The organism is Rhodococcus sp. T7, from assembly GCF_009872365.1.
Classification (GTDB): Bacteria; Actinomycetota; Actinomycetes; order Mycobacteriales; family Mycobacteriaceae; genus Rhodococcus_F.
Genome location: NZ_WXYH01000066.1, coordinates 1 through 56,398 on the forward strand (window position 1 = coordinate 1; position 56,398 = coordinate 56,398).

Annotated in this window: 50 protein-coding genes, 3 tRNA genes and 3 pseudogenes (1 of these 56 cut by a window edge); 23 read left to right on the plus strand and 33 right to left on the minus strand. The window is 67.7% G+C overall.

The window, feature by feature from the left end; translation table 11 throughout:
- The 5 genes and pseudogenes from MLGJGCBP_RS54230 to MLGJGCBP_RS08940 form a co-directional block, all read left to right on the plus strand.
- A pseudogene (locus tag MLGJGCBP_RS54230) lies at positions 1–76 on the plus strand (methylmalonate-semialdehyde dehydrogenase); the annotation flags it as partial.
- Positions 77–142: 66 nt separating this feature from the next.
- Positions 143–1,531, plus strand: coding sequence for an NAD(P)/FAD-dependent oxidoreductase (locus tag MLGJGCBP_RS08925; RefSeq protein ID WP_160094907.1), 1,389 nt, complete (start codon positions 143–145; stop codon positions 1,529–1,531).
- Positions 1,528–2,511: an ROK family protein gene (locus tag MLGJGCBP_RS08930; RefSeq protein ID WP_087561002.1), complete on the plus strand. Its 984-nt coding sequence runs from the start codon at positions 1,528–1,530 to the stop codon at positions 2,509–2,511. The genes MLGJGCBP_RS08925 and MLGJGCBP_RS08930 overlap by 4 nt, the downstream gene beginning before the upstream one ends.
- A gap of 87 nt (positions 2,512–2,598) precedes the next feature.
- Positions 2,599–2,907 (plus strand): annotated as a pseudogene (locus MLGJGCBP_RS08935) (DUF222 domain-containing protein); the annotation flags it as partial.
- Between the two features lie 120 nt (positions 2,908–3,027).
- The gene (locus tag MLGJGCBP_RS08940) at positions 3,028–3,174 is read left to right on the plus strand and encodes a hypothetical protein (protein WP_160094909.1); all 147 of its coding nucleotides are present in this window, start codon (positions 3,028–3,030) and stop codon (positions 3,172–3,174) included.
- 10 nt (positions 3,175–3,184) lie between these two features.
- Here the strand turns inward: MLGJGCBP_RS08940 and MLGJGCBP_RS08945 are convergent, their stop codons facing one another.
- The gene (locus MLGJGCBP_RS08945; RefSeq protein WP_160094911.1) at positions 3,185–4,654 is read right to left on the minus strand and encodes a sugar porter family MFS transporter; all 1,470 of its coding nucleotides are present in this window, start codon (positions 4,652–4,654) and stop codon (positions 3,185–3,187) included.
- Between the two features lie 239 nt (positions 4,655–4,893).
- On the opposite strand from MLGJGCBP_RS08945, the gene MLGJGCBP_RS08950 reads away from it, so the two are divergent.
- Positions 4,894–5,946, plus strand: coding sequence for a LacI family DNA-binding transcriptional regulator (locus tag MLGJGCBP_RS08950; RefSeq protein ID WP_160094913.1), 1,053 nt, complete (start codon positions 4,894–4,896; stop codon positions 5,944–5,946).
- 23 nt (positions 5,947–5,969) lie between these two features.
- Here MLGJGCBP_RS08950 and MLGJGCBP_RS08955 read toward each other — a convergent pair whose 3' ends face one another.
- From MLGJGCBP_RS08955 to MLGJGCBP_RS09000, 10 genes are all read right to left on the minus strand, one after another.
- Complete coding sequence (locus tag MLGJGCBP_RS08955; RefSeq protein WP_160094915.1) at positions 5,970–6,836, minus strand: sugar phosphate isomerase/epimerase family protein; 867 nt, start codon at positions 6,834–6,836, stop codon at positions 5,970–5,972.
- A gap of 79 nt (positions 6,837–6,915) precedes the next feature.
- Positions 6,916–8,103, minus strand: a complete 1,188-nt coding sequence (locus MLGJGCBP_RS08960; protein ID WP_160094917.1) for a phytanoyl-CoA dioxygenase family protein — start codon at positions 8,101–8,103, stop codon at positions 6,916–6,918.
- An 86-nt stretch (positions 8,104–8,189) separates the two neighbouring features.
- A complete protein-coding gene (locus MLGJGCBP_RS08965) occupies positions 8,190–8,963 on the minus strand; it encodes a M23 family metallopeptidase (RefSeq protein WP_160094919.1) in 774 nt (257 codons plus the stop codon).
- A 277-nt stretch (positions 8,964–9,240) separates the two neighbouring features.
- Positions 9,241–11,175 (minus strand): sugar phosphate isomerase/epimerase and 4-hydroxyphenylpyruvate domain-containing protein, encoded by a 1,935-nt coding sequence (locus MLGJGCBP_RS08970; protein ID WP_160094921.1) that lies wholly within the window; start codon positions 11,173–11,175, stop codon positions 9,241–9,243.
- A 7-nt stretch (positions 11,176–11,182) separates the two neighbouring features.
- Positions 11,183–11,623: a type II 3-dehydroquinate dehydratase gene (gene aroQ / locus MLGJGCBP_RS08975; protein ID WP_160094923.1), complete on the minus strand. Its 441-nt coding sequence runs from the start codon at positions 11,621–11,623 to the stop codon at positions 11,183–11,185.
- 68 nt (positions 11,624–11,691) lie between these two features.
- Positions 11,692–12,972, minus strand: a complete 1,281-nt coding sequence (gene clpX / locus MLGJGCBP_RS08980) for an ATP-dependent Clp protease ATP-binding subunit ClpX (RefSeq protein ID WP_005248181.1) — start codon at positions 12,970–12,972, stop codon at positions 11,692–11,694.
- Between the two features lie 240 nt (positions 12,973–13,212).
- Positions 13,213–13,875: an ATP-dependent Clp protease proteolytic subunit gene (locus MLGJGCBP_RS08985; protein WP_087561009.1), complete on the minus strand. Its 663-nt coding sequence runs from the start codon at positions 13,873–13,875 to the stop codon at positions 13,213–13,215.
- Positions 13,876–13,923: 48 nt separating this feature from the next.
- On the minus strand, positions 13,924–14,511 hold the full coding sequence (locus MLGJGCBP_RS08990; RefSeq protein ID WP_011594411.1) for an ATP-dependent Clp protease proteolytic subunit: 588 nt from the start codon (positions 14,509–14,511) through the stop codon (positions 13,924–13,926).
- Positions 14,512–14,695: 184 nt separating this feature from the next.
- Positions 14,696–16,090 (minus strand): trigger factor, encoded by a 1,395-nt coding sequence (gene tig / locus MLGJGCBP_RS08995; protein WP_087561010.1) that lies wholly within the window; start codon positions 16,088–16,090, stop codon positions 14,696–14,698.
- Between the two features lie 62 nt (positions 16,091–16,152).
- A tRNA-Pro gene (locus MLGJGCBP_RS09000) sits at positions 16,153–16,229 on the minus strand.
- A 139-nt stretch (positions 16,230–16,368) separates the two neighbouring features.
- On the opposite strand from MLGJGCBP_RS09000, the gene MLGJGCBP_RS09005 reads away from it, so the two are divergent.
- Positions 16,369–16,442: transfer RNA gene (locus tag MLGJGCBP_RS09005), tRNA-Gly, on the plus strand.
- 243 nt (positions 16,443–16,685) lie between these two features.
- On the plus strand, positions 16,686–17,504 hold the full coding sequence (locus MLGJGCBP_RS09010; RefSeq protein ID WP_160094925.1) for a DUF1542 domain-containing protein: 819 nt from the start codon (positions 16,686–16,688) through the stop codon (positions 17,502–17,504).
- 8 nt (positions 17,505–17,512) lie between these two features.
- Here MLGJGCBP_RS09010 and MLGJGCBP_RS09015 read toward each other — a convergent pair whose 3' ends face one another.
- Complete coding sequence (locus tag MLGJGCBP_RS09015; protein ID WP_160094927.1) at positions 17,513–18,310, minus strand: Fpg/Nei family DNA glycosylase; 798 nt, start codon at positions 18,308–18,310, stop codon at positions 17,513–17,515.
- 6 nt (positions 18,311–18,316) lie between these two features.
- Positions 18,317–18,790: a ribose-5-phosphate isomerase gene (locus tag MLGJGCBP_RS09020; RefSeq protein ID WP_005248193.1), complete on the minus strand. Its 474-nt coding sequence runs from the start codon at positions 18,788–18,790 to the stop codon at positions 18,317–18,319.
- Positions 18,791–18,857: 67 nt separating this feature from the next.
- Between MLGJGCBP_RS09020 and MLGJGCBP_RS09025 the strand changes: the two genes are divergently transcribed.
- The gene (locus MLGJGCBP_RS09025; RefSeq protein ID WP_087561013.1) at positions 18,858–19,832 is read left to right on the plus strand and encodes a M48 family metallopeptidase; all 975 of its coding nucleotides are present in this window, start codon (positions 18,858–18,860) and stop codon (positions 19,830–19,832) included.
- A gap of 12 nt (positions 19,833–19,844) precedes the next feature.
- Here MLGJGCBP_RS09025 and MLGJGCBP_RS09030 read toward each other — a convergent pair whose 3' ends face one another.
- Positions 19,845–20,474, minus strand: a complete 630-nt coding sequence (locus MLGJGCBP_RS09030) for a DsbA family oxidoreductase (protein ID WP_012688322.1) — start codon at positions 20,472–20,474, stop codon at positions 19,845–19,847.
- A 127-nt stretch (positions 20,475–20,601) separates the two neighbouring features.
- Between MLGJGCBP_RS09030 and MLGJGCBP_RS09035 the strand changes: the two genes are divergently transcribed.
- Positions 20,602–21,837: an NAD(P)/FAD-dependent oxidoreductase gene (locus MLGJGCBP_RS09035; RefSeq protein ID WP_160094929.1), complete on the plus strand. Its 1,236-nt coding sequence runs from the start codon at positions 20,602–20,604 to the stop codon at positions 21,835–21,837.
- Positions 21,838–21,909: 72 nt separating this feature from the next.
- Positions 21,910–24,489 (plus strand): aminopeptidase N, encoded by a 2,580-nt coding sequence (gene pepN / locus MLGJGCBP_RS09040; protein WP_160094931.1) that lies wholly within the window; start codon positions 21,910–21,912, stop codon positions 24,487–24,489.
- A gap of 21 nt (positions 24,490–24,510) precedes the next feature.
- Here the strand turns inward: pepN and dinB are convergent, their stop codons facing one another.
- From dinB to MLGJGCBP_RS09060, 4 genes are all read right to left on the minus strand, one after another.
- The gene (gene dinB, locus MLGJGCBP_RS09045; protein ID WP_160094933.1) at positions 24,511–25,737 is read right to left on the minus strand and encodes a DNA polymerase IV; all 1,227 of its coding nucleotides are present in this window, start codon (positions 25,735–25,737) and stop codon (positions 24,511–24,513) included.
- 128 nt (positions 25,738–25,865) lie between these two features.
- Complete coding sequence (locus MLGJGCBP_RS09050) at positions 25,866–26,342, minus strand: DUF5130 domain-containing protein (protein ID WP_160094935.1); 477 nt, start codon at positions 26,340–26,342, stop codon at positions 25,866–25,868.
- A complete protein-coding gene (ctaJ, locus tag MLGJGCBP_RS09055; RefSeq protein WP_012688329.1) occupies positions 26,329–26,589 on the minus strand; it encodes an aa3-type cytochrome oxidase subunit CtaJ in 261 nt (86 codons plus the stop codon). Before ctaJ ends, MLGJGCBP_RS09050 begins: the two co-directional genes overlap by 14 nt.
- Before the next feature lie 75 nt (positions 26,590–26,664).
- Positions 26,665–27,336 carry an HNH endonuclease gene (locus MLGJGCBP_RS09060; RefSeq protein ID WP_179220415.1) on the minus strand — a complete coding sequence of 224 codons (672 nt, stop codon included), beginning with the start codon at positions 27,334–27,336 and terminating at the stop codon, positions 26,665–26,667.
- A gap of 140 nt (positions 27,337–27,476) precedes the next feature.
- On the opposite strand from MLGJGCBP_RS09060, the gene MLGJGCBP_RS09065 reads away from it, so the two are divergent.
- Complete coding sequence (locus tag MLGJGCBP_RS09065; RefSeq protein WP_043824253.1) at positions 27,477–27,872, plus strand: globin; 396 nt, start codon at positions 27,477–27,479, stop codon at positions 27,870–27,872.
- A 67-nt stretch (positions 27,873–27,939) separates the two neighbouring features.
- A complete protein-coding gene (locus tag MLGJGCBP_RS09070) occupies positions 27,940–29,535 on the plus strand; it encodes a glycoside hydrolase family 13 protein (RefSeq protein ID WP_160094937.1) in 1,596 nt (531 codons plus the stop codon).
- Between the two features lie 28 nt (positions 29,536–29,563).
- On the opposite strand, the gene MLGJGCBP_RS09075 is transcribed toward MLGJGCBP_RS09070, so the two are convergent.
- The 7 genes and pseudogenes from MLGJGCBP_RS09075 to MLGJGCBP_RS09105 all read right to left on the minus strand — a co-directional run bounded on the left by MLGJGCBP_RS09075 (position 29,564) and on the right by MLGJGCBP_RS09105 (position 40,542).
- Positions 29,564–30,250 carry a hypothetical protein gene (locus MLGJGCBP_RS09075; protein ID WP_160094939.1) on the minus strand — a complete coding sequence of 229 codons (687 nt, stop codon included), beginning with the start codon at positions 30,248–30,250 and terminating at the stop codon, positions 29,564–29,566.
- A pseudogene (locus MLGJGCBP_RS09080) lies at positions 30,243–30,667 on the minus strand (acyl-CoA thioesterase). The gene MLGJGCBP_RS09075 and the pseudogene MLGJGCBP_RS09080 overlap by 8 nt, the downstream one beginning before the upstream one ends.
- Entirely contained in the window at positions 30,664–35,565 is a 4,902-nt protein-coding gene (locus tag MLGJGCBP_RS09085; RefSeq protein ID WP_160094941.1) for an NAD-glutamate dehydrogenase, read from the minus strand. The pseudogene MLGJGCBP_RS09080 and the gene MLGJGCBP_RS09085 overlap by 4 nt, the downstream one beginning before the upstream one ends.
- Positions 35,566–35,673: 108 nt before the next feature.
- On the minus strand, positions 35,674–36,096 hold the full coding sequence (locus tag MLGJGCBP_RS09090; protein ID WP_087561022.1) for an acyl-CoA thioesterase: 423 nt from the start codon (positions 36,094–36,096) through the stop codon (positions 35,674–35,676).
- A 4-nt stretch (positions 36,097–36,100) separates the two neighbouring features.
- Positions 36,101–37,780: an energy-dependent translational throttle protein EttA gene (ettA, locus tag MLGJGCBP_RS09095; RefSeq protein WP_160094943.1), complete on the minus strand. Its 1,680-nt coding sequence runs from the start codon at positions 37,778–37,780 to the stop codon at positions 36,101–36,103.
- Positions 37,781–37,914: 134 nt separating this feature from the next.
- Positions 37,915–38,343, minus strand: coding sequence for a single-stranded DNA-binding protein (locus tag MLGJGCBP_RS09100; protein WP_160094945.1), 429 nt, complete (start codon positions 38,341–38,343; stop codon positions 37,915–37,917).
- Positions 38,344–38,511: 168 nt separating this feature from the next.
- Positions 38,512–40,542, minus strand: coding sequence for a cytochrome c oxidase assembly protein (locus MLGJGCBP_RS09105; RefSeq protein WP_160094947.1), 2,031 nt, complete (start codon positions 40,540–40,542; stop codon positions 38,512–38,514).
- Positions 40,543–40,646: 104 nt separating this feature from the next.
- Between MLGJGCBP_RS09105 and MLGJGCBP_RS09110 the strand changes: the two genes are divergently transcribed.
- Both MLGJGCBP_RS09110 and MLGJGCBP_RS09115 read left to right on the plus strand, forming a co-directional pair.
- Positions 40,647–41,024 carry a DUF4345 family protein gene (locus MLGJGCBP_RS09110; RefSeq protein ID WP_160094949.1) on the plus strand — a complete coding sequence of 126 codons (378 nt, stop codon included), beginning with the start codon at positions 40,647–40,649 and terminating at the stop codon, positions 41,022–41,024.
- A gap of 57 nt (positions 41,025–41,081) precedes the next feature.
- Positions 41,082–41,154: transfer RNA gene (locus MLGJGCBP_RS09115), tRNA-Arg, on the plus strand.
- Positions 41,155–41,239: 85 nt separating this feature from the next.
- Here MLGJGCBP_RS09115 and MLGJGCBP_RS09120 read toward each other — a convergent pair.
- The 4 genes from MLGJGCBP_RS09120 to MLGJGCBP_RS09135 all read right to left on the minus strand — a co-directional run bounded on the left by MLGJGCBP_RS09120 (position 41,240) and on the right by MLGJGCBP_RS09135 (position 44,570).
- A complete protein-coding gene (locus MLGJGCBP_RS09120; RefSeq protein ID WP_160094951.1) occupies positions 41,240–42,217 on the minus strand; it encodes an alpha/beta fold hydrolase in 978 nt (325 codons plus the stop codon).
- Positions 42,218–42,236: 19 nt separating this feature from the next.
- Entirely contained in the window at positions 42,237–43,061 is an 825-nt protein-coding gene (locus MLGJGCBP_RS09125; RefSeq protein WP_160094953.1) for an alpha/beta fold hydrolase, read from the minus strand.
- Between the two features lie 229 nt (positions 43,062–43,290).
- Entirely contained in the window at positions 43,291–43,854 is a 564-nt protein-coding gene (locus MLGJGCBP_RS09130; protein WP_160094955.1) for a PaaI family thioesterase, read from the minus strand.
- Positions 43,854–44,570, minus strand: a complete 717-nt coding sequence (locus tag MLGJGCBP_RS09135; protein WP_087561028.1) for an SDR family oxidoreductase — start codon at positions 44,568–44,570, stop codon at positions 43,854–43,856. Before MLGJGCBP_RS09135 ends, MLGJGCBP_RS09130 begins: the two co-directional genes overlap by 1 nt.
- Positions 44,571–44,658: 88 nt before the next feature.
- Between MLGJGCBP_RS09135 and MLGJGCBP_RS09140 the strand changes: the two genes are divergently transcribed.
- Positions 44,659–45,162 carry a winged helix-turn-helix transcriptional regulator gene (locus MLGJGCBP_RS09140; RefSeq protein WP_087561029.1) on the plus strand — a complete coding sequence of 168 codons (504 nt, stop codon included), beginning with the start codon at positions 44,659–44,661 and terminating at the stop codon, positions 45,160–45,162.
- Positions 45,163–45,263: 101 nt separating this feature from the next.
- Positions 45,264–46,607 (plus strand): NADP-specific glutamate dehydrogenase, encoded by a 1,344-nt coding sequence (gene gdhA / locus MLGJGCBP_RS09145; protein WP_160094957.1) that lies wholly within the window; start codon positions 45,264–45,266, stop codon positions 46,605–46,607.
- A gap of 61 nt (positions 46,608–46,668) precedes the next feature.
- Here the strand turns inward: gdhA and MLGJGCBP_RS09150 are convergent, their stop codons facing one another.
- From MLGJGCBP_RS09150 to MLGJGCBP_RS09160, 3 genes are read right to left on the minus strand one after another with little or no spacing between them, the layout of a single operon-like run.
- Positions 46,669–46,878: a hypothetical protein gene (locus MLGJGCBP_RS09150; protein WP_087561031.1), complete on the minus strand. Its 210-nt coding sequence runs from the start codon at positions 46,876–46,878 to the stop codon at positions 46,669–46,671.
- An 11-nt stretch (positions 46,879–46,889) separates the two neighbouring features.
- Positions 46,890–48,062, minus strand: coding sequence for a fatty acid desaturase family protein (locus MLGJGCBP_RS09155; protein ID WP_160094959.1), 1,173 nt, complete (start codon positions 48,060–48,062; stop codon positions 46,890–46,892).
- 32 nt (positions 48,063–48,094) lie between these two features.
- The gene (locus MLGJGCBP_RS09160) at positions 48,095–49,204 is read right to left on the minus strand and encodes a ferredoxin reductase (protein ID WP_160094961.1); all 1,110 of its coding nucleotides are present in this window, start codon (positions 49,202–49,204) and stop codon (positions 48,095–48,097) included.
- A gap of 118 nt (positions 49,205–49,322) precedes the next feature.
- Between MLGJGCBP_RS09160 and MLGJGCBP_RS09165 the strand changes: the two genes are divergently transcribed.
- The 3 genes from MLGJGCBP_RS09165 to MLGJGCBP_RS09175 all read left to right on the plus strand — a co-directional run bounded on the left by MLGJGCBP_RS09165 (position 49,323) and on the right by MLGJGCBP_RS09175 (position 51,564).
- Positions 49,323–50,030 (plus strand): TetR family transcriptional regulator, encoded by a 708-nt coding sequence (locus MLGJGCBP_RS09165; protein ID WP_160094963.1) that lies wholly within the window; start codon positions 49,323–49,325, stop codon positions 50,028–50,030.
- 26 nt (positions 50,031–50,056) lie between these two features.
- Positions 50,057–50,908: an alpha/beta fold hydrolase gene (locus MLGJGCBP_RS09170; RefSeq protein WP_160094965.1), complete on the plus strand. Its 852-nt coding sequence runs from the start codon at positions 50,057–50,059 to the stop codon at positions 50,906–50,908.
- Between the two features lie 77 nt (positions 50,909–50,985).
- A complete protein-coding gene (locus tag MLGJGCBP_RS09175; RefSeq protein WP_160094967.1) occupies positions 50,986–51,564 on the plus strand; it encodes a DUF4203 domain-containing protein in 579 nt (192 codons plus the stop codon).
- On the opposite strand, the gene MLGJGCBP_RS09180 is transcribed toward MLGJGCBP_RS09175, so the two are convergent.
- Positions 51,561–52,886 carry an MFS transporter gene (locus MLGJGCBP_RS09180; protein WP_160094969.1) on the minus strand — a complete coding sequence of 442 codons (1,326 nt, stop codon included), beginning with the start codon at positions 52,884–52,886 and terminating at the stop codon, positions 51,561–51,563. The two genes, MLGJGCBP_RS09175 and MLGJGCBP_RS09180, sit on opposite strands and share 4 nt — an antisense overlap.
- Before the next feature lie 126 nt (positions 52,887–53,012).
- Here MLGJGCBP_RS09180 and MLGJGCBP_RS09185 point away from each other — a divergent pair, with 126 nt between their 5' ends.
- The 3 genes in view from MLGJGCBP_RS09185 to cmrA are tightly spaced (at most 18 nt apart) and all read left to right on the plus strand, a layout consistent with a single transcriptional unit that may run on beyond the window.
- The gene (locus MLGJGCBP_RS09185) at positions 53,013–53,546 is read left to right on the plus strand and encodes a PadR family transcriptional regulator (protein WP_160094971.1); all 534 of its coding nucleotides are present in this window, start codon (positions 53,013–53,015) and stop codon (positions 53,544–53,546) included.
- Positions 53,547–53,559: 13 nt separating this feature from the next.
- Positions 53,560–55,584, plus strand: a complete 2,025-nt coding sequence (locus MLGJGCBP_RS09190; protein ID WP_160094973.1) for an NADPH-dependent 2,4-dienoyl-CoA reductase — start codon at positions 53,560–53,562, stop codon at positions 55,582–55,584.
- An 18-nt stretch (positions 55,585–55,602) separates the two neighbouring features.
- A protein-coding gene (cmrA, locus tag MLGJGCBP_RS09195; RefSeq protein ID WP_160094975.1) for a mycolate reductase crosses the window boundary here: on the plus strand, positions 55,603–56,398 show its 5' portion. The gene runs 8 nt beyond the window's last position; only the first 796 of its 804 coding nucleotides appear in the window; its start codon is at positions 55,603–55,605; the stop codon falls past the right edge of the window.

Below are 56,398 nucleotides of genomic sequence, written 5' to 3' on the forward strand. Positions count from 1 at the left end.
CGGCAAGGTCGTCACCACCCGCTGGCTCGACCCCAGCCACGGCGGCCTCAACCTCGGATTCCCCCAGAACGCATAAGTACTGGTTCTCCGCGCCGGACCGTCCGCGGTCCGGCGCGGAGTCCGTTCGATCGAAAGGAACTTCATGAGCGACACCTCTCTGGCCCGCCGTCATCGGGTCGTGGTCATCGGATCGGGATTCGGCGGCCTCTTCGCCACCAAGGCCCTGAAACGGACGGACGTCGATGTCACTCTGATCGATCGCACGACGCATCACCTGTTCCAGCCGTTGCTGTACCAGGTGGCGACGGGAATCCTGTCGGAGGGCGAGATCGCGCCGGCGACGCGGCTCGTCCTCGAAGACCAGCAGAACGCGTCCGTGCTCATCGGCGGAGTCGAGAAGATCGACGTCGCCGACCGGACCGTCACGTCCACCCATCGCGGCCGCACGACCGTCACCGAGTACGACAGTCTCGTCGTCTCGGCGGGCGCCCGCCAATCCTATTTCGGCAACGACCATTTCGCGGAGCACGCACCCGGAATGAAGACGATCGACGACGCCCTCGAGCTGCGGGGTCGCATTCTGGGCGCCTTCGAGAGCGCCGAGGTCAGCACCGATCCCGCTGAGCGGGCGCGACTGCTGACGTTCGTCGTGGTCGGCGCCGGGCCCACCGGTGTCGAGATGGCTGGCGAGATCGCCCAGCTCGCGCACCGCACTCTCGCCGGCGCGTACCGCACCATCGATCCCCGTGACGCGCGCATCATCCTGCTCGACGCGGCGCCGACGGTGCTCCCGCCGTTCGACGACAAGCTGCGCCGGGCGGCCGCGGACACGTTGGAGAATCTCGGGGTCGAGATCCAGCTGGGTGCGATGGTGACCGACGTCGACGACGACGGACTCACCGTCCGCGACCAGGACGGAGCCGAGCGGCGGATCGAGGCCGCCTGCAAGATCTGGTCGGCGGGCGTCGCGGCCAGCCCGCTGGGCAGGCAACTCGCCGAGCAGACCGGCACCGGCACCGACCGTGCGGGCCGGGTTCTCGTCGAACCCGACCTCACCCTGCCGGGCCACAGCAACGTCTTCGTCGTCGGGGACATGATGAACCGGGACGGCCTTCCCGGCGTCGCGCAGGTCGCGATCCAGGGCGGCCGCTACGCCGCGCAACTGATCGCCGCGGAGGTGCGCGCCCACCGGAAAGGTCGCGACAAGCCCGAACGCGCCCCGTTCCGCTACACGGACAAGGGCAGCATGGCGATGATCTCCCGCTTCCACGCGGTCGCGAAGGTCGGCCGCCTCCAACTGACCGGGCTGCTCGCCTGGCTGCTGTGGCTCCTGATCCACCTGGTCTACATCGTCGGATTCAAGAGCCGGCTCGCGACCGCCCTGTCTTGGACGTGGTCGTTCCTGGGCAGCTCCCGGGGACACCTCGCCGTCACGGAACAACAGGTGGTCGCCCGGACCGCGATCAACCGGCTCGATGCCTGGGAGGATTCCCGGGCGGTACCCGAGGCGGCGACGGCCTCGGCACGGTGAGTACCGTCGCCTCCGTGCCTGTCTCCGCTCTCACCGTCGGCATCGACGTCGGTGGTACCAGTATCCGGGCCTGCGTGGTCGACGACACCGGCGAGGTGCTCGACTCCGTGCAGGCGCCCACACCACAATCGGCGAAGGCCCTCGAGGACGCGCTCGACCGTGCCGTCCGCGAACTCGCGGGGCGCCATCCCGTGTCGGCCGTCGGGCTGGCCGTGGCGGGTTTCATCACCCCCGACCTCACCACCGTGCGGTTCGCGCCGCATCTGCCGTGGAAGAACGTGCCGGTCGCCAACGACCTCAGCGAACGGCTCGGACTGCCAGTGGTCCTCGAACACGACGCGAACGCGGCGGCGTGGGCGGAGCACCGGTTCGGGGCCGCCGCCGGTGGTCGCAATGTGGTGATGGTCGCGATCGGCACCGGCATCGGTGCGGCCCTGCTCATCGACGGGACGCTGTACCGCGGGAGCCACGGTGTCGCCCCCGAACTCGGCCACCTGCAGGTGGTCCCGGGCGGCAGACCCTGCGCCTGCGGCAAGCGCGGGTGCTGGGAACGGTATTGCAGCGGAACAGCGCTCGTGGACACGGCCATCGAACTTCTCGCCTCCGACCCCACGAGTTCGACGATCCTCGCACGCGAAGTGGCGAGCGATCCGGGATCGCTCACCGGCCGCCGGATCGCGAGCGCCGCGCGGGACGGCGACCCGCTGGCCATCCGCACGATGGAAGAGTTCGCACGGTGGCTGGGCGTCGGACTCGCCATGGTCGGCGACGTCTACGACCCCGACCTCGTGGTCATCGCCGGCGGTGTCAGCGGTTCGGCTCCGTTGTTCCTCGACCACGCGCGGGACGTCTACGCCTCTCTCGCAACCGGTTCCGGGCACCGCCCCCTCGCCCGCATCCGCGAAACACAACTCGGCGAATCGGCACAGCGCATCGGGGCCGCCACCCTCGCGAGGCGCTCCGCGCCCGTGCGTGGTTGAGGAGTCCCCGGACTCGTCGGGCACTCACGAGCGCGGAGGCATGACGACACCGCCGGGAATCGTGGCGATCGATGGGCTGCGGCCGGGCGGATCGACCTGGATCAGGCACGGGTCATCGCCGCGATGCTCAACGGCGTCAGCGACGACAAGTTGGAGCAACTCGAAGCCGCGATCCTCGACGGACGCTCCCTACCGCCGTCCAAACTGCGGGCCCGAGCCCGACGGCTCATCGCCCGCCACGACCCCGACAGCATCGTCCACCGCAACAAGCTCGCCATCGCCGATCGCGACGTGTGGATCCGCCCGGCGGAGAACGGCATGGCCTACCTCGACCGGCACCTCCCCGCCGCCGACACCCACACCCTCGCAATGCGGTTGCGGGAAATGTCGGTCTGACGGTCGTGTCGAATCACGCCTGCCTCTGCCGGCGTCATCACCGGCTGAAAACCTACGGCTGCTGGACCGTCCGGCAGATTTGCGCGGGACAACTCGAATGACCACAACCACATCCGAGGCGTGCAGAACTCCCGTGCCCTCCGGCTGCTCACCGAGCGCTCCCACGACCAGCAGGACGCCGAGTACCTGAACGAACTACACGGGCGGCGCCCCACACACCGCAACGCCCCGGTACCACCACCCGCAGGCGGTGGTACCGGTGCGTGAGAACCGGCGATCAGTGGGTGGCGACGGCTGCGGCGCTTCCCGCAGCGGACGTGGCGGGATTGCCCGCGCCGAGGCGGTCCTCCAACTCTTCGAGGCTGCGGCCCTTGGTTTCCGGGACGAAGCGGTACACGAAGTACACCGACATCAGGTTGACGAGAACGAACAGCCCGAACGTTCCGGTGGATCCGAGAACCGAGTTGAGGATCGGGAAGACGAACGAGATGAAGGCGTTGGTCGTCCAGAGCACGAATACCGCGATACCCATTGCGAATCCGCGGATGGCCATCGGGAAGATCTCCGACAGCAGCAACCACACGCAGGTGCCGATGAAGCACTGCACGAACGCGACGAACACCATCATCGCGGCGAGGATGATGTAGCTGCGTCCGGTGGACGAGGGCAGCAGAAACACCAGCGACAGCGCGGCCTGCGAGCTTGCCACCCCAATGAAACCGGTGAGCAGCATCTTGCGGCGATTCACGAAGCCCAGCAGGACGATTCCGAGGATCGTCATGACCACGGAGGTGACACCGACCGCGATGGTGGCCACCAGGGACGCGCTGACCCCCAACCCACTCTGTTCGAGGATCGTCGGGGCGTAATAGTTGACCGTGTTGATGCCAGTCGCCTGCTGCACGATGGCGAGCCCGCAGCCGATCCACAGGATCCGGCGCATCCAGGGGTAGTCACGCAGGTAGTGGACGGCGCCACTGGTCTTCGACCTCCGGTCGCGGGCGGCGTGGAAGGCGATGCCGGCGTACTCGTCGGCGGCCTCGGACTCGCTGCGGCTCAGTTCGAGGGTCCTGCGGGTCTCGGCGAGCCGGCCCTTCGACGCGTACCAGCGCGGTGAATCGGGCAGCGCGAGCATGCCGAGCAGCAGGAGAACCGCGGGCACCGACGCGATGGCCAGCATGTACCGCCACACCGTCGGATCCTCGATGACGTGATCGAGCAGCGCGTTGATCGAGAAGGCCAGCATCTGACCGGTGACGATCATCAGTTCGTTGATGGTGACCATCCGGCCACGCCGCTCCACCGGGGCCATCTCGGCCAGGTACAGCGGGCAGGTGACGGCGGCGGCGCCCACACCGAGACCGAGGACGATCCTGGCCAGCACCATGATCTCCACGTTGGGAGCCATCGCACACCCGAGGGCACCGACGAGGAACAGGCCCGCGCAGACGAGCAGCGTGCGCTTGCGGCCGAGGGCATCGGACAACCGGCCGCCCAGCAACGCGCCGACGGCGGCACCCGGGAAGAGCAGCGAACTCACGACGGTGGCTTCGCCGACCGCACTGAGGTTCAACTCGTCCTTCATGTACAGCAGCGCACCGGAGATCACCCCGGTGTCGTAGCCGAACAGCAGGCCTCCGAGTGTGGAGATGACAGTGAGCTTGGTCAGGAAGCGTTTGTGACTGCGCTCGTTACGCGCAGCGCCGCCGCTTCCGCGTGCACTGGCAGCCGAGTTGGTTGTCAACATCAGGTGTGGCCTTTCTGGGAATGCTCACGCATCACGACACGGAAGATCGGTTCACGTGCGTCGATATATCGCCCGGGGCGCGCTCGGCTCGATGCAGCCGAAGAGGCATACTTTCCTGGACTGAAGCGCTTCACTAACGCGCTTCAGTTGTCTACTATGAGGTGAATCACAGAAGGTGTCAAGGGCTGAAGTCGCGATCCGTGAGAATGTCCGTGACGACGCAACCGAGGGAGATCGAGATGCTCGACGACCGAGCCACGGCACACGCGGATGCGGAGCGGGCACCGGCCGGCCTGCACCGACGCCCCACGATGGCCGACGTCGCGACGCGGGCCGGGGTGTCACGCACCCTCGTGTCACTGATCTTCAGCAACAAACCGGGTGCATCCGACGAGACCCGGGACCGCGTCCTGCAGGCCGCGGACGAACTCGGCTACCGGCTCGACCGGGCCGCCCGCATGCTCGCCCGCGGCCGCAGCCGCACCCTCGGGGTGCTCATGGATGTCCACCAGACCTTCCAGGCCGACCTGATCGGAACCATTTACGCGGAGGCCGAGGCCGCCGGATACGAGGTCCTGCTCTCCGCGAGCGCACCCACCCGGGACGAACACAAGGCGATCGAAGCGCTACTCAGCCACCGGTGCGAGGGCCTGATCCTGCTCGGCCCCCTCTCCGAGGCGGACTATCTGCGCACGCTCGCGGACCGAGCCGTGGTCACTGTCGTCGGCCGCGCGCTCCCCCACACGGCCGTCGACACCGTGCGGACCGCCGACGCCAAGGGCATCCGCCACTCCGTGGACCACTTGGTCGGACTCGGACATCGCGAGATCGCGCACGTCGACGGCGGCGCGGACCCGGGCTCACCCGAGCGGCGTCGCGCATATCTCGCCGCGATGCGCAGGCACGACCTCTCCGACCACATTCGCGTCATTCCCGGTCAGCACACCGAGGAGGCAGGCGTCGCGGCCGCGAACACCCTGCTGGCCGAGGACCACCTGCCCACCGCCGTGCTCGCCGGCAACGACCGCTGCGCCATCGGTCTCATGGACGTGTTCACCCGCGCCCACGTCGACGTGCCGGGCGACATCTCGATCGTCGGGTACGACGACAGCCACCTGGCACAGTTCTCGCGGATCGACCTCACCACCGTGCGGCAGGACACCGAGGGCTTGGCCCGGCACGCCGTGCAGTTCGCCGTCGGCCGACTCGAGAACGAGGACCTCGACCCGCAGGATTTCGTGATCGATCCCCACCTGATGGTGCGCGGCACGACCGGACCTGCCCGGTCGTAGCCGCGCCCCGGCGGCACGAGGCTTTACTTCGTGATGCTTTCCAGGTATTCGACGCTTCGGACGACGTCGCGCACGGGACCTTCGCCCTCGGGTTCCGCCGCGAGAATGGCGTCCTGCTCGAGGACGTACCAGCCGTCGTAGCCCTGATTCTGCAGCCGCTCGACCACCCCGGCGATGTCCACGTCACCAGTGCCGAGCGGCGTGTACATGCCCCGGGCGACGGCCTCGGTGTAGGTGAGTTCACCCGCCCGGACCCGGCCGAGGAGTGTCGCATCGACATCCTTCAGGTGCGCGTGGGCGATCCGCTCGGGCGCTGTGGTGACCAGGTCGAGCGGGTCGGTGCCGCCGATCAGGAGATGTCCGGTGTCCAGGCACAGCGGGATCGACGAGCCGTCCAGGACGCGGTCCACCTCGGCCCGGTTCTCGATCATCGTCCCCACGTGCGGGTGGATCACCGCCCGCAGGCCCCGGTCGGCAGCAGCGGACGACAGGCGGTCGAGGTTGCGCAGCAACGTCTTCCATCCGGAGTCGTCGAGTTCGGGTCGCGAATCGTAACCGACCGCCCCCGTCACCGCCGCCAGGACCATCACCTCCGATGCCGACGCGACGAGCGAATCGAGCGCCCCGCCGATCGCCGCGACCGTGTCGTGATCCGGGTCGTGCAGCAGCACCGGGACGAATCCCCCGACCGCCGTGAGGTCGTACCGGGCGAGGGTGTCCGTCAGCTCGTGTGGATCCGAGGGGAGGAATCCGTCCGGACCGAGTTCGGTAGCCGCGAGGCCGGCGTCGCGCATCTCGGTGAGCACCCGGTCGGGGTCGAGCTGGTGACCCCAGCCCTCCACCTCACACACTCCCCAAGAAATGGGCGCGCCTGCCAGTCGAATCGTCATCGTCGTGTCTCGTCCAATCGCACCGGACGGTGCTGTCGTAGTGTATCCGCGTGTCCGTCGATCACGCTTCGGAGCCCGTTCACGGTTGCCGCCGCGCGGTCTGCACGGCCAGACGCTCCGCGAGCACCGCCGGATCGACGCTGTCCCGCAACGCTTCCCACACCGTGTCCACCTGGGTGGCAGGCGCGAGACTGTGCACAGGCTGATCGTGATCGAGGTTGGTGGGGAACGGGTAGCCCTCGGCGGTCGCGACGACGGCGTTGCGGAGAGTGCGCTCGCTCGCCCCCGCCCTCTGCCGGGCCAGCAGCGTCGGATACACGGCGTTCGCCATGGCCTCACGGTCCAGCACTTCCATCGCCCGGCCGAACGGCGACGAGATCTGCAGCAGATTGGCCATCCGCCGGATCGACTCCGAACGGTTGTGGCCGGCCCCGTGGTAGAGCGCCGGGTTGAAGAACACCGCGTCGCCCTTGCGGAGCGGCAACTGGACGTGACTGTGGCGAAAGAACTCGACGAACTCCGGCCGCGAGAACGCCAGGTAGCCCGCCTCGAACTGCTGCGAGTACGGCAGATACAGGGTGGGTCCGCTCTCGACGGGCATGTCGCAGTGCGCCACCGCGCCCTGCAGCGTCAGCGCCGCCGACATCCGGTGCAGATGCGCCGGATACTCGGGCAGCTCGTGCGAAGGCACGATGCCGAGATGGTAGTCCCGATGCGGAACCTGAGCGGCCCCACCGGGATTGACGACGTTGACTTGCGACGTGACCTGGTACAGCGGGCCCAGCCAACTCTGGCAGATCAGCGCGAGGATGTCGTTGGCGTAGTAGTCGGCGAACACGTCCGGGGCGCCGAGAGCCAGTTTCTGCGCGGCGTTCCAGATGCGGTCGTTGGCGCCGGCCTTGCCGAAGTGGTCCCCCACCACACCACCCGACGCATGCTGCTGCGCGATGAGGCGGTCGAATTGTTCGGTGGCACGATCCACCACGGCGGGATCATCGAAGGCGTTCTGGAACACCACGATTCCGGGACCGTCGGTGAGCGCGCGCACGAGCTCGGTCTGCACTGTGCGGCGGGACTGCGCCTCGTCGAGATGGGGAGTCAGCGAATCGCTGCGGTACACCAGGACGTTCTGCTCCACGGAGTGGGCGAACGGATAGTCGGCCAGGTTCGTCGAGCGGTCCACGGAGGCGCGAAACGCGTCGAGGTCGCAGTCCGAGTCGTGAATCCACTCACGCCGACCGGTCGACGGAGAAGAGGAGAGGGTCATGGAGACAGTCTTGCGGTGATGCGACCTGCAGACAACACCAGAAACCCATCATTTTCACCTCAGGCGGCGGAGCCGCGAGGACGCCCCTAGCCGCCCTGCCCTCCGGGAATGGATACGCCGCGCGAGTTGAGCCAGCCCGCCGGATCGATCTTGGTTCCGTTCGCCGTCCACACCTCGTAGTGCAGGTGCGGTCCGGTCGACTGTCCCCGGTTGCCCATGGTCGCGATCTGGTCGCCGGCCCGTATCGGCTGCCCGACCGAGACCAACGAGGTGTCGATGTGGCCGTATACGCCAATGGTGCCGTCGTCCTGCTGCAGGCGGATCCACATCCCGAAGCCCGACGCCGGACCGCTCTCGATCACGGTGCCGTTGGTGACGGCCTTGATCGGGGTGCCGATGGAGTTCGCGATGTCGATGCCGTTGTGGTTGGTGCCCCAACGCTGACCGAAGCCCGACGTGAAGGTGCCGTCGGCCGGAAACAGGACCGCGGGCCGGCGAGCGGCTTCCTCGGCGGCGGCCTGGCGTGCGGCCTGTTCGGCGGCCTCGCGGGCCAGGCGCTCGGTCTCGGCCTTCTGCACCGCGAGACGCTCGACCTCACGCTGGGCGGCGCGCTGGAGTTGGTCGGTGTGGTCGGTCAACTCCGGGCGGTCGACCTGCAGGAACTGCGGCAGCGGCGTGAGCGACACACCCGTCTCGGTGGATGCGTGCGCGACCTCCCCGGTGGCAGCGGAGGCGATGGCACCGGACACGAGCAGAGCAGCGGCCGCCAGCGAGGTCGCGACCACATGCCGGCGGGCGGACTTCGCACGGGAGCGCCGGGCGTGCCGGGACTGCGGGACGGTGTTCGCGTGTAGAGACAAGACCACTTTCCTCCGTCGAGTTCGTGACTAATAACGAAATGGTCACGGTTTCGACACAGGTTAGTACGTATCAGCCAGAAACCCACGTGTCGCGTTGACTCCTGCGAAGTCGGCCGCAGTCTCCGGCCGGATTTTTCGACCACATCAGTCACACGCACCCCGGGAGGGCGCATCGATGTCAGTGGTCACGCTTTAGACGTGGCGGACGTCACTCGACTGAACGACGACGGCGCCCGTGGTCGTGACCACGGGCGCCGTTATCTGTCGGGTGGAGCGCTCAGCCGGCCGCCCGCAACTGGGCAGCCAGACGCATCGCGGAGTTCGCGTCCCCGTACCCCTCGTAACCACCGACGCGTTGCACCACCTCGAAGAACAGGTCGGCGCCCACCGTCTGGGTGAACAGGTGGAAGAACTCGCCGTGGACGTCGGCGTCGTACATGATGCCGGAACCGCTCATGCGGTCGAGGAGTTCGCGGGAGAGTCCGAAACGGGCCTCGAGGTCGTCGTAGTAGTTCGGCGAGATGACGAGCGGCTCGAAGCCGTTCGATTGCATGGTCGCCGCGGCGGTGAAGATATCCGTGCACGCGAACGCGACGTGGCTGATCCCACCGCGCCGGGCCGCGACGATGTGGGAGTTCCCCGACACCGCGCCCGGAACCATGTTCAGCGAGATGCGCAGCGGACGGTCGACGCCGTCGGCACCGGTCTGATCCATCGTCAGCGCCTGACTGCGCATCATCCCGACCGCGTCCGTGACATCGAGTCCCTCGTGCGGCGCCATCGCGAACACCGAGCGGAGCAGCAGCATGATGCCGTCCCAGTTGTCCGACGGAACGGCGAGCGCCACGTGATCGACCCCGGTGAACACCGGCACCTCGTCCTGCCAGCGCGACTCCGTCGGATACAGATCGAACGCCGACTGCCACGACGCGGCGCTACCCGGACCGCGCAGGTCCAGCGACGTCGCGTCGGTGATCTTGAGACGCACCACATCGGATTCGGGCGCGGTGTCGACCCCGGGCAGCAGGACCTCGTGCACCGGGACCTCGAGCGCCGCGGCGCGCTCCCCCCACGCGTCGGGATCGCTCGACCGGATGCCGATCTGGGTGAGCACCGGCAGGTGCGCAGGCAGACCCGGCGCCGTCCACACCGTGCCCGCGGTGGCGTCGACCACGATGGTCATCCGCCCGTGCCGCCACAACTGGAGGTCGTGGCTGCGGTGGCGGCCCACCAGACGGAATCCGATGTGCTGCAACGCTTGCCGAAGGTCGGAATCCTTGCCGGGACCGGCGGCGAGCCGGAGCGACACGATGCCTTCGAGGGGTGCGCGCGGCGGCGGCTCGAACAGCGCCAGACCGCGACCGGTGTCCTCGCCGTGCTCGGTCTGCACCCGGGCGACCTCCTCCTGGAGGTACAGCAGCGAGCGGTGCGCGTCGGCGGCCGTGCGGCCCGTCGACGACTGCCGGAACGTGTCGTTGAAGATCTCCAGCGACCACGGTCCGGTGTATCCGGCCGCCTGGACGTGGGCACCGAACGTGGCGAGATCGAAGTTGCCCTGCCCCGGGAAGTTCCGGTGGTGCCGGCTCCACTGCAGGATGTCCATCGACATCCGAGGAGCATCGGCGAGCTGCAGGAAGAAGATCTTCTCCCCCGGGATGTCGCGGATGCCGGACGGGTCGTCGCCGCGGGAGAGGATGTGGAAGCTGTCGAGGCAGGTGCCGAGGGCGGGATGGTCGGCGTCCTGCACGATCTTCCACGCGTGCCGGTATGTGTTGACGTGCGTGCCCCAGGCCAGCGCCTCGTAGGCGATGCGGAGCCCCCGGCTGTGTGCACGCTCGGCGAGGGTGTGGAGCTGCTCGGTGAGGCGGGCGTCGTCGCGCACCGCCTCGGGCAGCGGCGACGAGCAGACCAGCAGGGTGTCGCAACCGAGCTGCTCCATGATGTCGAACTTGCGCTCGGCCCGGACCAGGTTGCGCGCGAACGTCACGTCGTCGGCGGAATCCAGATCGCGGAACGGCTGATACAGATCGAGGGTGAGCCCGAGATCCGCTGCGCGGGAGGCCAGCTCACGCGGCGACCACGGCGAGCTCACGAAATCGGGTTCGAACACCTCGAATCCGTCGAACCCGGCCGCCGCGATCGCAGTGACCTTCTCCTCCAGCGATCCGCTCAAGGACACCGTGGCAACGCTCGTACGAACCTGTCCTCCCATGGCGCCGTCAGCCCTTGTTGCAGATGAAGTCGACGGCCAGCGAATAGCCGAGGGTGCCGAGTCCGGCGATCGTTCCGGTGGCAACCCCGGACACGTAGGAGTGGTGCCGGAACTCCTCACGGGCGTGCACGTTGCTGATGTGCACCTCGACGAGGGGCACCTCGAGCGTGACCAGGGCGTCGCGCAGCGCCACCGACGTGTGTGTGAAACCGCCGGGGTTGATCACGACGCCCGACGCCGTAGTGCGGGCCTCGTGCACCCAGTCGATCAGGTGACCCTCGTGGTTGGACTGCCGCGCGACGATCTCACGTCCCGCCTTCGCGGCGGCTGCGCGGCACAACTCCACGACGTCGTCGAGCGTCTCCCGCCCGTACACCTCGGGCTGCCGTTGCCCCAGCAGATTCAGGTTGGGGCCGTTGAGAACAAAGATCGGTCCGGGAGCGGTCATCGCGCGCTATACCTCCATTTGTACGAACTAGTGAGTTAGTTCGCACCCAGGATACAGCGCGCTTCCGCCTAGGCGGACTTGTCCCGGCGTTCTCCCCGCTCCGGCTTGCGCGGGACGATGGTCGGAAGCACGTTGTCGTTGACCGTCTCCGCGCTGACCACGACCTTCTCGACGTCGTCCCGGCTCGGGATGTCGTACATGACCGGAAGCAGAACTTCCTCCATGATCGCGCGCAGACCACGAGCACCGGTGCCGCGGAGGATCGCCTGATCGGCGATGGCCTCGAGCGCGTCCGTGGTGAACTCCAACTCCACGCCGTCCATGTCGAACAACCGGTTGTACTGTTTGACCAGTGCGTTCTTCGGCTCCGACAGGATCTGGACGAGCGATTCCTTGTCGAGGTTGGTCACCGACGCCACGACGGGGAGACGGCCGATGAACTCGGGGATGAGCCCGAACTTGATCAGGTCTTCCGGCATGACCTCCGCGAAGTGGTCCTGCGTGTCGATCTCCGCCTTCGACCGCACCTCGGCACCGAAACCGATGCCGCGCTTGCCGACGCGGTCGGACACGATCCGCTCGAGGCCTGCGAATGCGCCCGCCACGATGAACAGGACGTTCGTCGTGTCGATCTGGATGAACTCCTGATGCGGGTGCTTGCGACCACCCTGCGGCGGCACGCTGGCCTGCGTGCCCTCGAGAATCTTCAGCAGAGCCTGCTGCACACCCTCACCGGACACGTCCCGCGTGATCGACGGGTTCTCGGACTTGCGGGCGATCTTGTCGACCTCGTCGATGTAGATGATGCCGGTCTCGGCGCGCTTGACGTCGTAGTCCGCGGCCTGGATCAGCTTGAGGAGGATGTTCTCGACGTCCTCACCCACGTAGCCGGCCTCGGTGAGAGCCGTCGCATCGGCGATCGCGAAAGGAACGTTGAGCATCTTCGCCAGCGTCTGAGCCAGATACGTCTTGCCGCAGCCCGTGGGGCCGAGCATGAGAATGTTCGACTTCGCCAGCTCGACCGTCTCGCCACGAGCATCACGGCCCTTGTCGCCGGCCTGGATGCGCTTGTAGTGGTTGTAGACCGCGACGGCGAGAGTCCGCTTGGCGGCATCCTGGCCGATCACGTAGTTCTCGAGGAAGTCCCGGATCTCGGCCGGCTTCGGCAGCTCGTCGAGCTTCACCTCGCTGGACTCGGCCAGCTCCTCTTCGATGATCTCGTTGCACAGGTCGATGCACTCGTCGCAGATGTACACCCCAGGCCCAGCAATGAGCTTCTTGACCTGCTTCTGGCTCTTACCGCAGAAAGAGCACTTGAGCAGATCCCCGCCGTCACCGATGCGTGCCATCTCGTCAGGTCCCTACTTCCTTCGTCTACGTGCAACCATCGAACCGATCCCACGCCCTGCGCGCATCGACCGAAAACGAAAGCCCGTTATGTGACCGTACCCGCAGATCGCGAGCGAGGTCGACTGGTTGTCGGTGATTCGCGCACCGATCTTCCGGGAAAGCCAGCCTTGCCGATCCCGCACCCGGCTCGCGGCAACCACACCGTCACGGCGTGTCGCCCGAGCCGGGGCGGCAGGAAATCACTTCTGGGCGCTGAGTTTGCGGTACTCGAGCACGTCGTCGATGATTCCGTAGTCCTTGGCCTCGGCGGCCGTGAGGATCTTGTCGCGATCGGTGTCCTTGCGGATCACGTCGGCGTCCTTGCCGGTGTGCTTCGCGAGGGTGGTCTCCATCAGGCGACGCATCCGCTCGATCTCGGCGGCCTGGATCTCGAGGTCGGAGACCTGGCCCTGGATGCCACCGGTGGCCGGCTGGTGGATGAGGACACGAGCGTTCGGCAGGGCGAGACGCTTGCCGGGGGTACCCGCCGCGAGCAGCACCGCAGCAGCGGAGGCCGCCTGCCCGAGGCACACGGTGGTGATGTCGGCGCGCACGTACTGCATGGTGTCGTAGATCGCCATCAGCGAGGTGAACGAGCCACCCGGCGAGTTGATGTACATGGTGATGTCGCGGTCGGGGTCCAGCGACTCGAGAACGAGCAGCTGAGCCATCACGTCGTTGGCCGACGCGTCGTCCACCTGCACGCCGAGGAAGATGATGCGCTCCTCGAACAGTTTGTTGTACGGGTTGGACTCCTTCACGCCGTAGCTCGAGTGCTCGATGAACGACGGCAGGATGTAACGCGACTGGGGGCCTGTAGGCGCCTGGCCTCCCAGGCTGCGGGGATCGAACAGGTTGGTCATCAGTTCTCCAAGGGATGTGTGGGAGCGGTCAGTGAGGAAGCCGGGCTGCTACTGCCCGGTCCCGCCCGCCTGCGCCGCGCGGGAGACGACGTGGTCGACGAAACCGTATTCGAGAGCCTGCTGTGCGGTGAACCAGCGGTCGCGATCCGAATCGGCGGTGATCTGCTCGACCGTCTGACCGGTGTGCTCGGCGATCAGCTCGGCCATTTCGCGCTTGGTGTGCGCGAACTGCTCGGCCATGATCGCGATGTCACTGGCGGTACCACCGATTCCGGCGGACGGCTGGTGCATCATGATCCGCGCGTGCGGGAGGGCGTACCGCTTGCCCTTGGCCCCGGCGGAGAGCAGGAACTGGCCCATCGACGCGGCCAGACCCATTCCGAACGTCGCGACGTCGCACTCGGCGAACTGCATCGTGTCGAAGATCGCCATACCGGCGCTGACCGAGCCGCCGGGCGAGTTGATGTAGAGGGAGATGTCCCGGCTGGGATCTTCTGCCGACAGCAGCAGGATCTGGGCGCACAGCTTGTTCGCGATGTCGTCGTCGACCTGGGTACCGAGGAAGATGATGCGCTCGCGCAGCAGGCGCTCGTACACCGAGTCGCTGAGGTTCAACCCAGCGGTGGCTGAAGTCATGGCGGGACTCTGCAAAGTCTCCAGGTGATTGGAAGTCACGGTACCTGCCTTCTCCGTAAATCGTTGATTGCTGACACAGACACTAACGAAGGAGGGCGGCACCGGAGTCCCGGTGCCGCCCTACTTCGCTCAAAGCGGAAAACATCTCACAGCCGAACGCGAGGGAAACACCCCGCGACCAGCATTACTTCTGGTCTTCGCCCTCGGCGGAATCCGACGCGACCTCGTCCGTGGACGCGGCCTCTTCGGCTTCGGCCTCACCGTTGCCGAACAGTTCGGCGGTGTCGACGGAAGCACCCGAGGTGTCCGTGACGGTGGCCTGCTCGACGACACCGGCGAGAGCCTTGCCACGACGCACGTCCGCGAAGACGGCGCCGAGCTGACCGGCCTGCTGGATCTGCTGGATGAACTGCTCCGGCGCCATGCCGTAGCGCTGCGCCTGGAACAGGATGCGCTCGGTGAGCTCGTCCTGGCCGACGGTGACGTCGGAGGCGTCGGCGATGGCGTCCAGCAGCAGCTGGGTCTTCACCGAGCGCTCGGCGCTCTCCTTGGCATCCTTGTCGAACTCTTCGCGGCTCGTGCCCTGCTCCTCGAGGAGCTTGTTCAACGCTTCCTCGTCGTGGTCGAGTCCGTGCACGGCGTCGTGCAGCGCAGCGTCGACCTCGGCCTTGACGACGGCCTCGGGCAGCGGGACCTCGACGGTCTCGAGCAGGGTCTCCAGGACCTTGTCGCGGATCTGACCGGCCTGCTCGACCTTGCGGACGCGTCCGACGCGCTCACGGAGGTCGGCCTTCAGCTCGTCGAGGGTGTCGAACTCGCTTGCCAGCTGAGCAAACTCGTCGTCCTCGGCAGGCAGCTCGCGCTCCTTGACGGTGCCGACGGTGACGGTGACGACAGCTTCCTTGCCCGCGTGGTCACCGGCGACGAGCGTCGAGGTGAACTCCTTGGACTCGCCGGCCTTGACGCCGACGACGGCCTCGTCGAGGCCCTCGATGAGCTGACCCGAACCGACCTCGTGCGACAGACCGCTCGCGGTGGCCTCGGGAACGGCCTCACCGTCGACGGTGGCCGCCAGGTCGATGGAGATGAAGTCTCCGTCCTCGACCGCGCGCTCGACACCGGTGAGGGTGCCGAAACGCTGACGCAGCGACAGCAGCTGCTCTTCGACGGCCTCGTCGGTGATCTCGATCGGATCGACGGTGACGCTCAATTCGCTGTAGTCGGGCAGCGTGATCTCGGGACGGACGTCGACCTCGGCGGTGAACTCCAGGAGCTCGCCGTCCTCGATCTTCGTGATCTCGATCTCGGGCTGACCGATCGCCTTCACCGAGGCGCTGGTGACGGCCTCGGAGTAGCGGGACGGGAGTGCGTCGTTGACGACCTGCTCCAGGACGGCGCCACGACCGACACGGGCTTCGAGCAACTTGGCCGGTGCCTTGCCCGGACGGAAACCGGGGAGACGGATCTGTTGCGCGAGGGCCTTGTAGGCCTTGTCGAAATCAGGCTTGAGCTCCTCGAAGGGCACCTCAACGTTGATACGGACTCGCGTCGGGCTGAGCTGCTCGACGGTGCTCTTCACGGACTGGCTCCTTCGTGTGGTCGTGCTCTTTTACTGTGCGGCAGTTACCTGCCCTGTGGTTCTGGTCGGGGTGACAGGATTTGAACCTGCGACCCTCCGCTCCCAAAGCGGATGCGCTACCAAGCTGCGCTACACCCCGGTCGAAGCCGGCCCTCACCAACCTCGCGAGGACCCGAGGAAGAATCCTACGGCCCCCCGATTATGAAATCCAAAGCGAGGTTGGGTACAGTCACTCATCGCAGACGACATGCATGGCGATCCCAGGTTGTCGTATGCACGGGGATGTAGCTCAATGGTAGAGCCTCAGTCTTCCAAACTGATTACGCGGGTTCGATTCCCGTCATCCCCTCCACACAGGAGCGTTCCCACCCCAGGGAACGCTCCTTTTTGTTGCGCACGGGCGGTCGCGCACATCCGCCTCGGTATGACATGCGTCACAGGCAATCGAGCGAACGTCGGCCTCGCTCCCGCGCCCGTTCGCCCAGCGCGTAACCCGGATTTCGATCAGTACTCTGGGAGATGTCCGATTTGTCCCCTACTCGCGGATGCCGCAGCCCCCGCAGCCGGCGGTCCGCGAGAACTCCGGAGGCCCACCGTGGAACTGCTACTCATTCTCGTGATCGTGGCGGCGGTCGCCTTCCTGGTGGTGAGGAGCCGCAACAACCGCGCCGGGCAGACCGCGAACCAGCTCGAGGACGCCAAGGCGGACGCTCGCCAGGCCATCGAACGACTCGGCGGGCAGGTGTACAGCCTCACCGGGTCCGACACCGCCTCACAGCAGGCGCTGGCCGACGCGTCCGAGCGCTACACGGCGGCGGGCTCCCAGATCGACCAGGCATCCACCCCCGTCCAGGCGCGTCTCGCCAAGCAGACGGCGCTCGAGGGCCTCTATTACATCCGCGCCGCGCGGACTGCCATGGGCATGGACCCCGGCCCCGACGTCCCGTCGATCGACGGGCAGAAGTCCGCGGGCGCGGTCACCGAGGACCGTGAGGTCGAGTTCGAGGGCAGGCAGGTCGCCGCGTCGCCGAACCCGTCGTCGAGGACACCGAACTACTACCCGGGCGGTCGCGTCGCGGGACGCCCGGTTCCCGCGGGCTGGTACTCGGAGCCGTGGTGGAAGCCCGCCCTCGTCGCGGGCGCGTGGGGCCTCGGTTCGATGTTCCTGTTCTCGGCGATGTTCTCCGGGATGGACGGGGTGGGATACGACGCGCAGGCCTTCGAGAGCGGCGCGGGCGACGCGTCGCAGGACGGCGGCGGTGACGCGGGCGCAGATGCCGGCGGCGACGGCGGCGACTCCGGCGGCGACGGTGGCGACATGGGCGGGGACGCCGGCGGCGACGGCGGCGGATTCGACTTCGGCGGCGGGGACGGCGGCGGCGGCTTCGACTTCGGTGGCGGTTTCGACTTCTGACGCGGCCGTCAGGACGGCTGGCAGGTCGGGCACCAGAAGAGGTTGCGGCCCTTCATGACCGAGTGGGCCACCGGGGTGCCGCAGACGCGGCACGGCGATCCCGCCCGCCGGTAGACGTACGTCCGGGGGCGGTCCTTCGCGTACGCCGGATCGCCGTGATCGTCCTCGGGGCGGACGACGTGCATCTTGCCGCGTCGCACACCGACCTTCATGAGGGCGACGAGGTCGGCCCACAGCGCGTCCCACTCGTCGCGCGACAGTCCGCGGCCGGGCCGCTCCGGGTCGATCCCGTGCCGGAACAGGACCTCCGCCCGGTACACGTTGCCGACGCCCGCGATCACGGCCTGATCCATGAGCAGCGCCCCGATCGGGGTCTTCGACGCCGAGATGCGTTTCCACGCCTTGTCGGGGTCGGCGTCCTTGCGCAGCGGGTCCGGTCCGAGTCGCGCCTCGATGGCCGCGACCTGCGGCGGGTGGAGAACCTCACACGCCGTCGGGCCGCGCAGGTCGGTGCCGAATTCGGCGCCGACCATCCGCATCCGGACCTGCCCGACCGGCGGTTCCATGGGAACGGCCGCTTCCGTGAACGCTCCGTACAGGCCCAGGTGGACGTGCACGACCAGCCCGGACTCGTAGTGATGCCACAGGTGTTTACCCCAGGCCTCGGACTTGACGAGGACGCGGCCGTCGACGAGGGCCGCGTCCTCGGAGAATCTGCCCTGCGGGCTCAGCACCCGCACCGGCGCACCGGCGAACCGGCGCTGATGTAGCCGGGCCAGCCGGTGCAGGGTGTGACCTTCGGGCAAGGACGATCAGGCCTCGGGCAGGGCCGGGGCGACACCGGTCTTCTCGAACTCGGACAGGATGTCGATACGGCGCTGGTGGCGCTCCTCGTTCGACCACTCGGCGGCGAGGAACGCGTCCACGATCGCGAGGGACTCCTCGAGCGAGTGCATGCGCCCGCCGAGTCCGATCAGCTGGGCGTTGTTGTGCTGGCGGGCGAGCTGCGCGGTCTCGACGCTCCACGCGAGGGCGCAACGCGCACCCTTCACCTTGTTCGCCGCGATCTGCTCGCCGTTGCCGCTGCCGCCGAGCACGATGCCGAGGCTGCCCTCGTCGGCGACGACACGACGTGCCGTCTCGATGCAGAAGGCGGGGTAGTCGTCGAGGGCGTCGTAGACGTGAGCGCCGCAGTCGACGGTCTCGTGGCCCGCGGCCTTCAGATGTTCGATGATCTCGTTCTTACGTTCGAATCCGGCATGGTCGGCACCCAGGTATACGCGCATGACTGGTGATTCTGTCAGGCGTCCTCGCGAATCGTGCCGGGGCCCCGGGACGCTTATCGTGATCAGCATGTATCCCGACAACGGACAGAACTGGGGACAGGCGTATCCGGGACATCGGCAGGCTCCCGCGCAGCAGCAGTGGGGCGGCGGGACGGGATGGAATCCCCCGGCCCCGTTGCCGGGCCTTATGCCGAACGACCGACCGGCCCGGCACTCGTGGGAGATCCCGCTGCTCGTGGCCGCGGTCGTGCTCACCGTAGTCGCCTACGTGGCGGCGATCGCGGCGCTGTTCCTGGGGGTGGTGTCCACCTGGGTGCTCATCGTGCTGGTCGCGCCGATCCTCATCGCCGTCGGCCGCGGCCAGCTGTACGGCTCGCAGCAGGTGAACGGGATCAAGATGACGCCCACCCAGTTCCCCGACGGCTACCGGATGGTGGCGGAAGCGGCCGCACGGTTCGGGATGGCCGAGCCGCCCGACGCGTATGTCGTCCTCGGGAACGGCCGGATCAACGCGTTCGCGTCCGGGCACGGCTTCCGCCGCTTCGTCGTGGTGTACAGCGATCTGTTCGAGATCGGCGGCGAGGCCCGCGAGCCCGATGCCCTCGCCTTCATCATCGGCCACGAGGTCGGTCACATCGCCGCAGGCCACGCCTCGTACTGGCGGCAACTGGGACAGTTCGCCGCCAACTACATTCCCGTCGTCGGGTCGGCCCTGTTCCGGTCGATGGAATACACCGCCGACAACCACGGCTACTGCGTGCGGCCGCAGGGCGCCCGCGGCGCGATGGGCGTGCTCGGCGCGGGCAAGTATCTGGTGAGCGTCGTCGGATTCGACGAACTCGCCGACCGGGCCACCACCGAAAACGGGTTCTTCCCGTGGTTCGTGAATCTGCTGTCGGGCCATCCGGTGCTGACCTGGCGCGCCGCGGCCCTGCGGAACCGGACCCGGCACGGTCACCTGTTCGTCAAACCCGGCCAGATCTACCGCGATCCGCTGCAATTGCAGTACGCGGGCGATCCGGCCGGGCCCGTCACTCGGTGACCGGGACGGGACTCAGTCGAACTGAGGGTCCTCGGTGCGGGTGCGCTTGAGTTCGAAGAAGTGCGGGTAGCCGGCGAGCGCGACCGCGCCGTCCCACACCTTGCCCGCGTCCTCGCCGCGCGGAATCCGCGACAGCACGGGGCCGAAGAAGGCGACACCGTTGACGTGGATGGTCGGGGTTCCGACGTCCGGTCCGACGGCGTCCATGCCCGCGGCGTGGCTCTCGCGCAGCGCGGCGTCGTACTCGTCCGATCCGGCGGCCTCGGCCAGTTCGGCGGGCAGACCGACCTCGGCGAGCGACTTCACGATCACGTCGTCGACGTCCTTGTTGCCCTCGTTGTGGATGAGCGTGCCCATCGCGGTGTACAGCGGCAGCAGGATCTCGTCGCCGTGCTTCTGCGCAGCCGCGATCAGCACCCGCACCGGCCCCCACGCCCGGGTCATGAGTTCGCGGTATTCGTCCGGCAGATCCCGGCCCTCGTTGAGGACGGCCAGGCTCATGACGTGGAAGTTCGCCTCGAGGTCCCGCACCTCGGCGGCCTCGAGAATCCATCGCGACGTGATCCAGCACCACGGGCACAACGGGTCGAACCAGAAGTCGGCGACGTCCTTGGCAGTACCGGTGTTCGTCCCAGCGCTCACGTGTTGCTCCTTCTCGGTGATGTACACGATCCGGTTCAGTCAACACCTCCCTGCCGGGAATCCTTCCCGGAGACCCCGCCGGCGGCAGTAGGGTCGGAAGTGGTCGACCCGAAGGGAGCATCCTCACATGTCCTCCACTCGCACGTTCGTCGTCGTCGGCGGTGGCCTCGCCGGAGCGAAAACGGCAGAAGCATTGCGTGACAAGGATTTCGACGGATCGATCATTCTCCTCTCGGAGGAGGAACACCTCCCCTACGAGCGGCCTCCGCTCTCGAAGGAACACTTCGCCGGAAAGAAGGCTCTCGGCGACTTCACCGTCCACCACGGCGACTGGTACCGCGACCATCACGTGGACCTGCGGTACGGCACCACCGCCACTGCCCTCGACCTCGGCGCCCACACGGTGACGCTGCCGGACGGTTCCACGCTCGGGTACGACAAGCTCGCGCTGGCCACGGGTTCGCGGTCGCGTCGCCCACCGATCACCGGTTCCGACGCGGAGGGCGTCCACTACCTGCGCACCATCGACGAGTCGGACCGGTTGATCGCCGCGGTCGGCGGCGGCAAGCGCCTCGTCGTGATCGGCGCAGGCTGGATCGGTCTCGAAGTGGGAGCGTCCGCCCGGGAGAAGGGTGCCGACGTGACGGTGGTGGAAGCCGCCGAACTCCCACTCCTCGGCTCGCTCGGCCCCGAGATGGGCACGGTGTTCGCGGAACTGCACCGCGAGCACGGCGTTCAGCTGCACCTCGGTGCCACGGTCGATCAGATCGTCGTCGAGGACGGCAAGGCCACCGGTGTGCGGCTCGACGACGGGACGGTCCTGCCCGCCGACGCGGTCCTCGTCGCCGTCGGCGCCGCGCCCAACATCGAGATCGCCGAACGGGCCGGGCTCGACGTCGACGGCGGGGTTCTCGTCGACGCCGGATTGCAGACCAGCGACCCCGACGTCGTCGCGGTCGGCGACATCGCGGCGCAACTGCATCCGCAACTCGGCACCCGGATCCGGGTCGAGCACTGGGCGAACGCCCTCAACCAGCCGGCGGTCGCCGCGGCGACGATGCTCGGCCAGAAGGCCGAATACACGCGGCTGCCGTACTTCTTCACCGACCAGTTCGACCTGGGCATGGAGTACACCGGGTACGCCCCGTCCGACGGATACGAGCGGGTCGTGGTGCGCGGCAACCTTCCCGGACGCGAGTTCCTCGCGTTCTGGCTGGACGCGGACAACCACGTCCTCGCAGGCATGAACGTCAACATCTGGGACGCCACCGATCAGATCAAGCAACTGGTGTCCTCGACCGCCCCGGTCGATCCCGACCGGCTGGCCGACCCCGCGGTGCCGCTGACCGACCTGTCCGGTTAACACCCCCGGCCCACTCGTGATGGGATGGCAGCATCGAGTTAGAGCACCGCCGCCGATCACGAGGAGACCTCTGTGGCCCCACCGAACCTGACCCGCGAACAGGCAGCCGAACGAGCCGGACTGCTGACCGTCGACAACTACCTGATCGAACTCGACCTCACCGACGGGACAGGTCAACCCGGAGTCGAGACGTTCTCCTCGCGGACCACCGTCACGTTCGGGGCCACCCCCGGCGCGTCCACGTTCGTCGACATCGTCGCTGCGCGTGTGCATTCGGCCACGCTGAACGGCTCCCCCGTCGACGTCGCGGATTACGACGAGTCCACCGGCATCACGCTCACCGGTCTCGCGGAACGCAATGAACTGGTGGTCGAGGCGGACTGCGCGTACTCGCACACCGGTGAAGGTCTGCACCGCTTCGTGGACCCCACCGACGACGCCGTCTACCTGTACTCGCAGTTCGAGACGGCCGACGCCAAGCGGATGTTCGCCTGCTTCGACCAGCCCGACCTGAAGGCGACGTTCGACGTTCACGTCACGTCCCCCGCCGACTGGAAGGTGATCTCCAACTCCGCGACCGTCGAGACGGTGGCGGCCGAACCCGGCAGGCACATCTTCCGCACCACCCCGAAGATGAGCACCTACCTCGTCGCGCTGATCGCGGGCCCGTACGCGGAGTGGACCGACAACTACTCCGACGAGCACGGCGACATCCCCCTCGCGATCTACTGCCGCGCCTCCCTCGGCGAGCACATGGACGCCGAGCGCCTGTTCACGGAAACCAAGCAGGGCTTCGACTTCTACCACCGCAACTTCGGCACCCCCTACGCGTTCGGGAAGTACGACCAGCTGTTCGTCCCCGAATTCAACGCGGGCGCAATGGAGAACGCCGGCGCCGTGACGTTCCTCGAGGACTACGTCTTCCGGTCCAAGGTGACGCGGGCGTCGTACGAGCGGCGCGCCGAGACCGTGCTGCACGAGATGGCGCACATGTGGTTCGGCGACCTCGTCACCATGCGCTGGTGGGACGACCTGTGGCTCAACGAGTCCTTCGCGACGTTCGCCTCCGTGCTCTGCCAGAGCGAGGCCACCGAATACACCAACGCCTGGACCACGTTCGCCAACGTCGAGAAGTCCTGGGCGTACCGGCAGGATCAGCTGCCGTCCACCCACCCCATCGCCGCCGACATCCCGGACCTCGCGGCGGTCGAGGTGAATTTCGACGGCATCACGTACGCGAAGGGTGCGTCCGTCCTCAAGCAACTCGTCGCGTACGTCGGACTCGACCCCTTCCTGTCCGGTCTGCGGGACTACTTCCGCGACCACGCCTTCGACAACGCCACGTTCGACGACCTCCTCGGCGCACTCGAGAAGTCCTCGGGCCGCGACCTGTCCGACTGGGGCACCCAGTGGCTCAAGACGACCGGGCTCAACATCCTGCGTCCCGAATTCGACGTCGACGCGGACGGCAAGTTCACCCGGTTCACCGTGCTGCAGTCCGGCGCCGCACCGGGTGCCGGTGAGCAACGGGTGCACCGCATCGCGGTCGGCGTGTACGACGACCGGGACGGCAAGCTGGTGCGCACGAAGCGGGTGGAACTCGACGTCGACGCCACCGAACGCACCGACGTCACCGACCTCGTCGGTGTCGAACGCGGTCAGCTGATCCTCGTCAACGACGACGACCTCACGTACTGCTCGCTGCGCCTCGACCCCGACTCGCTGGCCACCGCCATCGAGCGGATCGGCGACATCGAGGAGCCGCTCCCCCGCACCCTGGTGTGGTCGGCGGCGTGGGAGATGACGCGGCAGGCCGAACTCAAGGCGCGGGACTTCGTCGCGCTCGTGCAGCGCGGCATCGGCGCCGAAACCGAGGTCGGCGTTGTCCAGCGACTGCTGATGCAGGCCCAGACCGCGCTGCACAGCTACGCCGAACCCGGGTGGTCCAAGGAACACGGCTGGCCCGACTTCGCGAACCGCCTCCTCGAGCTGGCGCGGGAGGCCGAGGCCGGTTCGGATCACCAGCTGGCGTTCGTCAACGCGCTGGCGGGCGCGCAGCTGTCGCCGTGGCACACCGAGGTCCTGCAGGAACTGCTGGACGCGGCACCGGAAACGGTCGGGCTGCCGGGGCTCGTCGTCGACACGGATCTGCGCTGGCGTCTCGTCACGGCCCTCGCCGGGGCCGGTGAGATCGACGCCGACGGCATCGAGACGCCGTTCATCGACGCCGAAGCCGAACGCGACCCGACCGCGGCAGGGGCCCGCAACGCCGCCGCCGCGGCCACCGTCCGCCCGCAGGCCGCGGTGAAGGAACAGGCCTGGAACCGGGTGGTCGGCGACGACTCCGTGCCGAACATCACCGCCCGCGCGATCATCGGCGCGTTCGCCGGTCACGGTCAGTCCGACATTCTCGAGCCGTACGTCGCCCGCTACTTCGCGGACATTCCCGCGGTGTGGGAGCGGCGTTCGAGCGAGGTCGCACAGACCGTGGTGGTGGGCCTCTACCCGTCGTGGTCGATCAGCGAGGAGTCCGTCGCGGCGGCCGACGAGTTCCTGGCCGGCGACCGTCCGCCGGCGCTGCGCCGCCTGGTGGTCGAGGGCCGCGCGGGAATCGTCCGGTCGCTCGCGGCCCGGAAGTTCGACGCGAGCTGATCGGTGGCCGATCCTGCCGGCCTAGTCCGGCAGGATCGGCACGCTCACCCCCTGGTCCCGGCCGAGCAGCACCGCGCGGGTGACCGCCGCGGAGCCGAATCGGTCGCGGAGGCTGTCGAGCGTGGTGTCGAGCGTGCTGCTTGTGTACGGATCGAACGGCAGCGCCAATTGCTGCGGGCAGTCGTCCTCGAGGTTGGCCACCGCGACACCGACGAGGGTGATGCCCTTGCTCTCGATCATCGGCATCGCGTTGCCGAGCAGCCCACGGGCCGTGGTGAGGATCGTCTGCGTCTGCGCCGACGGCTGCGCCAGGGTGTGCGATCGGGTGACCCGGGTGAAGTCGTCGAACCGCAGCCGCAGCACCACCGTGCGCCCCACCCGCTTGCCGCGGCGCAGCCGGCCCGCCACCCGGTCGACCAGTGTCACCAGGGCGGCGTCCACGTCCTCCCGCGACGTGGGTCTGCGCCCGAGCGCGTGCTGGGCGCCGACGGACCTCCGTCTGCGCCCCACCTGCACGGGACGGGGATCGCGCGCCCAGGCGAGCGCGTGGAGGTGGTGGCCCGCCGCCGGTCCGACGATGGACACGAGCAACTCCTCCGGATAGTGGGCCAACTGGCCGACGGTCGCGATCCCGGCGTCGCGGAGCTTGCGCGACGTCACCGCCCCGACTCCCCACAGCCGTTCGACCGGCAGCGGGTGGAGGAACTCGATCTCCCCGTCCGGCGGCACGTGCAGCAGTCCGTCGGGCTTGCCGACCGCGCTGGCGACCTTGGCGAGGAACTTCGTTCTCGCGACGCCGACGGTGATCGGCAGACCCACCTGCTCGCGCACATCGCGGCGCAGTCGCGCCGCGATGTCGACCGGTGCGCCCGCGATCTTGCGCAGACCCGCGACGTCGAGGAACGCCTCGTCGATCGACAGACCCTCGACCAGCGGTGTCGTGTGTCCGAAGACCTCGAACACCGCCTTGCTCGCGGCGGCGTACGCCGACATCCGCGGGCGCACGACGACCGCGTGCGGGCACAGCCGCAAGGCCTGGGCGCCGCTACTCGCCGTGCGCACCCCGTACGCCTTCGCCTCGTAGCTCGCGGCCAGCACGACTCCTCCGCCGACGATCACCGGACGACCCCGCAGTGCGGGGTCGTCCCGTTGCTCCACCGAGGCGTAGAACGCGTCGAGGTCGGCGTGCAGGATGGTCGCCTCGGCGCCACTCGAGATGCGGGGGCGCGGCGAATCGGACACGAACATATGTTCGCATCGACCACCGACAGAAGTCGAGCGCGGTTCGGCCCCTCGGTCGCCGAGACACCGACGGCCCGTCACGGTTCAGGAGGACTGAACGGTGACGGGCCGTGCGGACGCCGGTCTGTGCGGATCTACGGCGAGGCGATCGCCGCGCTCATCACGCGGATGGCACTGACGAGACCGTCGATGAGGTCTCCGTCGCCGAACGACGACACCGCCGCCGTCGCCCCGAGCTGGGCAACCCGGTCGGTGACCCGGTTGGCCACGGCCCGGCCGCTGCGGATCTCGACCGTCCGCTGGTTGGGCGAGACCGCGATGAGGACGGACCGTTCCGCCTCGGGGGTCGTCGGGAAGAGCGCATCGGCGCCGACCGCGGTGTTCTCGCCGAGGTCGCCGATGTACGCGTTGAAGCGCACCTTCGTCTTGCGGGTGCCTTCGGTGAGGGCATCGTCGAGGCGGACGAGTTCGTCCGTCGTGAACGGCAGGTCGTCGGTGAAGGGCTCACCGACGCGGTGCACGCCCGAGATGCGACCGCTGGCGGTCACGACGCTGCCGACGGGCAGATTGTCCGCGGATACGGTCGCGGGGATCAGGTCACCACTTGCCACTTGCCGAGCCTCCAATCAGGTCTTCCGAACCGGCGTGCGCGCCGTGGTGTCCGCCGTGATGACCGTGCGTGGTCACCTCGTCGACGGCGCTCCACAGCACCGGCGCATGCGTCCATTCCTCGCCGAGGTGGAACGCGGGCGGCACGGGGCCCGGCGTCTTCTTGCCGACGAACGACATCGCCGCGAAGAAGGCGGTGATCAACGCCGGAATTCCTACGAATATCAGCACTGTCTCGAGAATGCTCACACCGCAAACGGTAGCCCAGAACCGTGCGAAGGGAAGCGTCAGGGCCGAACTTCGCGGAGCGGTCGCGCGGAACGCTCAGGCGGCGCCTTCACCGAGGTAGGGCATCCACGACGGGTGCAGGTCCTTCGTCGACGCCAGCAGTCGCCAGTGCGGGCCCGACGGCGGCACCAGTGAGGCCCGGAGCGTCCAGCCGAGTTCGCTCAGCAACTTGTCCGCCTTGCGATGGTTGCAGGGCGCGCAGCAGGCGACGCAGTTCTCCCACGAATGCTCGCCGCCACGACTGCGGGGAACCACGTGGTCGACCGTCTCGGCCTTGGACCCGCAGTAGCCGCAGCGGAACCGGTCGCGGTGCATGAGGGCTGCGCGGGTCATCGGGACGCGCGCGCGGTACGGGACGCGGACGTAGTTGCGGAGGCGGATCACGGACGGCACCTGGACGGACCACTGCTCGGAGTGGACGACCGGGGCCTGCGGATCCTCGTGGACGGTGTCGGCCTTACCGCAGGTCATCAACACCACGGCACGGCGGGCAGGAAGGGCGGTGAGCGGCTCGTAGGTGACGTTCAGCAGAAGCACCCGGCGCTTGATCCAGAGCGGAACCGCATTCTCGCCCGGGAAAGAAGGCTCGGCGCTGTGCGCGGAGCCTTCGGTGATCACTTGTAAAGCAAACGCCCCTGAAACCCCGGCACTCCGGGCATCAGTGGGCACGAGTTGTCGGTGCGCGCGGGCGCTGTGTCGATTCTTCATGCGACCTCCGGGAGATTGCCACCAAGTGCACCATGAATCGCCTGCGTGCGCACGCCCATTTCCGACAAAAATGCAGGACATTCGGTGAACAGACGGTGACGAAGACCGTTCGCGCCCGCACGTGCACAATGGAAGACGCCATGACTGACGTGCAGCAGACCTTCTATGAGGCGGTGGGCGGAGCGGAGACGTTCCGCAAGCTCACCGCGCGCTTCTACGAGGAAGTCGCCAAGGACGACATCGTGCGGCCCCTCTATCCCGAGGAAGACCTGGGTCCGGCCGAGCGCCGGATGCGGATGTTCCTCGAGCAGTACTGGGGCGGACCGCACACCTATTCGGACGAGCGTGGCCATCCGCGGCTGCGGATGCGTCACCATCCGTTCAAGATCGGCCCGATCGAGCGCGACGCGTGGCTCCGGTGCATGCACACGGCGATCGCGTCGATCGACTCCGGGACCCTCGACGACGCGCACCGCAAGGCTCTGAGGGAGTACATGGACATGGCCGCGGCGTCGATGGTGAACTCCGCCTTCTGAAACCGCCGCGCGCCGATTACGCCGGTCGAGTCGTGGCGGGGACGATCGTTTGGCACGATGGGCGATTGTGAGCACTCCCGCCGAAACGCCCGCCGACGACACACAGCCGGCACCCTGGTGGTCCGACGCCGTCTTCTACCAGATCTATCCCCGCTCGTTCGCCGACGCGAACGGTGACGGTGTCGGCGATCTCCAGGGAGTGCGGGACAAACTCGGCTACCTCGAACTGCTCGGTGTCGACGCCCTCTGGCTGAGCCCGGTCATGCGTTCACCGATGGCCGATCACGGCTACGACGTGTCCGATCCGCGCGACATCGACCCACTGTTCGGCGATCTCGAGGTCATGGACGAGCTGATCGAGGCGGCGCACGCGCGCCAGATCAAGGTGACGATGGACCTGGTGCCCAATCACACCAGCGTCGAGCACGACTGGTTCCGTGCCGCCGTGGCGTCGCCGCCGGGCAGTCCGGAACGGAACCGGTACTTCTTCCGCGACGGCCGTGGCAAGGACGGCGCGGAGCCGCCGAACAACTGGCCGAGCATCTTCGGCGGTCCGGCGTGGACGCGGATCACCGAGGCCGACGGCACACCCGGCCAGTGGTACCTGCACATCTTCGCGGCGGAGCAGCCCGACCTGAACTGGGACAACCCGGAGGTCGTCGAGGATCTCACGAAGACGCTGCGGTTCTGGCTCGACCGGGGCGTCGACGGATTCCGCATCGACGTCGCGCACGGCATGGCGAAGCCGGAAGGCCTGCCGGATCACGACTGGTCCGCCAACGAACTGCTGCACAACTCGGACGACGACCCGCGGTTCGACAACCCCGCGGTCCACGACATCCACCGCGGCATCCGCAAGGTCCTCGACGAGTACCCGGGCACGGTGGCCGTCGGGGAGATCTGGGTCCGCGACAACGAACGCTTCGGCGAGTACATCCGGCCCGACGAACTGCACCTCGGGTTCAACTTCCGGCTGGCGGAGGCCGCGTTCTCGGCGGAGACGGTCCGGGAGGCCATCGAGAACTCCCTGACCGCCGTCGACCAGGTCGGCGGAACCCCCACCTGGACCCTGTCGAATCACGACGTCGAACGGGAGGTCACCCGGTACGGCGGCGGCGAGATCGGCACAGCACGCGCCCGGGCCATGATCCTCGTCGAACTGGCGCTGCCGGGTGCGGCGTTCCTGTACAACGGCGCCGAACTCGGCCTGCCCAACGTCGACCTGCCCGATGCGGCGTTGCAGGACCCGGTGTGGGAGCGGTCCGGTCACGCCGAACGCGGCCGCGACGGATGCCGGGTGCCCGTTCCGTGGGAGGGCACCGAACCGCCGTTCGGGTTCAGCACGGGCGAACCCTGGCTGCCGATGCCGGTCGAGTGGGCCCCGCTGACCGTCGAGGCGCAACTCGAGGACGTGACGTCGACACTCTCGCTGTACCGGGCGGCACTCGAACTGCGCTCGTTCCGTCCGGAGTTCTCCGGTCCCGGAGTCGACTGGTACGGCAGCCCCGAGGGCTGCTTCGCCTTCCGCAGGCGCGGTGGTCTGATCTGCGCCCTGAACGCCACCGAGGCGCCGATCTCGCTGCCGCCCGGTGAGGTGCTGCTCAGCAGCGCGCCGCTCGTCGAGGGACAGCTTCCGCCGAACGCGGCTGCGTGGCTCATCTGAGCCACGCTCCCCCGGTTGCGGCGCGGGGCTACCGCGCCACCGACAGCGGAATCCCCCCACCACGGTGCCGGTAGATCGACCCGAACCGGGCGTCCACCCGCAGCCACGACGCGGTGGCGCGCACCCGGACCAGTTCCGAGGCGTCGATGCGTTCGAGGTCGATGTCGGCGGTCAACCGATCCGAGCCGGCGTGCGGGACGAACCCCATCGCGGTGAGCGCGAACACCACCCGCATCGGGATGCCGACGGACTGCTCCGCGCCCTCCACCCGCAGCACCTCCTGGTCGAGCAGGGACGCAGGCGGACCGTGGCTGCTGCCGTGCTCCTGCGCCAGCGCCGCACCGCGCTGTGCGAGGTCGACCAAGACGCGCGCCGGGACGTCGTCGACGTGGACGAACCCCTCCGTCGGAGGCAGGGCGCCCCGCCACGCCGAATCCATCGAGAACCCCGGATCGATGTCGGCGGCGGTCGCCGCTTCGAGCGCGGCGAGCAGTTGGTCGCCGGCAGCCGACGTGTCGTCCGGGGTGATCGTCCCCGCGATCGTGCGCACCGCGAGCGCGTCGAAACCGGTTGCCGCCCAAGCCGTCAGGCGGCCGGGTCCGCGTTGACGGAGGCGGACCACCGTCGCCTCGTCCAACCGGACCACCCGGGTCAGGAAGGTGGCGAGATCGCCGCGCTCCGTCGCGTCCGGGATCGACAGGACGCGCTCATGCACGCTGCCAGCTCTCCAGGTAACCGCGCTCGACGTCGGTGATCCTGCGGAGCCGCTGGGTGTCGATGTCGAACGCCGCGATCTGCGTCGACGCGATGATGGACGGCGCGACCGACACGTCGACACCCTTCGGGCGGACCTCGTAGTTGATCGTGAAATCGACGGCGCGAACCTTCTCGACCCACATCAGGACGTCGAGCGGTGAATCGCTGTGCCGGAGCTGCCCGCGGTAGCGCACGTGCAGGTCGGCGAGGCCGCGCCGTCACGCAATGTGACCGTGGGCCGGTCGTCCTCGAACAGCCAGGGAATCCGCGCCTCCTCCAGCAGCGTCACCATCCGAGCGTGGTTGATGTGCTGGAAGACGTCCATGTCCGACCATCGAACTTCGACCTCCGCGTGAAAGCCCTCGCTCAACGTCATACCTCCGATCGGGTGCCCATACCGCGCACCATGCTGCGTACCTGACGCGCCGCCACCGAGAGCGTCGCGAGGTCAAGGGTCCCAGACTCGAAAATCTCGGTGAGAGCGGACCTCGCCCTGGCCAGCCGGGACGCGTTCGTCGACTCCCAGTCGTCGATCTTCTCCTGCGGCGTCTCGTGAGGTTCGCCACCGAGCAGCACTTCCATCGTGAGCTGGCGCAGCGAACTGTAGAGGTCGTCGCGCAACGCGAGACGGGCCAGCGAATGCCAGCGGTCGCCACGCGCGAGGGTGGACACCGCGCTGAGCAGCCAGTCGATGCCGAGGTGTGCGTCGAGCTCGTAGTACAGCTCGGCGACCTCGTCGATGTCGCGCTCGGCGATGTCGGCGATGTCGATGATGTCGAGCAGGCAGAACTTGTCGAGGAGCCGGAACACCTCGAAGGCCAGGTCTTCGGGCGCTCCGCGGACGACGAGCGGCCGCACCCGCGTTTCCACGTCGGTGAGCTGATGCCCCCGCACGAGTTGCGGCACCTTCGGCGAGAGGGCCCGGAAGTCGGCGGAGTAGCGGGCGATCTCGGCACCCACCGCGAGAGGCTGGGGCCGATTGGTCAGCAACCAGCGCGACGCCCGGTCCAGAAGACGGCCCGACTCGAGGATCAGGTCGTCCTCGATGTCCGCGGCGATGTTCGCCGACCGGATCCTCGACCACAGGTCGGGCAGGGCGAAGATCTCGGTGACCGCCGCATACGCGCGGATGGCGTCGGTGCTGCTCGCACCCGCCTCGTCCGCCAATCGGTACGCGAAGGTGATTCCGCCGTTGTCGATGGTCTCGTTCGCGAGCATCGTCGCCACGATCTGCCTGCGCAGGGGATGCGCCTTGATCGCCGTGCGGAACTGCTTCCGCAGCACCGTCGGGAAGTACCGCGGCAGCCGCGGCGCGAACGTCTCGCTGTCCGGCAGGTCCGTCGCGAGGAGGTCGTCCTTGAGCGCAAGCTTCACGTGGGCGGTGAGGGTCGCGAGTTCCGGCGACGTCAGCCCCTGCCCGGCCTGCCTGCGACGGGCGATCTCCTCCTCGGTGGGCAGAGCCTCGAGTTTGCGGTCGAGACCGCGGCGGGACGCCAGGTGCTCGATCTGACGGCGGTGCACGCTCAGCATGGGGACCGCGCTGGTCCGGGAGACACCGAGGAGGTTGTTCTGGGCGATGTTGTTCGCGAGAACGAGGTGGGCCACCTCGTCGGTCATCGACGCCAGCAGCGGATTGCGGTCCTCCCGAGGCAACCCGCCGCCGCTCACCAGCGAGTCCAGCAGGATCTTGATGTTCACCTCGTGATCGGAGCAGTCGACGCCCGCCGAGTTGTCGATGGCGTCGGTGTTGATCCGGCCACCGTTCTGGCTGTACTCGATGCGGCCGAGTGCCGTCACCCCCAGGTTGCCGCCCTCACCGACCACCCTGGCCCGCACTTCGTTGCCGTCGACGCGCACGGAGTCGTTGCTCTTGTCGCCCACCATCGCGTTGGTCTCGGTGGACGCCTTGACATACGTGCCGATCCCGCCGTTCCACAGCAGATCCACCGGGGCACACAGGATCGCCCGGACCAGTTCCGGTGGGGAGAGTTCGGTGACGGTGTCGTCGAGTCCGAGGGCGGCACGCGCGGCGGCGCTGATCGGGACCGATTTGCGGGTCCGGTCCCACACTCCGCCGCCCGCGCTGATGATGCCGGTGTCGTAGTCGGCCCACGACGACCGGGGCAGCGCGAACATCCGGGACCGCTCCTCGAACGCGGTGGCGGCGTCGGGATCGGGGTCGAGGAAGATGTGCCGGTGGTCGAATGCCGCGACCAGCCGGATGTGCCTGCTCAGAAGCATGCCGTTCCCGAACACGTCGCCGCTCATGTCGCCGACACCGACCGTGGTGAAGTCCTCGGCCTGGGTGTCGACCCCCATCTCCCGGAAGTGCCGTTTCACGCTCTCCCAGGCGCCGCGGGCGGTGATGCCCATCCCCTTGTGGTCGTACCCGGCCGACCCACCGGACGCGAACGCGTCGCCGAGCCAGAAGTTGTACTGCTCCGCAACCGAATTGGCGAGGTCGGAGAACTTCGCGGTGCCCTTGTCCGCGGCCACGACGAGATACCGGTCGTCACCGTCCCGCCGCACCACCCGGGCAGGAGGCACGATCTCCCCCGACACGTGATCGACGTTGTCGGTGAGGTCCAGGAGACCGCAGATGAACGTGCGGTAGCAGTCCTGGCCCGCCTCGAGCGCCGCCGCGCGGTCGGCCGCCGCGTCCCCCGACGGTGTCGGCGGATTCTTGACGACGAACCCGCCCTTCGCCCCGACCGGGACGATCACCGCGTTCTTCACGGCCTGCGCCTTCGCCAACCCCAGGATCTCGGTGCGGAAGTCCTCACGCCGGTCGGACCAGCGCAACCCGCCGCGAGCGACGGACCCGAACCGCAAGTGCACACCTTCGACGTCGGGTGAGTACACGAAGATCTCGTACTTCGGCCGGGGCTTCGGCAGTTCCTGGATCGAGGTCGGATCGAGCTTGATCGACAGATGAGCCGGCGGCTCCCCGGTCTCGCCGACTACGAAATAGTTGGTGCGCAGCGTCGACTTGATCAACCCGAACAGGCCGCGCAGGATGCGGTCGGCGTCGAGGCTGACCACGGAGTCGATGTACTCCCGCAGACGGGTGTCGAGTTCGGCCACCAGGTCGGGTGAGGGCGCCTCCGGGTCGAACATCGCCTCGAACAATTCGACGAGCGTGTACGCCGACCGGGGATTGGCCAGCGCAACCCCCTCGATGTGGAACTGACTGTACGGAAAACCCGCCTGGCGCAAATACTTTGCGTACGCACGCAGGATCACGGCCTGCCGCCACGACACCCCCGCCCGCAGGATCAGCTCGTTGAACCGGTCGGCCTCCGCGCGCCCGAACCAGACCGCGGTGAACGCCTCCGTGAACCGTTCCTGAAGCTTCGGTTCGGCCGCGGACGCCTCCTCGGCGGCGAGTTCGGCGTCGAGGTCGTCCTCCACCGAGGAGCGGAGCAACTCAGCGGGCACCGACAACCCGAAATCGTAGATCCAGCACGTCAACCCGTCGGGCCGCGGAATCTGGTAGGGGCGTTCGTCGAGGACCTCCACGCCCAGGCTCTGCAGCACCGGAAGCACCTGGCTCAGCGAAATACCGTCGCCGCCCACATACAGGGTGAACCGCCAGTGCCCGACCTCCGCCCCACGGTCGCGGTACAGCAGCAGGTCGATGGAGCCGCCTTCGAGCGCCTCCAGCCTCGCGAGATCCGACAACGCCCGGGTGGCGTCGAAATCCTCCTTGTACCCCTCGGGCAGCACGTCGGCATAACGCTGCGCCAGAATGGGATCCACACCGGCGGTGACCGGCAACAGGTCCCCGAGGTGATCGTCCCAGCTGCGGCTCGCCTCGGCCAGCATCGCCTGGACCCGTTCGCGGTCGGCGTCCGACAGGTCGAGCAACGACCCCCTGTGTTCGATGTTCTTGCGGATCGTCACGTGCAGCAACGCCAGATCGGACTCCGTGACGCGTGCGGTGTATTCCAAAGTGCCGCCGCCGAATTCCCGCAGCAGGATGTCCTGCATGGCGAGCCGGACCCGGGTGGTGTACCGATCCCGGGGCAGGTAGATCAGGCAGGAGACGAACCGTCCGAGAAAGTCCTCACGCACGAACAGGCGCACCTGGCGCCTGAGCCCGATGCTGTGCACGGCCGTCACCGTGTCGAACAGGGTGTCCGCGTCACTCGAGAACAGTTCGGTGCGCGGGAACGACTGGATGACCTCCAGCATCGCCTGCCCCGAATACGAGTTCAGCTGGAACCCCGCCCGGTCGATCACCTTGCGTACCCGGCGAGCGATCACCGGAATGTCGAGGACGTTCTCGTGCAGCGCCGTGACGGTGAAGACGCCGAGGAAGCGGTGCTCACCGGTGATGTTGCCGTTCGCGTCGAGGATGCTCACACCGACGAAGAACGGGTAGACCGAGCGGTGCACGGTCGCGGGGAACGAGCCCTGCGTGAGCACGAGCAGGGGTCGGTCGGGGATCTCGGCGGCCGGCGGCAGACTCAGCGGGCCCTCGGTGACCGTGTCGGAGCGCAGCAGTCCGAGACCACTGCCCGGCACCACCTGCAGGCTCCGGGCGCCGGAATCGTCCGGCCCCCCCAGTTCGAAACGACGGTACCCGAGCGCCGCGTAGTTGCCCTGCGACATCCACCGCAGCAGGTCGGCGCAGTCCTCCAGGTCGTTCTTCGACACACCCGGACAGGGTGCTGACGCCTCGAGTTCGTCGGCCAGCGTCCGCTCGAGCTTGCGCATGATGTCGGTGTCCCGTACCACCTGGCGCACGTCGGCCAGGACGGTGCCGACCTCCTTCTCGAGCGTGTCGAGCACCGCGGAGTCGGCACGCGGATCGAGTTGGACGTGGATCCACGACTCGGACATACCGTCCTCGTCGGCATCCTTGGCCTTGTCTCCCATGAGGATTCCGCGCAATGCGCCGATCGGATCACGCTGCACCGACACGATCGGGTGCACGAACTCGCTGATCCCGATGCCGAGCCGGTTCAGCAGTGCGGTGATCGATTCGACGAGCAGCGGCATGTCGTCCGTGACGATCTGCAGGGACGCACCGAGTTCGCGCCCGTCTCCCGGCCGGTAGACCCGGGTGATCGCGCGCTCCGGGGGCCGATGCAGGGCCAGCGTCAGATGCGCGCCGAGCACGGCGTCGGAAGCGCCGTTGACGGCGCTCTCGCTGTCACCGCGATCGACGTGCCGGAAGTACACGGCTGCGAGAGTCGGCACCTGAGACCGGAGACCTTCGGGCAGATTCCGCGCCCACTCCGCATCTTTCAGTGCTGCCGATTCCGTCATCGGGGCTCACTTCCTCTTCGTTCCGATCGCCGCGGGCAACTCTCTCGAGACTAGCCCGCGGCGATGGGAACAGAGGGTGAACTTCGGGCACCCCGCGTGCCGGATCCGTCAGCCGGTGGTCACCGGCGCGAGGTACTTCTCGAGCCCGTCGCGTTCCGCCTCGGACAGCGGACGCGACCGTTCGGTCTTCACGTCGAACGCCACCATCAGGGCGTCGCCCGTCGCACAGTGGACGCCGTCGCGGTTCGTGACGACGTGCCGGATCGTGTACGACGAATTGCCGACATGGAGCACCGACACGTCGATCGTCAGCGGACCGGAGGCGTCGGTGACGGGACGCAGGAATTCCACGTCCATCTTGCGCACCACCATCGCACCGGGCTGCGCGCCGGCGGCCCGCAGTTCGGCGGTCAGGAATGCGATCCGCGCTTCCTGCATGTACTCCATGAAGCGGGTGTTGTTGACGTGACCCAGGCGGTCGGAGTCACCCCACCGGACCTGGATCTCGTACGTGAAGGCCTGCTGCCCCACCAGGTCAGTCCCTCGTGAGCTTGCGGTGCGTGACGCGGTGCGGACGTGCCGCATCCGGTCCGAGCCGCTCGACCTTGTTGGCCTCGTAGCCCTCGAAGTTGCCCTCGTACCAGTACCAGGCAGCCTCGTTGTCGCCGAAGCCGCCCTCCCACGCGAGGATATGCGTGCAGGTCCGGTCGAGGAACCAGCGGTCGTGGGAGATCACGACGGCGCAGCCGGGGAACTGTTCGAGCGCGTTCTCCAGCGAACCGAGGGTTTCGACGTCGAGGTCGTTGGTCGGTTCGTCGAGCAGGATCAGGTTTCCGCCCTGCTTGAGCGTCATCGCGAGGTTCAGGCGGTTGCGCTCACCACCGGACAGCACGCCCGCCGGCTTCTGCTGATCGTGGCCCTTGAACCCGAACGAGCTGATGTAGGCGCGCGACGGCATCTCCGTCTGGCCGACCACGATGTGATCGAGACCGTCGGACACGACCTCCCACACCGTCTTGTCGGGGTCGATGCCGGTGCGGTTCTGGTCGACGTAGCTGAGCTTGACGGTCTGACCGATCTTCACCTCGCCCGCGTCCGGGTCCTCGAGCCCGACGACGGTCTTGAACAGCGTGGTCTTACCGACACCGTTGGGGCCGATCACGCCGACGATGCCGTTACGCGGCAGGGTGAACGACAGGTCCTTGATCAGGACCCGGCCGTCGAAGCCCTTGTCGAGGTTCGACACCTCCACCACGACGTCGCCGAGGCGCGGCGGCGCAGGGATCTGGATCTCGTCGAAGTCGAGCTTGCGGGTCTTCTCGGCCTCGTTGGCCATTTCCTCGTAGCGGTCGAGGCGGGCCTTGTTCTTGGCCTGACGGGCCTTCGCTCCCGAACGGACCCAGGCCAGCTCCTCCTTGAGGCGTTTCTGCAGCTTTTGGTCCTTCTTGCCCTGGACCTCAAGCCGGGCAGCCTTCTGCTCCAGGTAGGTGGAGTAGTTGCCTTCGTACGGGTACAGGCGGCCGCGGTCGACCTCACAGATCCACTGGGCGACGTGGTCGAGGAAGTACCGGTCGTGGGTGACGGCCAGGATCGCACCCGGGTAGGCGGCGAGGTGCTGCTCCAGCCACAGGACGCTCTCCGCGTCGAGGTGGTTGGTCGGCTCGTCGAGCAGCAGCAGGTCGGGCTTGCTGAGCAGCAGCTTGCAGAGGGCGACGCGGCGCTTCTCACCACCGGAGAGGTGAGTGACCATGTCCTCCGGCGGCGGACAACGCAGTGCGTCCATCGCCTGCTCCAGCTGGGAATCGATCTCCCACGCGTCGGCATGGTCGAGCTTCTCCTGGAGCTCGCCCATCTCCTCCATCAGCTCGTCGGAGTAGTCGGTTGCCATCAGCTCGGCGATCTCGTTGTACCGCTTGAGCTGGACCATGGTTTCACCCATGCCCTCTTCGACGTTCTCGCGAACGGTCTTCGTCTCGTCCAGGTGCGGTTCCTGCATGAGGATCCCGACGGTGGCACCGGGAGCGATGAACGCTTCACCGTTGCCCGGCTGATCCAGCCCCGCCATGATCTTGAGGATGCTGGACTTACCCGCGCCGTTCGGGCCGACCACACCGATCTTGGCGCCGGGGTAGAAGCTCATCGTGACGTCATCGAGGATGACCTTGTCACCGTGCGCCTTGCGCACCTTCTTCATCGTGTAAATGAACTCAGCCATGGGGCCAGCCTAATGGTGAGGCGCGACGAACCCACATCGCGGAGGGTCGGGGACGTGATCGGGGGCTTCCCGGGAAGATGCTGCGGGCACCGGCGCCGGGAACGCAGAGGTCGGCGCCGATACCCGCAGGTGCGCTACGCGACGAGGGACCGGGTGGCCACCTCTTCGGTCGCCGGGTTCCCCGCACCACCGTCGGTCGTTCTCGGCGCGCGCTCGAGCACGACCGTGCACCGGGCCAGGTCCGGTCCGATCGCGGTGGCACTCAACTCCAGGTCGGAACGGGCTACGCCGTCGCGGGTGGTGTATTCGGTGGTGCGCAACTCGCCCGTCACGAGGACGGGGTCGCCCTTCGTGATCGAGGCGACGACGCCGGCCATCAGCCGGCGTCTGCAGGTCACCGTGAGGTAGAGCGTGCTCCCGTCACGCCACTCCCCCGTCGCGTGGTCTCGGCGCCGGACCGTGCTCGCCATCCGAAAACTGAGGAACTCGTCACCGGCCGCATTCGACCGGGTGACCGGGCTGGTGATGACCGTTCCGACGACGGTGCCGTGCGTTTCGTACATGACGTCTACCCCCTGTGAGTGCGGCAAGGTGCCTTCACTCACAGCGTGCCGTCCGGCGGCGTCGTTTTCGGCCTGCAGCAGACATCTGTGGAGAAACGGGGCGGTTGTGGATGGAACCGCGAAATCGGCCCCGGGAACCCCGAACGTGTCGGGGCGGCGTGCTAGCGGTCAGCGTCCCGCTTCGCGGTCCCGTCGCGCCAGCTCTGCGAACATCGCGTTGTGCGCCGCCAGATCCGCGTCGTCGTCCCGGTCCGCGGCCCGGTCGACCCGCTTCGCCGTGCGACTGTCGCTGCGGGACCACTGGATGAGCAGCGCCATCATCACCAGCACCAGTGGAATCTCACCGGTGGCCCACGCGATGCTGCCGCCCAGTTGCTGGTCACCCACCAGGTCGGCGTTCCAGCCGAGTCCGAGCGATCGGTAGTACCACTCGCCCATCACGGCGCCCATGCTCATCAGCGCGACGCCGAAGAAGGCGTGGAACGGCAGGGAGCCGAACACCATCGCGAGCTTCGTCACCGGTTGCAGCCTGCGCGGCGACGGGTCGATGCCGATCGCGACCCAGTAGAAGAGGTAGCCGCTCAGCAGGAAGTGCAGGTTCATCAGGACATGCGCGGAGTGGGAGTCGACGGCGGCCGCGAAGATCCCGCCGAGGTAGAGGGCGTAGAAACCGCCCACGAACAGCACCGCCGCGACGACGGGGTGGGTGATGAATCGGGAGAACGGGCTGTGCAGCGCGGTCAGAATCCATTCGCGCAGTCCCGGCACACCGTTCTTGCCCGCGGGGTCGAGGGCCCGGAGCGCGAGCGTGATCGGGGCACCGAGCACAAGGAGCACCGGCGCGAGCATGGACAGCGCCATGTGGGCGCCCATGTGCACGCTGAACACGGCAGGCGAATAGCGACCGACACCCGACGACGTCGCGATCAGCAGCACTACGCACCCGCACATCCAGGCGACGGTCCGGCCGACGGGCCAGCTGTCGCCGCGCCGCCGCAGTTTGCGCAGTCCGATCGCGTACGCGACGGCCAGCACGATCGCGGCGGTGCCGTAGAGGAGGTCGAATCGCCAGTCCAGCATCAACCGTGCGAACGTCGGCGGCCCTGCCAGGTTGTAGCCGAGTTCCACCTCCGTGAGGGTGGGGGCCGCGGTCGGGGCCGGCGGGGGCGTGCGGCCGAGTCCGACGGCGAGACCGATCGTCGCGGCGAAGACCATCACCTCCGCACCGGCGAAGCGGATCAGGTTGCCTCGTTTCGTCGGGTCCTTCCGCAGTGCGGGCAGCGCCCGTCGACGCTGTGCCCACCCGAACACGCCGAGTACGACGAGGGCGACGATCTTCGCGACGATCAGGCGTCCGTACGTGGTGTCGACGAGGTCCCCGATCTGGACGCGAACGAGCGCGTTCACCACACCGCTGACCGCCATGACGACGAAGCAGACGGTCGCGACCGCGGAGAACCTGCGCGCCGCGACGTCCGTGTAGGCGCCGCGCCTGCGCGCATGGGCGAGGAGCGCGAACAGACCGCCCGCCCACAGCGAGGCCGCCACCAGGTGCAGAATCAGGCTGTTCGTGGCCATGTCGTGCGAGCCACCCGAGGACGAGTGCCCGGTCAACGCGAGCGGCATCAGTCCGAGGACGCCGACGACCAGCAAGAGAGGCGTCCACCACCAGCGCAGCACGAGCCGGGAGGCGATCGCGAGGACGATGGCGATGATCGCGGTCCATCGCCACGCGCCTGCGAGTTCGACCTGATCGGTCGAATTGAAGATGTTCGCCGGCTTGACCGCTTCGCCGAAGGGTTGCCCGGACGTGTCCGACAGCGTCAACGGTACGAGGACGAGGGCGGTCGCCGCCCACACGATCGCGGCGTACGACGCGGTGCGGACGGCGCGGTAGCCGTCCACGTCGAGGACACCGGATTTCTGCGGCGGCACGAAGAACGCCGCGAGCAGCAATGATCCGATGGTGATGACGGCAGCGATCTCCGACACGGCCCGCATGGCGGGCAATCCGTAGGTGGTGATCGGTCCGGGATCCGGAATTCCCAGCAGCACGAGCGCCTGAGCAGCGGAAAGTCCGACGACGATTGCCGCAACCAGTCCGGCGATGAGACCGCCGACGACGAACAGGGCGGTCGAATCGGCACGATTCGGAGGTTTCGAGGCCGGGTCGGACGCCGCGAGCTGGGGTGTAGCCATACATCAAGGGTAGGACCTACGACAGGCCGTCGGAGACGCGAGGGTCGGTCGCCGTTTGCGGCTACGGTCGACGAGGACGTGTCCCGTGGGAGCGAGAGGCGGAGATGGCGGAGTTTCTGATCATCGTGGTGGCGTTGTTCTTCGCGGGCATGGGCGTCTACGGGCTCGCCCTGCCCGCCCGGCTGGTCGCACCGTTCGGTCTGACCGCGGGTTCGGCGACGGCCCGCGCCGAGGTGCGCGCGGTCTACGGCGGTTTCGGGGTCGCGGTGGCAGGCCTGCTCTTCTTCGCGGCCTTCGACGCCCACGGCATCCGATCGGTCGCCGCGGTGACGGTGGCCGTCGCCCTGCTGGGGATGGCGTTCGGCCGGATCGTGGCGGCCCTCACCGACCGGCCGACCCGCTTCTACCCCGTGTGGTTCTACTTCGTCGTCGAACTCGTTCTGGCGGGACTCCTGCTCTCCGCGGCGGCCCTGGGCTCGTGACGCACACACCCCAGCCCCGGTCGGAGCACTCGGGGCGGCAGGTAATATTTGCTGCGCGCCTCCGTAGCTCAGGGGATAGAGCAAGAGCCTTCTAATCTCTTGGTCGCAGGTTCGAATCCTGCCGGGGGCACTCATTCGACGGAGCGTCAGACGGCGAAAACCCCGATCACCTGCACAGTCAGGGATCGGGGTGCGCGCCCGCGCGAGCCCGGTCCTCACTCACCGGGGCAACTCGTTGCCGGGGCGATCACGGAGCAGACCTGCTCGACCACGAGGGCGGGATTCTCGTTCTCGATGAAGTGACCGCTGCCGGTCTGCGTGATGTGGGTGGCATCGAGGGCAGTCGAGAGGAGCGCGGCGGCGTCGAGCCACTGCGGCCAGTACGTGTCGGCGTCGCCGATCCCGAGATAGTCGAACGGCTCGTCCGAAGTGAGGACGGCGGCGGGCATCGCAGGCAGCGGGGGCATGGTCTCGAGCGCCGCGAGCGTGGCCGGATAGTCGGGTGTCTCCGCACCGGGATGGTTCCGGCCGTTCGTCTCGATGTCCCGCATCCATTGGTCCCACACGGCAGGCGGCAATGTCGATTGCAGATACTCCGATCCCGGATCGACGAGTACGAGACCGGACACGTCGTCCGGGTAGGTCCTGGCGTACGCCGACGCGATCATTCCGCCCCAGGAATGTCCGACCAGCACATGGGGTCCCGCCAACTCGGCGACCGTCAGCAAGGCACGAAGATCTGTCGCGTCGCCCTGCGCAGTGGTCGGTTGCGGCACGCCTGTCGATCGGCTCGCGGTGCCGTCCATCTGCTCCGTGCCGGGACGGTCGTAGGCACATACTCTGGTGAACTTCGCGATTTCGGGGTGGACGGCGGACTCGGTGCGGACGGGCGGGGTCGTCTGATCTGTCGGATCGCCCGTGAAACTCCAATTGTCGGCGGCGACCCCGGCACCGGAGACGAGCACGACCGTGGGCGAACCGGAACCGCGGCACTCGAGATAGATGTCGCGGCCCCCACCGATATCGACCAACCCGGAACGGTCACCGGCACCGGGAACGAACCTGCCCGCAGCCGCCGGCGGAGTCGTCGTGGGCGCGGGGCCGTCCGCCGCGGTGCCGCAACCGGACACCGCGACGCACCCGAGCGCCGCGACGCATCCGGCACTGCGGGCGAGGCGGGACCCGCGTCTCATGACGATCGGGACACCCGTGTCAGTCCTTCAGGAACGCCAGCAGGTCGGCGTTGATCGTCTCCGCCTGGGTGGTGGGCATGCCGTGGGGGAAGTCCTTGTACGTCTTCAACGTCCCGTTGGCGAGAAGCTTCGCGGACAGGGGTCCGGCGTCGGCGTAGGGAACGATCTGGTCGTCCTCGCTGTGCATCACGAGCACCGGCACCGTGATCTTCTTCAGGTCTTCGGTGAAATCGGTCTGCGAGAAGGCGACGATGCCGTCGTAGTGGGCCTTGGCCCCGCCCATCATCCCCTGCCGCCACCAGTTCTCGATGATCGCCTCCGAGGACTCGACTCCCGGCCGGTTGAATCCGTAGAACGGCCCCGACGGCAGGTCGCGGTAGAAGACGGACCGGTTGGCCGCGAGTTGCGCCTGCAGATCGTCGAACACGGCCTTGGGCAGGCCGCCCGGGTTCGCGTCCGTCTTCACCATCAGCGGCGGCACCGCGCTGATCAGTGCAGCCTTCGACACCCGGCTCTCGCCGTGTCGCGCGAGGTAGTGCGCGACCTCGCCGCCGCCGGTCGAGTGGCCGACGTGGATGGCGTTCTGGAGGTCGAGGTGTGCGGTCAACTCCGCGAGGTCATCGGCGTAGTGGTCCATGTCGTGGCCGTCGCCGGTCTGCGTGGAGCGTCCGTGCCCGCGCCGGTCGTGCGCGATGACTCGATACCCGTGCTGGAGAAAGAACAGCATCTGGGCGTCCCAGTCGTCGGCCGACAGCGGCCAGCCGTGACTGAACACGATGGGCTGACCGGTTCCCCAGTCCTTGTAGAAGATCTCCGTGCCGTCCTGCGTGGTGATCGTGCCCATGAATGTGCCTTCCTTGACCGCTCCGGGAATGACGCTGATGAGGACGATTTAGTACATCAAACTTCGGTATGCCGTAGGGCTGCTTCGACCGGCGGCGGTGCTCGCGTACTCGCGCGTAGCAAACCGACTGATTAGTCTCGTTCACGCATCGCCCCAACCCGACGGGGCAACGGTGCATCGGGACCCGCCACTTTCCTCCGCGAGTGGCGGGTTTCCCGACCGTCCGGCGTCAGCTCTGCGGGGGAACCTCGAACACCAGCAGCGTGCTGGTGGCGGTGGCGACCAGACGGCCCTGCGAGTCGGTGACCTCCCCTTCCGCGAAGGCGATGCGGCGGCCCGCCTTCTTCACGACACCGGTGGCGGTGAGCGCCCCGGAGTCCCGGGTGGCACCGCGGATGTAGTTGACCTTGATCTCGACCGAGGTGTAGCCCCACCCCGCGGGCAACGTGGTGTGCACGGCGCAGCCGGCGACCGAATCGAGCAGCGTGCACACGGCGCCACCGTGGATGGCGCCGATCGGGTTGTACTGCGACTCGTCGGGATCGAGCGCGAAGACCACTCTCCCGGATTCGGCCTCGAGGAACCGCAGGTTCATCAGGCTGGCGATGGGCGGCGCCGGAATGCTGCCGTCGAGGATTGCCCGCAGATAGGTGAGGCCGTCGAGTTCCCGGGCCTTGCGCGCCGGCCCTGCGGGGTCGTGCCATTCGACGATCCTCGATCGCATCTCGCCCCACTCGCCGGTGTCCGGCAGGCTTTCGACCGTCGACGTTTCACCGTTTCCGAACGCGCTCACTATGCGGCTCCCCGCTGCACCGACTGCGGATAGAGGACGTCGAGGTCGCCGGACAGCGCCGCCTTGACGGTGCGGGTGGTGTCGTCGGCGAGCACCTCGTGGGCGCCGGACTCGATGCCATCGAAGGCCAGTCGCGCGACGTCGGCCGCGGAGATCTTCTCCACGTCGAGACCGCTGGTCATGTCGGTGTCCATGTAGCCGAGATGCAGCCCGACCACCTGAATGTTCTGCGCCGCGAGTTCGGCGCGCATCGCGTTGGTGGCACTCCACAGGGCGGCTTTCGAGACGCTGTAGGAACCGCCGATCGCCAGCCACGACAGCACGGAGTGCACGTTGAGGATCGCGCCACCGCCGTTGGCGGCGATGATCGGCGCGAGCGCGCGCGTCACGTTGAGCGGCCCGTAGAGGTTGGTTTCGAGTTCGCGGCGCATCCCGTCCAGATCGCCCGTGAGCGGCGATTCGCCGACGAGAATTCCGGCGTTGTTGATCAGCACGCCGAGATCCCCGACGAGCTCCGCTGCGGCATAGACCGAGTCGGGGTTCGTGACATCCAGCTGGACGGGCACGACCCGCGGGTGCCCCTCGATCGTGGACGTGTCGCGCGCCGACGCGTAGACCGTGCGCGCTCCTCGGGCAAGCGCCTCGGTGACGAAGGCCCGCCCGAGCCCCCGATTGGCCCCGGTGACCAGCACCGTTCGATCTTGAATCGTGGTCATGACGACCCCTTCGAGGTGAGTACGTCTGCTTTTCCAACTAACTATGTCGACGACAGTAACCCCTATCAGTTGGAAAACACAACCCTCTATGATGGAGAGCATGAGCAACGGCGACACCCAGCCAGCAACACCCGAGATCGTCATGGACCGCATGCCCCTGGCGCCGAGACCGTGCGCCATCGCCGCCACCATGGAGTTGATCGGCGACCGCTGGTCGATGCTCGTGATCCGCGAACTGTCCTACGGGGTGCACCGCTTCGACCGGATCGCGGGCTACATCGGCGTCTCGCGTGACATCCTCACCGCGCGACTGCGCAAACTCGAGGAGGTCGGCGTCATCGAACGCAGGCAGTACTCCGAGCACCCGCCCCGCTTCGAGTACCACCTCACCCCCGCGGGCGAGGACCTGCGGCCGCTGCTGCTCTCCCTGTTTCAATGGGGCAGCAAATGGGCCGTCGACGAGGCTCCGTCGGTGCTCGTGCACGAGTGCGGGCACTCGCTGGAACTGGAACACCGCTGCGCGCACTGCGGCGAGGCAGTCGAGAACACTGCTGTCGCAATGCATTCCCGCACACCTCGACGGGAACCCTGACCTCCCGGCACGGCCCGCTACAGGACGTCCTGACACCGGTCTATAGTTTTCGATGTAAACGTCAGGTAAAGAAGTCCTCACATGTAAGGCAGGGGTGGTCTGTGTCAACGCGCGACCGGGTAGCAGAGATCTACGAGCAGGTTCGCCTGCGGAACGCCGGAGAACCCGAGTTCCACCAGGCCGCTGCGGAGGTCTTCGAATCGCTCCAGGTCGTGCTCGAGCACCGTCCCCACTACGCCGATTCCGGACTGATCGAGCGACTGTGCGAGCCCGAACGTCAGATCATCTTCCGGGTGCCGTGGGTCGACGATTCCGGCAACGTGCACGTCAACCGTGGTTTCCGCGTGCAGTACAACAGCGTGCTCGGCCCCTACAAGGGTGGCCTGCGGTTTCACCCCAGCGTGAACCTGGGAATCGTGAAATTCCTCGGGTTCGAGCAGATCTTCAAGAACGCCCTCACCGGACTTCCGATCGGCGGCGGCAAGGGCGGCTCCGACTTCGACCCCAAGGGTCGTACCGAAGCCGAGATCATGCGGTTCTGCCAGTCGTTCATGACCGAACTGCATCGCCACATCGGTGAATACACCGACGTCCCCGCGGGTGACATCGGTGTCGGCGGTCGCGAGATCGGCTACCTGTTCGGTCAGTACAAGCGCCTCACCAACTCGTACGAGTCGGGCGTTCTCACCGGCAAGGGACTGACGTGGGGCGGATCGCAGGTGCGTCGCGAGGCCACGGGGTACGGGGTCGCCTACTTCGTCGCCGAGATGCTGAAGACCGCGAACAGCTCACTGGACGGCAGGACCGTCGTCGTCTCCGGCTCGGGGAACGTCGCGATCTACGCAATCGAGAAGGTGCACCAACTCGGCGGAATCGCGATCGCGGCCTCCGATTCCGCGGGCTACGTCGTCGACGAGAAGGGCATCGACCTCGCACTGCTGAAGGAGATCAAGGAAGTGCGGCGGGGACGGATCAGCGAGTACGCGGACACCGTGCCGCACGCCCGGTTCGTGCCGAACGGTTCCATCTGGGATGTGCCGTGCGACGTCGCGCTCCCCTGCGCCACCCAGAACGAACTCGACGAAGCAGCAGCCAAGACCCTGGTCACGAATGGTGTGCAGGCGGTGGCGGAGGGCGCGAACATGCCGACCACCCCGCAGGGCGTCCAGGTGTTCCGCGATGCCGCCGTGGCATTCGCACCGGGCAAGGCGGCCAACGCGGGCGGGGTCGCGACGTCGGCACTCGAGATGCAGCAGAACGCATCCCGCGACTCGTGGGGCTTCGAATACACCGACGAACGGTTGGCCGGGATCATGCGCGGCATCCACGAACGCACCGTCGCCACCGCCGCCGAGTACGGCATGCCGGGCGATTACGTGCACGGCGCGAACATCGCCGGTTTCGTGAAGGTCGCCGACGCCATGATCTCGCTGGGCGTCATCTAGCAAAAGCGAAAAGGTGGGGCGCGCCCGTTGCCGGCCGCGCCCCACCCCCGGACAACGATCGTCAGTCGACCGTCTCGTCCTCGCCCTCGTCTTCGCGGGCCTTCTTCGCGGCCTCACGCATCTCGATGCCGTCGGACACCCAGTCGCCGATCTCCCGGGTGACGTCCCGGACGGCGCCCGCGATGATCGTCGCGATCTGGCCCACGTGTGTGGCCGCCGACTCCGTCAACTCCTGCACGGTGTCCTTGCGCCGCTCGAACTTCCCCACCATGTTTTCGCCTCTCAGGCTGCAGTCTTCTGCCGCTCGACGATAACACCGGGAGGGGTGTCGGACGAGACGAGACCGGGCGGCAGGGCGAACTTGAAGATCTTCGCCCACACGGAGCCGATCTGCTTGAAGAAGCCGCCGGTGTTGTAGGGCAGTCCGTGCTTCTCGCACAGCGCCTTCACGGCGGGGGCCATCTCCGGGTAGCGGTGAGCGGGCAGGTCCGGGAACAGATGGTGTTCGATCTGGTGGGACAGGTTGCCGGACATGATGTGGAACAGCGGGCTTCCCTCGATGTTCGCGCTGCCGAGCATCTGCCGGACGTACCATTCGCCGCGGGTTTCCTCCGCGGTCTCGTCCTCGGTGAAACTCTGCACGCCGGTGGGGAAATGACCGCAGAAGATGATGGAGTACGCCCACACGTTGCGGATCAGGTTGGCGGTCACGTTGCCGAGCAGGGTCGGGACGAACAGCGGCCCGGTGAGCGCCGGGAAGATGACGTAGTCCTTGAGCACCTGCCTGCCCGCCTTGCGCCACCAGCCCTTCAGCAGCGGTTTGACGTCGTGCCACTTCCGCTTGCCCTGGATCACGTTCTCGGCTTCCAGGTCGTGCATCATGACGCCCCACTCGAACAGCATCATCAGGAAGAACGCATAGACCGGGTTCCCCAGGTAGTAGGGGTTCCACTTCTGCGCCTCGTCGATCCGCAGGATGCCGTAGCCGATGTCCCGGTCCCGGCCCAGGATGTTGGTGTACGTGTGGTGCATGTAGTTGTGGGAGTGCTTCCACTGGTCGGCCGGGCAGACGGTGTCCCATTCGAACACGCGGGAGTTCAGGCCGGGTTCACGCATCCAGTCGTACTGACCGTGCATGACGTTGTGGCCGATCTCCATGTTGTCGAGAATCTTCGACACGCCGAGGGCGCCGACGCCGGCGATCCAGGCCGGCGGGAAGAAGCCGAGGTACATCAGACCGCGGCCTGCGACCTCGAATCCCCTCTGCGCCTTGATGATCTTGTAGATGTACTCGCGGTCCTCGGCGCCGAGGTCCGCGACCGTCCGGTCGCGGAGGGCGTCCAGTTCCCTGCCGATCTCTTCGACCTGGTCGTGACTGAGCACCACCGGGGCGGCGTTGCGGGGGCCGTCGGCGCCGCCGACGAACGGGAGGAACGAGAGTGAGAGTCCAAACATGTCGGTCTCCAAACGTTGATGTCGGGTGAAAGTCAGATGTCGAGGGCGACGTCTCCCACCGGGACCGAGACGCACAGCTGAATCGCCTTGTCCGGGTCGGTGTCGGTGTCGCCGGTGCGGACGTTCCTGGTGCACCCCGATGTCTTCACCGTGGTGCAGGAGAAGCAGATGCCCATCCGGCAGCCGTACTCCGGATGGAGCCCGGCCGCTTCCGCCTGTTCGAGCAGCGTCGCACCGGAGTTGTCCGCGGTGACGCCGCTGGCGGTGAAGGACACCGCGCCACCGGCCTCCCCCTCCGCCGGGGCTGCGGCGGGAGCGAACTCCTCGGTGTGCAGACGGTCCTCGATGCCGAGTTCGCGGTACACCTCCCGGACGCCGCGCATCAGTCCGGGCGGGCCGCACAGGAACGTCTCGGCGTCGGCGTACCAGGGCGCGACCGCGTCGAGGTGCTCCTGACCGAAGAACCCGTGCAGGTGCCCGCCGGCCTCCTGATCGGTGTACGCGAGCACGAGGGAGACGTTGGCATTGGCGTCCGCGAGTGCGCGCAACTCGTCGAGGTACGCGACGTCGTTTTCGGTGTACGCGTAGTGCAGAAAAGTGATGCTTCCGACGTGCTCCTCGTCGACGAGGGTGCGCAGCATCGACAGAACCGGGGTGATTCCGCTGCCTCCGCTCACCAGCAGGAGCCGGCGAGGGCGAGGAGACGGAAGGGTGAATTCACCGGCGGCCTGAGACAGGTCGAGCACGAGTCCGGGGCGCGCCTGCGCGTGCAGATATTGCGAGACGAGCCCGTCGGGATGCGCCTTGATCGTCAACTCGACGTGTCCGTCGGGAGACGACTGTGCATTGGCGGGCGAATAGCAGCGGGTGTGCCGGACCCCGTCGATCACGACCCCCACCTGCACGAACTGCCCCGCCCGGAATCCACGCCACTGGCGAGTGGGGCGCAGCGTGAGGGTGACGGTGTCGGCGGTGGAGCGCCGGACCGCGACGACTTCGGCGCGGAGGTCGCGCACGGTGACCATCGGCGTGACGAGTTCGAGGTAGCGGTCGAGCTGGTGCGGAGTGGCCATCGCCTCGAACAACGACAGCAGCGAGAACCTGCGTCCCTCCGCCGGACGACTGGTGTGGGCAACTGACACGTCGGCCTCCTCCATTTGAGTGCACGGTTGTACACTGACAATAGTGTGACAGAGGGAGACAGGAACTTGTCAATCACAATGTGACCGCACGCACACTCGGGGCGGGGATCGGATACGCATGCCGGACGACGAACGCGAACACCCGGAGGTGGTGGCGGTGCTCTCCCCCGCGAATACACTCACTGCCGTGAGTCAGTCGACCGGCGCCGAACCCGAGAGCAGGGCAGCGCGCAAGGAGCGCACGAGGAAGGCCCTCCTCGACGGCACGCTCGAACTGATGGCGGACCGCAGTTTCGCCGGTGTGAGCCTGCGCGAGATCGCCCGCACCGCGGGAATCGTGCCCACCGCGTTCTACCGCCATTTCGCGTCCATCGAGGAACTCGGCGTGGTGCTCGTCGAGGAGGGCATGCGGATTCTGCGGCAGATGCTGCGCGACGCCCGCCGCACCCCGAGCACGAAAAGCGCAGGCGCGTCCCTCGACATCCTGGTGCGGCAGGTCCGCACCCACGAGGCGCAGTTCCGGTTCCTCAGTCGCGAACGCTACGGCGGGGTGCCGGAAATTCGCCGTGCGATCGCGACCGAGATGAAACTGTTCGTCAGCGAACTCACGGTCGATCTGTCCCGCATCGACGGCCTGCAGTCCTGGGACCACGACGACCTGGAGATGGCGGCCGACCTGATCGTGTCCACCATGTTCGCGGTCGTCGTCGATCTGCTCGAGGCCGATCGCCCCGGGAGCCGAAGCGAGGCCGAGGTCGTCGCGCGCGCCGAACGGCAACTGCGCCTGATCGTGCTCGGCATGAGCGGGTGGAATCCCGGAACGTAGCCGCGCTCTCGCCGTACGGTGAGGGCATGTTGTCAACCTTCGAACACATCGCCCTCACCGTCGGGGAGCTGACCTTCGACGTCACGGTCGGTGGTCCCGCCGACGGCGATGCCGTCCTCTTGTTGCACGGGTACCCCGAAAGCGCTGCTTCGTGGTTATCGGTCGCCGAGATCCTGAATGACGCCGGCCTGCGGACCTATGCGCCGAATCAGCGCGGCTATTCCCGCGGTGCGCGGCCCACCGGCGTCGAGTCGTACACGATCGACCACCTCGTGGCCGACGTGGTGGGAATACTCGACACCCTCGGCCTCGGCACGGTCCACCTCGTCGGCCACGACTGGGGAGCTGTCGTCGCGTGGTTCGTCGCAGCTCGCCACCCCGGGCGCGTCAGGTCGCTGACGGCGGTGTCGATTCCCCATCCCGCCGCGTTCAACTGGGCGCTGCGGGAAGACGCCGATCAGCAGGCACGTTCGTCGTACATCCAGTTCCTGCGCACTGAAGGTAAGGCGGAGCACGTGCTCCTCCGCGACGACGCGCAGCGGCTGCGCGCGGTCTTCGGTGACGTGGTACCGCCCGCTCGCGTCGACGAGCACGTGAGCCTGCTGACCGAGCCGGGCGCCCTCACCGGGGCGTTGAACTGGTACCGCGCGATGACCAAGGAATTCGAGAACACCCCGGCCGTCACAGTCCCGACAACCTACGTTTGGAGCACCGAGGACATGGCGCTGGGCCGTGCGGGAGCCGAGCGGTGCGGCGAGTTCGTCGATGCGCCGTACGAATTCGTCGTGCTCGACGGCGCCACCCACTGGATCCCCGAGCAGCGCCCCGACGCTCTCGCAGACGCGATCCGCACGCGCACCGGAACCACACCGAACTGAAACCCATTGTTCCCCGCGGCCGGGCGTGCGTTCTGGTTTGATGGCACTACTCGTCTCGTGCACCCTGGGAGGGCACCATGAGTGGCATCGCAATCCTTCTGGTCGGCGCCGTTCTGTGCTTCGCCGGTGTCGGCTCACTCCACATCGCCGTTCTCGCGTCGGGTTTCGGCCTCGGCTGGCTGATCGCCGACCTGCTGTCGCTGTCGCTCGGGACGACGTTCCTGTTCGCGGCGATCGGTGCGGTCGTGGTGTGGGTGGCCACCACCCTGATCTTCAAGTTCGCCGCATTCTTCATCGGGATCATCGCGGGCGCCGTGGTCGGCGCGAAGCTCAGCCGGGTGCTGCAACCCGAGGACGTCAATTGGATCCTCAGCGGAATCGTGATCGTCGCGCTCGCCGTCGCCTGCGGGTTCGTCGCCGACCGGTACCGGGCCCGGGCGCTGCTGTGGCTCACCGCGCTCGGCGGCGCCAGCATGGTGCTGACCGGCCTCGGCATGGCCATCGGCTCGCTGAGTTTCCTCGACCAGCCGAACGAGGGGGTGCAGCAGTTCTTCGCGACGCTGGTCTGGATCGCCGTCGCGGCGGCGGGCTGGGTGACGCAGCGGCGGCTGTTCCCGGAGAAACTCCGGATCGACGACACCCGCGCGAGGCGCTAGTCGCGTTCCGGCGCCTTCACCACCGTCAGCGCGGCCAGCCCGATCGCGAGCACGATCACCAGGCCGAGGATCCCCGCCCGGTCCGCCGCGAACCACCACGCGAACAGCCCGAACAGGGTGGGCGAGAGGAACGACACCGCGCGACCGGTGGTCGCGTACAGGCCGAACATCTGTCCCTCCCGGCCGGGCGGTGTGATCCGGGCCAGGAACGTGCGCGCGGAGGACTGCGCGGGCCCGACGAACAGGCACAGCAGCAGTCCGAAGATCCAGAACATGGCAGGCCCGGACACCCCCATCAGAACGATGCCGACGACGATCATCGCGATCAGGGACGTCATGATGACGGTCTTCGGACCGATCCGGTCGTCGAACCGTCCTGCGGTGAGCGCGCCGAGCGCGGAGACGACGTTGGCGGCGACACCGAACAGCAGCACGTCACCGGCGCTGATGCCGTAGACGTTGACGGCGAGGACGGCGCCGAACGTGAAGACACCGGCCAGTCCGTCCCGGAACAGCGCGCTCGCCACCAGGAAGTAGACGGTGCGCCGGTCGGCGGACCAGAGGTCGCGCAGATCCCGCCACAGCACCCGGTACGACTCGACGAACCCGGCCTTCTCCGCACCCGGATCCGCGTGCGGGCGGGTCAGCTCGGGGACCTTCACCAGCACGGGGATCGCGAAGACCGCGAACCAGACGGCGGCCAGCAGCGCGACCATCCGGATGTTCAGGCCGCCGTCGGTGGTGAGCCCGAGGAATCCCCGAGTGTCGCCGTCACCGGCGATGAAACCGAAGTAGCACAGCAGCAGGAGCACGATCCCACCGAAATAGCCCATCGCCCAGCCGAACCCGGACACCCTCCCGATGTTCGACGGCGTGGACACCTGCCTGAGCATCGCGTTGTACGGGACGCCGGCCAGTTCGAAGATCACCGAACCCGCGGCCAGTAGCACCAGCCCGAGCCACAGGTACTGATAGGAGTCGCGGACGAGGAACATCGCCGCCATGCACCCGACCGTCGCGAAGGTGAGGACGCCGAGCGCCCACTTGCGTCGTCCCGCGGCGTCGAATCGCTGACCGGTGACGGGGGCGAGCACGGCGATGAGGAAACCGGCGATGCCGAGCGACCACCCCAGCCAGGTGCTCGCGGAGATCGATCCCGGCAGGTCCTCCCCCACGGCGTCCGTCAGGTACACGGAGAAGACGAACGTGAGGATCACGGCGTTGAACGCCGCCGAACCCCAGTCCCACAGCCCCCACGCGACAACCTGTCTGCGCGTCGCGGCCTCGCCGATCCCGGCCGGCGGACGAACGTCGGTGCTCATGCCCGCGAGCCTATGCGAGCAAGTGGGGAGTTCGTGCGGTCTGACGTCATGAGAGTCCCGCTCGGGCGGACCAACTTAGTGTGCACTCAGTTGCATAGGCACCTCGTTGCATACATACTTCGGTTCGTGGCACTCGAACATGCGCTCCTCGTCTCCCTGACCGAGCACTCCGGCTCGGGGTACGAATTGGCGCGCCGATTCGACAAGTCCATCGGCTTCTTCCAGAGCGCCACCCACCAGCAGATCTACCGCGTCCTCAAACGCATGGACGAGGCCGGCTGGGTAGACGCCGAGGTGGTGGCGCAGGACGGCCGTCCCGACAAGAAGGTGTACCGGGTCAGTGCGTCCGGACGTACGGAACTCGCGCGCTGGATCGCCGAACCCACCGAGCCCAACCACCTGCGCAACGAGCTGGCAGTGAAGATCCGCGCCGCTCGACACGGGGACGTCGCCGCACTCACGGCCGAGGTCGCCCGCCACCGCGACGGCCACGCCGCCCGGCTCGAGGTCTACCGCATGATCGAAAAACGCGACTTTCCCGCACCGGACCAGCTCTCCGGCGCGGCCCTGCACCAGTACCTCGTCCTGCGCGGCGGAATCCGCGTCGAGGAGGGGTTCGCCGACTGGTGTCAAGAAGTACTCGACGCGCTCTCACGATAAGGACACGCCGCCAATGACACAGTTCCCCCAGCTGCTCGCCCCCCTCGACCTCGGCTTCACGACGCTGAAGAACCGGGTGATCATGGGTTCCATCCACACCGGACTCGAGGACCGCGCCAAGGACGTCCCCCGGCTGGCGGAGTACTTCGCCGAGCGCGCCCGCGGAGGGGTCGCGCTGATCGTCACCGGCGGTTACGCACCCAACCGGACGGGCTGGTTGTTGCCGTTCGGCGCGAAGCTCACCAACCGTGTCGAGGCCCGCAGGCACCGCGCGATCACGAAGGCGGTGCACGACGAGGGCGGCAAGATCGCCCTGCAGATCCTGCACGCCGGCCGGTACAGCTACCAGCCGTTCAGTGTCTCCGCCTCGTCGATCAAGGCACCGATCAACCCGTTCCGGCCCCGCAAACTTACCGGCCGCGGCGTCCGCTGGCAGATCCGCAACTTCGTTCGCTGCGCGCGGCTCGCGCAGCAGGCGAACTACGACGGCGTCGAGATCATGGGCGGCGAAGGCTACTTCGTCAACCAGTTCCTGTGCGAGCGCACCAACAAGCGCACCGACGAGTGGGGTGGGACCCCCGAGAACCGCCGTCGGATGGCCGTCGAGATCGTCCGCCGCACCCGCAAGGCGGTCGGCCCGGACTTCATCATCATCTTCCGACTGTCGATGGCCGACCTCGTCGAGGGCGGTCAGACCTGGGACGAGATCGTCGCGCTGGCACAGGAAGTGGAGGCGGCGGGCGCCACCATCATCAACACCGACATCGGCTGGCACGAATCGCGTGTTCCCACGATCGTGACGTCGGTGCCGCGGGCCGCGTTCGCCGACATCACCGGCAAACTCGAGAAGCACGTGACCATCCCCGTGGCCGCGTCGAACCGGATCAACATGCCGGAGGTCGCGGAGGAGATCCTGACCCGCGGTGACGCACAGCTGATCTCGATGGCACGCCCGATGCTCGCCGATCCCGACTGGGTACGGAAGGCGGAGGCAGGCACTCCCGACGAGATCAACACGTGCATCGCGTGCAACCAGGCCTGCCTCGACCACGCCTTCGTCCGCAAGCACGTGTCGTGCCTGCTGAATCCGCGGGCAGGCAGGGAGACGGAACTGACGCTCTCCCCCACCCGGACCGCGAAGCGGGTCGCCGTCGTCGGCGCCGGCCCCGCGGGACTGTCCGCGGCGCTCGGTCTGGCCCAGCGCGGCCACTCGGTGACCCTGTTCGAGGCGGATTCGGAGATCGGCGGCCAGTTCGGCATCGCCCGCAAGATCCCCGGCAAGGAGGAGTTCGCGGAAACCATCCGCTACTACAACCGCCTGCTGCCGCTCACCGGCGTCGACGTCCGGCTCGACACCCGCGTCGCCGCGACCGAGCTGGTCGGCACGTACGACGAGGTGATCGTCGCGACCGGTGTGACGCCCCGCGTCCCGTCGATTCCGGGGATCGACCATCCGAAGGTGCTCACGTATCCGGAGGCCGTCCGGGGCGGCAAGCCCGTCGGACGGTCGGTCGCGGTGATCGGAGCCGGCGGGATCGGCGTCGACGTCAGCGAGTTCCTCACCCACGAGCATTCCCCGACTCTCGATCTGAAGGAATGGAAGCAGGAGTGGGGTGTCACCGAACCGGAGGCGGCGGCGGGCGCCCTCACCACCCCCATTCCCGAACCGTCGCCGCGCGAGGTGTACCTGCTGCAACGCAAGAACGGCCGGATCGGCGCGGGACTCGCCAAGACCACCGGCTGGGTCCACCGGGCTGCGCTGAAGAACAAGGGCGTCCAGGAGCTGTCCGGGGTCAACTACGAGCGCATCGACGACGACGGCCTGCACATCACGTTCGGCGCCAAGCGGGAGAAGCCCCGCACCCTCGCGGTCGACAACGTCGTGATCTGCGCGGGCCAGGAATCGGTGCGTGACCTCGTCGACGAACTGACCGTCGCCGGCGTCACCACCCACGTCATCGGGGGCGCCGACGTCGCCGCCGAACTCGACGCGAAGCGTGCCATCGAGCAGGGCACCCGGCTCGCGGCCCGCATCTGACGCACTACGCTGCTGACCGTGAGCTTGCCGAACCCCACCCCCAGTGCCCGCGCCGTCGTGACCGGCGCCTCGTCCGGAATCGGCGAGGCGCTGGCCGCCGACCTGGCCTCCCGGGGCCACTCGCTGATCCTCGTCGCGCGCCGCGGCGAGGTCATGGAGTCACTCGCCGGGACCCTGCGCGACAAGTACGGCGTCGACGTCGACGTGCGCGCGTGCGACCTGTCCGATCGGGACGCGCGGGCCGCGCTCGTCACCGAACTGGCGGGCCGTGAGGTCAGCGTCCTGTGCAACAACGCGGGCATCGCCACGTTCGGGCCCGTCGCCGGACTCGATCCCGCGTACGAGCGGGCGCAGGTGGAACTCAATGCCGTTGCGGTGCACGACCTCACCCTCGCGGTACTGCCCGGGATGATCGAACGCGGGTCCGGGGCGATCCTCATGGTCGGCTCGGCGGCGGGCAACATGCCCATCCCCCACAACGCCACCTACGCGGCCAGCAAGGCGTTCGTCAACACGTTCTCCGAATCGCTCCGCGGCGAACTGAAGGGAACGGGCGTGAACGTCACCCTGCTCGCCCCCGGCCCGGTGCGCACCGAGGAGCCCGATCCGGCGGATGCGTCGATCGTGGACAGGCTGGTGCCCGACTTCCTGTGGATCTCCAGCGAATACACCGCCAAGGTGTCGCTCGACGGCTTGGCCGACAACAAGATGCGCGTCGTGCCCGGCATCATCAGCAAGGCGATGTCCGTTGCCGGGCAGTACAGCCCGCGCGCGGTGGTCGCGCCGATCGTCGGGACGTTCTACAAGAAGCTGG

What these genes read in the sequence shown, in the direction of transcription:
- MLGJGCBP_RS08925 (WP_160094907.1), top strand. Translation starts at nt 143, where the DNA reads ATGAGCGACACCTCTCTGGCCCGCCGTCATCGGGTCGTGGTCATCGGA.
- MLGJGCBP_RS08945 (WP_160094911.1), bottom strand. Translation starts at nt 4,654, where the DNA reads ATGTTGACAACCAACTCGGCTGCCAGTGCACGCGGAAGCGGCGGCGCT.
- MLGJGCBP_RS08950 (WP_160094913.1), top strand. Translation starts at nt 4,894, where the DNA reads ATGCTCGACGACCGAGCCACGGCACACGCGGATGCGGAGCGGGCACCG.
- MLGJGCBP_RS08955 (WP_160094915.1), bottom strand. Translation starts at nt 6,836, where the DNA reads ATGACGATTCGACTGGCAGGCGCGCCCATTTCTTGGGGAGTGTGTGAG.
- MLGJGCBP_RS08960 (WP_160094917.1), bottom strand. Translation starts at nt 8,103, where the DNA reads ATGACCCTCTCCTCTTCTCCGTCGACCGGTCGGCGTGAGTGGATTCAC.
- MLGJGCBP_RS08970 (WP_160094921.1), bottom strand. Translation starts at nt 11,175, where the DNA reads ATGGGAGGACAGGTTCGTACGAGCGTTGCCACGGTGTCCTTGAGCGGA.
- aroQ (WP_160094923.1), bottom strand. Translation starts at nt 11,623, where the DNA reads ATGACCGCTCCCGGACCGATCTTTGTTCTCAACGGCCCCAACCTGAAT.
- clpX (WP_005248181.1), bottom strand. Translation starts at nt 12,972, where the DNA reads ATGGCACGCATCGGTGACGGCGGGGATCTGCTCAAGTGCTCTTTCTGC.
- MLGJGCBP_RS08985 (WP_087561009.1), bottom strand. Translation starts at nt 13,875, where the DNA reads ATGACCAACCTGTTCGATCCCCGCAGCCTGGGAGGCCAGGCGCCTACA.
- MLGJGCBP_RS08990 (WP_011594411.1), bottom strand. Translation starts at nt 14,511, where the DNA reads ATGACTTCAGCCACCGCTGGGTTGAACCTCAGCGACTCGGTGTACGAG.
- MLGJGCBP_RS09020 (WP_005248193.1), bottom strand. Translation starts at nt 18,790, where the DNA reads ATGCGCGTATACCTGGGTGCCGACCATGCCGGATTCGAACGTAAGAAC.
- MLGJGCBP_RS09025 (WP_087561013.1), top strand. Translation starts at nt 18,858, where the DNA reads ATGTATCCCGACAACGGACAGAACTGGGGACAGGCGTATCCGGGACAT.
- MLGJGCBP_RS09035 (WP_160094929.1), top strand. Translation starts at nt 20,602, where the DNA reads ATGTCCTCCACTCGCACGTTCGTCGTCGTCGGCGGTGGCCTCGCCGGA.
- dinB (WP_160094933.1), bottom strand. Translation starts at nt 25,737, where the DNA reads ATGTTCGTGTCCGATTCGCCGCGCCCCCGCATCTCGAGTGGCGCCGAG.
- MLGJGCBP_RS09060 (WP_179220415.1), bottom strand. Translation starts at nt 27,336, where the DNA reads ATGAAGAATCGACACAGCGCCCGCGCGCACCGACAACTCGTGCCCACT.
- MLGJGCBP_RS09065 (WP_043824253.1), top strand. Translation starts at nt 27,477, where the DNA reads ATGACTGACGTGCAGCAGACCTTCTATGAGGCGGTGGGCGGAGCGGAG.
- MLGJGCBP_RS09085 (WP_160094941.1), bottom strand. Translation starts at nt 35,565, where the DNA reads ATGACGGAATCGGCAGCACTGAAAGATGCGGAGTGGGCGCGGAATCTG.
- ettA (WP_160094943.1), bottom strand. Translation starts at nt 37,780, where the DNA reads ATGGCTGAGTTCATTTACACGATGAAGAAGGTGCGCAAGGCGCACGGT.
- MLGJGCBP_RS09100 (WP_160094945.1), bottom strand. Translation starts at nt 38,343, where the DNA reads ATGTACGAAACGCACGGCACCGTCGTCGGAACGGTCATCACCAGCCCG.
- MLGJGCBP_RS09105 (WP_160094947.1), bottom strand. Translation starts at nt 40,542, where the DNA reads ATGGCTACACCCCAGCTCGCGGCGTCCGACCCGGCCTCGAAACCTCCG.
- MLGJGCBP_RS09110 (WP_160094949.1), top strand. Translation starts at nt 40,647, where the DNA reads ATGGCGGAGTTTCTGATCATCGTGGTGGCGTTGTTCTTCGCGGGCATG.
- MLGJGCBP_RS09120 (WP_160094951.1), bottom strand. Translation starts at nt 42,217, where the DNA reads ATGAGACGCGGGTCCCGCCTCGCCCGCAGTGCCGGATGCGTCGCGGCG.
- MLGJGCBP_RS09125 (WP_160094953.1), bottom strand. Translation starts at nt 43,061, where the DNA reads ATGGGCACGATCACCACGCAGGACGGCACGGAGATCTTCTACAAGGAC.
- MLGJGCBP_RS09135 (WP_087561028.1), bottom strand. Translation starts at nt 44,570, where the DNA reads ATGACCACGATTCAAGATCGAACGGTGCTGGTCACCGGGGCCAATCGG.
- MLGJGCBP_RS09140 (WP_087561029.1), top strand. Translation starts at nt 44,659, where the DNA reads ATGATGGAGAGCATGAGCAACGGCGACACCCAGCCAGCAACACCCGAG.
- MLGJGCBP_RS09150 (WP_087561031.1), bottom strand. Translation starts at nt 46,878, where the DNA reads ATGGTGGGGAAGTTCGAGCGGCGCAAGGACACCGTGCAGGAGTTGACG.
- MLGJGCBP_RS09155 (WP_160094959.1), bottom strand. Translation starts at nt 48,062, where the DNA reads ATGTTTGGACTCTCACTCTCGTTCCTCCCGTTCGTCGGCGGCGCCGAC.
- MLGJGCBP_RS09165 (WP_160094963.1), top strand. Translation starts at nt 49,323, where the DNA reads ATGCCGGACGACGAACGCGAACACCCGGAGGTGGTGGCGGTGCTCTCC.
- MLGJGCBP_RS09170 (WP_160094965.1), top strand. Translation starts at nt 50,057, where the DNA reads ATGTTGTCAACCTTCGAACACATCGCCCTCACCGTCGGGGAGCTGACC.
- MLGJGCBP_RS09175 (WP_160094967.1), top strand. Translation starts at nt 50,986, where the DNA reads ATGAGTGGCATCGCAATCCTTCTGGTCGGCGCCGTTCTGTGCTTCGCC.
- MLGJGCBP_RS09180 (WP_160094969.1), bottom strand. Translation starts at nt 52,886, where the DNA reads ATGAGCACCGACGTTCGTCCGCCGGCCGGGATCGGCGAGGCCGCGACG.
- MLGJGCBP_RS09190 (WP_160094973.1), top strand. Translation starts at nt 53,560, where the DNA reads ATGACACAGTTCCCCCAGCTGCTCGCCCCCCTCGACCTCGGCTTCACG.